A 57,671-nucleotide genomic window follows, 5' to 3' on the forward strand; every position below is an offset into this window, starting at 1 on the left:
AAGGCACGCTCACCACTGGTGGTCGCCACAATAATCAGGTCAATGTCATGTTTATCAATGGCAGACATCTCTATCGCCTGCACGGCGGCCTGATAAGCCATCGAGGCAACGGTATCTGTGGGTGCAGCAATGCGACGCTCTTTGATCCCCGTACGGGTCACAATCCATTCATCACTGGTGTCTACCATCTGTTCAAGGTCAGCATTGGTGCGAACCTGTTCAGGCAAATAGCTGCCTGTGCCCAAAATCTTACTATACATGAAGACTACTAATGCCTCTCGAGAAGAACTGCCTCTAAACGGTCACTTATCTTAGTTGGGATTTGCCGTTCGACCTCGTGCACCGCTTCAAAAATAGCGTTTTCGTAAGCGGCGATATCAGCGCGTCCGTGACTTTTTACAACGATGCCGCGCAATCCTAGCAAACTTGCGCCGTTGTACTGGTCGGGTTTCAGCTGTTGGAGTTGATTTAAAAGATCAGAAAATAGCCATTTCGCGATCCAACGCTTAATAGGATGCGGGTGGAGATGGGCTTTCACCTTGTCGATGATCAAGCGTGCGACACCTTCGCTGGTTTTTAACGCCACGTTGCCGACAAAGCCATCACAGACAATCACATCGGTCTCGCCTGTATAGATTTGATCGCCCTCAACGTAGCCGGTATACCGCACTGCCTCACTTTGCTGCAAGAGATCGGCACAGCGGCGCACCAAGTCATTCCCTTTGATCGCTTCTTCACCAATGTTTAGCAGCCCGATTCGAGGTGTATACCCCAATTCAGCCTCCGCCAACACCGCGCCCATCACTGCAAATTGGAATAAGGTATCGGCATCACAGGCCACATTGGCGCCTAAATCCAGCAACCATTTACGTTGATAATTAGCACCTGGTAAGGCTGTCACTAGAGCGGGACGGTCGATGCCGGGTAAGAGCTTGAGCAAGTATTTGGATAGCGCCATAAGCGCGCCGGTATTGCCCGCACTCACACACGCATCTGCTTCACCACTGGCCACCTTTTCCAGTGCGACACGCATAGACGTGCCATGGCTGCGACGCAGCGCCGTCGACGGTCGCATGTCATTAGGAATAACGTCCGGGGCATGGACGATAGATAGTCGGGAATGATGCTGGGCATGGCGTTGATTCAGTGACGCCTGGATGCGAGATTGATCGCCCACCAGGATCACATTTAGGTCCGCAAAACGCGACAATGCCTGCACGGAGGCAGGCACTGTGACTTGGGGACCGAAATCCCCGCCCATCGCATCGAGTGCAATGGTTAACCTAGTCAAGGGTCAACCTTACTTGTTGATAACCTTGCGGCCGCGATAGAAACCATCTGCCGTCATGTTATGACGCAGGTGAGTTTCACCGCTAGTTTTGTCTACAGATACAGCTTGAGTACCCAGTGCATCGTGTGAACGACGCATACCACGCTTAGAACGGGTTTTACGGTTCTTTTGTACGGCCATTGACCCTACTCCTCGTTACTTTGCTTTAAGTTTTTTAGTACGGCAAACGGATTTGGACGCTCATCAGCAAGTGGGATTTCCCCATACACCATGTTGTCTGCACTGACCTTACAGTCGGTGTCTTCGTGCATGGCGACTTGTGGCAAGGCCACAATCAACTCGTCTTCGACTAATTGAATCAGATCAATCTCACCGTTTTCGTCGACTAATGCCGGCTCATAAGCATCCGGTAAATTGCCAACCTGGTCATCATTGAAAACCGGGCTATAAACGAATTCAGTTTCACAGCGATATGGAAATGGTTCCCAACAACGTTGACACTCAAGACTCACTGTTACGGTCGCACGACCGGTGACAGTTTTGAGCCCTTGGGCGTCAATGTCGAACGAAAGCATCACTTCCGCATCACTATCGATGCTTTGGGTTGCCTCACCGAGACGCACTAAACGCTGCTTGTCTACAATACCATCATAGTCAAGTTGCTTTTGTGCACAACGGAACGGATCAACCGTCAGCGGTAGCTTTACCTTCTGCATAGGGCGCGAATATTAGCCTCCAAATGCGCTGGAGTCAAAGAAAATGTTACCTGTGTCAGGCGCGAAAGGATGATAGAGACAAAAGCGCACAAGCCATTGGTGATCGGGATGCCTCTGGCGCCTCGTTTACTCAGACCGGCAACGATGAAAACCAACCCTTTCACCGCGGTCAACAAGCCAGCCAGGCATACCTCTCCCGCTTTGCCCGACTCAAAGTCGCGCCCGCTATTTTTTCAGGTTAGACTGAGAGTTGAAAATAAACAATCATCGACCACGCAGATTGTTTAGTCACCTTCAACTGCGCGCAATATAAGGAACGATCATGCACACGACGCAACCTCCCAAAATTGTGCTGGCTTCAAGCTCACCGTATCGTCAAGCCATCTTTAAAAAGTTTGCGCTTCCGTTTACTGCATTCGCGCCGGCGATCGATGAAAGCCGGCATGAAAACGAGCGTGCCACCGACATGGTTGAACGCTTGGCACTCGAAAAAGCCATGGCGGGGATGCCGCTATTCGATAATGCTCTCATTATCGGTTCAGACCAAGTTTGTGTGATTGACGAGGAGATACTTGGTAAGCCGCATGCGCGAGAGGTAGCGATCGAGCAGCTAAAACGGGCAAGCGGAAAGCAAGTCACCTTTTATACAGGAATCGCGTTGATTAATAGTGATACGGGAGAACATCAATCGGACGTTGAGCCCTTTCATGTCGATTTTCGTGAGCTAAGCGAACAAGAAATCGTTCGTTATATCGACAAAGAACTGCCGCTAGATTGTGCCGGCAGCTTCAAATGTGAAGGCTTGGGTATTGCCCTTTTCAATGCTATGCACGGGCGTGATCCGAATACCCTTGTAGGCCTCCCACTGATACGCTTGCGTGAAATGTTAGAAAAGGAAGGTATCTCAGTTATTTAATGCGCTAACTCATCGTCAGCGCACTCGTATTTGCAACCGTATCAACACGCACTTAAGGATAATCAAAGCGGCCAATTAGCTCACCAGCTCGTTTAGGCTGTTTAGTACGGCAACTGGCTCATAGGTCGAGAGGCTGGCGGCGCCTTCTACGCCCCAAGTGACGGCAAGCCTTGCCATATCCGCATTGATGGCCAATTGCATATCATGGCCGGTATCACCAATCATCAGTGCTTTATCACGTGGAATACCTGTTTGCGCTAACACTTCATCCAACATTTGAGGATCCGGCTTAGAGGCCGTTTCATCGGCGCATCGGGTCACCGAAAACAAATCGTGAGTTCCCGTTTCCGCCATGGCCCGATCGAGTCCAGCGCGTGATTTCCCAGTTGCCACCGCGAGCGTAAAACCCTGCGCTCTCAAAGAGATAAGGGTGTTTTTTACGCCAGGATAGAGCTGACAAGGCGTCGGATTATCGTAGACAAATTGTTGACGGTAGTGCTGAATCCAATCGGCATACCACGCCGGATCAGCGTCAGGGTAAAGCCGCTGATAGCCCTTTTCTAAGCTCAAGCCAATCATGGTTTGCAAGCGTTCTGGTGGCAATATAGGCAACTGCTCAGTCAGCCGAGCCGCCGCGTCCAGGCTTGAGACAATGCGCCCAATCGAATCCATCACAGTGCCATCCCAGTCAAAAATTAACAGTGAATATGGCGCAATCACGGAATGCGACGGTCGCTTGATCTCGCTTACGCCAGGTTGCCAAGGGGAAGTAAACGGTGATTCAACTGTCATTGCTTTAACCTCTGAGTGATGCTGTTTTCGCCCTTAGTCCCTCAAGCGCCCGCTCAAGCTTAGGCTCCATCGGCGCATTAAGCGTCATGCTTTCATCCTTGCCTGGGTGTAGGAAGCGGATGGTGGCCGCATGTAAAAATAAACGATCCAGCCCAAACGACTTGGTATACGCATCAAAACGTGGATCGCCATAACGATCGTCCCACGCCAACGGATGACCCATATACTGAGCGTGCACACGAATTTGATGCGTTCTCCCAGTCACAGGGCTTGCTTGCACTAAGGTTGCTTCAGCGAAGCTTTCAAGCACTTTAAAACGGGTTTCTGACGGCTTACCTTTAGGGTTAACGCGGACAATACTGTTCACCTCATTTTTCAATAAAGGTGCCGTTACTTTGCGCTGTTTAGCGGGCCATTTGCCCATCACCAAGGCGTAATAGTCTTTACGTACTGTTTTTTCGCGAAATTGCGCTTGCAAATGACGCAACGCGGAACGTTTCTTCGCAATCAGCAAAATCCCAGACGTATCTCGATCGATCCTGTGTACGAGCTCCAAAAAACGTGCCTTAGGGCGAAGCGCGCGCATCGCTTCTATTGCCCCAAATTGTAACCCACTTCCTCCGTGCACCGCTGTCCCCGAAGGTTTATTGAGCACCAACAGATGGTCATCTTCATAAAGAATGCAATGCTCAAGCGCGGCCACTTTGTCTAATTTAGTACTGGGCGCGGCTTTCTCATCGCGCTCTGGAAGGCGGATGGGAGGCACCCTCACCACATCTCCGGCTTGCAGCTTATACTCTGGTTTTATGCGTTTTTTATTAACTCGCACTTCTCCTTTACGAAGTACGCGATAAATCATACTTTTTGGGACGTTTTTCAGCTGATTTCGCAGAAAATTGTCAATTCGTTGGCCGGCGATATCGTCATCGATGTCGATGAATCGCACTTGAGTTTTTTGTTCTGTCATAACCTTCATTCTACCGCTAAGCACAGCGACATGCACCTGCTACGGCAAGTCACCCCTCACTTAGCACAGCAGCGGGTTGTGTTCCCCCCTGTAACCGCGAGCGGCACAAGGCATTATCGTGCAAAAAAACACCACGTCTGCGCGGTTTTACTACCAACACAACATAAGCGAATAAAGCCGATTGCTGGACTTTAGTCTCCCTGCTATAGTTGCGGCGTTAATCAGAAAAGCAAACGCTTATCTGAAACACAGCTTATCGCCTGTGACAGCGATTTCATCAGTAGAACATGCACTTTTCGACAAAAGGCCTGGTCTGTGATGAGTCAATCAAGTGATAGCTGTATACGGTTATATCCGTAAAAGAACCATAATTCCGAATGCTTTTAAGGCGTTACGCGGCAATTGGCGTAAGACGTAAACCAAAAGCACCCGTTTAGTGTGTTGACACGAGACTGTTAGTCAGTGTCAGAGCTCTCCGCCATCGGTAAAAACGGCGGACGCCAACTGCGTAATCCGGTGAGCCATAAAAACCGTTGCAGCTGGCCGATTAAAACTTGCCCGAGCGCACCCCTGATTTTCTCCAGCCGGGAGGCTGCACCATATCAGACTTGGGGTCAGGCAGCATTGACGACTGCTCTCGTCATCAACCGCTAATAACAACGATAAATAAATGAGAAAAATCAGATGAAAAGAATGTTGATTAACGCAACTCAGAAGGAAGAGTTGCGCGTCGCATTGGTTGACGGTCAACGGCTATACGATCTCGATATCGAGAGTCCTGGCCATGAATCGAAAAAAGCTAATATCTATAAAGGACGCATTACCCGTATCGAACCTAGCCTGGAAGCGGCATTTGTTGACTATGGCGCCGAACGACACGGTTTTCTCCCTCTAAAAGAAATTGCTCGCGAATACTTCCCTTCCGGTTACACCTATCAAGGCCGTCCAAACATCAAAGATGTGGTGAAAGAAGGCCAGGAAGTGATTGTCCAAGTGGACAAAGAAGAACGCGGCAACAAAGGGGCTGCACTGACTACATTTGTCTCGCTTGCGGGCAGCTATTTGGTATTAATGCCAAACAACCCACGTGCTGGCGGGATTTCTCGTCGCATCGAGGGGGAAGAACGCAGTCAGCTAAAAGAAGCCATGTCTGGCCTCGAACTGCCACAAGGGATGGGCTTGATTGTACGCACTGCAGGTGTGGGTAAATCGGCCGAAGAGCTTGAATGGGACTTGAAAGTCCTGCTCAATCATTGGCAAGCGGTGAAAGAAGCGGCTGGCGCCAACCCTGCGCCTTTCCTGATCCATCAAGAAAGTAACGTGATTGCCCGTGCAATCCGTGACTATTTGCGCCGTGATATCGGTGAAATCTTGATCGACAGTGAGAAGGTCTTCCAGCGCGCCCAAGAGCACATCAAACTGGTTCGTCCTGACTTTGTCAGCCGCATCAAGTTTTATGAAGGCGAAGTGCCGCTATTTAGCCACTATCAGATTGAAAGTCAGATCGAATCTGCCTTCCAACGCGAAGTGCGCTTACCCTCAGGTGGTTCGATTGTCATTGATCCTACCGAAGCCCTAACCTCAATCGATATTAACTCTGCCCGAGCCACCAAAGGCAGTGATATTGAAGAGACGGCACGCCAAACCAACATCGAAGCGGCAGAAGAGATTGCACGCCAATTGCGTCTGCGTGACTTGGGTGGCTTGGTCGTGATCGACTTCATTGATATGACCCCTGTCCGCCACCAGCGCGAGGTGGAAAACAAATTGCGTGACTCTGTCCGCATGGACCGTGCACGGGTACAAATTGGCCGCATTTCACGCTTTGGTTTGCTGGAAATGTCACGTCAGCGCCTCAGCCCGTCTCTGGCAGAAGCCAGTCATCATATCTGCCCGCGCTGTAAAGGCACTGGTGTAATTCGTGATAACGAATCGCTAGCATTGTCCATTCTTCGTTTGATGGAAGAAGAGGCAATGAAAGAGAACACGGCGCAAGTACTGGGTATCGTCCCTGTCCCCGTCGCCTCTTACCTACTTAACGAAAAACGTCGCTCGGTCCAGCACATTGAGAAATACCACAATGTCAAAGTGGTCGTGGTACCCAATGCCGACATGCAGACGCCACACTTTGATGTGGTTCGCGTCCGCGGCGGTGAAGAAATGGCGAACCTGTCTTATCAGCTGCCAAGCCAGATTGATGCGCTCAGAGAAGTAGAAGCACGCGAAGAGCCACAACAAGCGCGTCCAGCGAAAAAACGTGAAGAACCTGTATTACAAGGGTTTGCAGCGCCAAGCTCGCCGGCACCAAGCGCAACCAAAACCACCACGTCTGCCACTGAAGCCGAGACAGCCAAGCCAGGCCTGTTCGCGACAGTTGGTAAGTTTTTCTCTCGCCTGTTTGCCGCGCCAGCAGAGGATACAGCAACCGCGTCGTCACAGCCTGCCGCTGCACCTGAGCCAGCTCAGACGAAGCAAAACCAGAAGCCATCACACGACTCACATAACCAACGCAATAAGTCGCGTGGCCATAAGCCACAAAACCGCGATGAGCAAAGTGATAGCAACAACGGCGAACGTGGACGTAACAACAAACAACGCCGCCAGAATAAGCCGCAAGAAGAGCGTCGCGATAACAATCGTAAAGGGAAGAAAACCCGTAACGATAACCGCAACGACAAAGCGAAAAAGCCTACGACGCAACAAGATGAGGCCAAGGTAACCAAGCCACAGTCTGACAATGCGGATAAAGGCAACAAGCAGCAAGACCAAAAGGCGGAGAAAACCGAACAGGTTAAACAACGTCGCCAGCGTCGTAAGCTGAACCGCAGCGTGCGTATCAACAAAGACAATGCGGAGACGCAAGCCACCACAGACACTACATCTGATCAAAGCAAAGATTTGCAACAGGTCGGGGCGGAAGTGGCACAACAGGCCAAGCAGCAGCCTGATAACGCGAAGAAAGAAGGTCAGCAGGACAAGCGCCGTAACCGTCGCTCACCGCGCCACCTTCGCGCCAGTGGACAGCGTCGTCGCCGTCGCCCAATGGTGAAAAGCCCAATGCCACTCACCACCGGTATGGCGTCACCCGAAATGGCGATGGGCAAGGTGTGGTCGGCAGAGCAACCGGTGAAAGTGAAGCAAGATCGCCGCCGCCAGGACAAGCGCCAAAACAATAAGGCCATTGTCAGTGGTGTTGCCCGTCCAGAAATGGCCATGGGTAAAGTCATTATCATGCAAGCTAAATCGGAGGAGACGGACACAGTGTCGACCCAACCGATGGCGTCGATAAACACCCCTGAGCCTGCACCGCAACCGGCACAAAACCAAGCAACACCTGTGATCGACGCTGCGCCTAAGGTCGCGACGCCAGACGCGCCAGCGACAACCCCTGAGCAAGACTCAGAGGTCGATTTGGTGACCGAGAAAGTGATTGAGCGCGAAGCGGAAATCAACGCCCCGACGGCAACGATTCAATACCGCCGCGCTACGTCACCAATGATGAAGGCTCCGGCACCGAACGAAACGGTTGATCACAGTCCTGTGGCAATCGCTGCCTTTAAAGCGCCTAACCCAGAAGCGAAAGCAGCAGGTAGCGCCGAGGCACGAGCGTCTGCCTACGCACCGGCGACCAAACCTCAGTACTAATTCCGTTTGCTTTCGGAATGCTAAAGGCCTCGGCATCTGTCGAGGCCTTTTTTATTTGACCGTTTTTCCATGAAATAACGTGGGCAAAACATACGCAATCTTGCAGCGATACACGGAAAAGTGCGTCGATCCACACGCTTCCATCGCGACTTCCTTGTCAAAGCGAAAAAACTCAGTAACGTCAAGGCAGACAATGATTGTCGTGTCGTCGCGCGAGAAACAGGCTCATCAGAGGCGTAGACGCTGGCCACGACATTAGAACGTTGCTGTAGGGAAGATGCTGTTGCTTATGAAAACCTTGTTTACTGCTTACCCATTTAAACGCCTCCATCACACCTTGATGCTGGCCTTCCTGCTATTGAGCCTCCTCCCTCTGATTTTGGTCGCCTTGTTTTTTCTTAACGCCCATAGCCAAGATCTACAAGAACAAAGCACGGCACACCTTTTATCGGTTCGCGACGGTAAGCAGCAGCAAATCAACGATTACTTTGAGGCGAAAGAGGCGGAAGTCCTTGGGTTTGTTGCTTCAGAGCTCGCCTACGCCAGTGGTGGGCATTTTTATGGTTTGGTCAATGCTTTTCAGCGACTACGACCAAACATCGACGCCGCTCGTGATTACGCACAACGTCGCTATTACCTTGGGTCCGGTGAAAGGGTCAAAACGCCTGTACACAAGGACGATCCCAATTATTCCGCCACCGAGCGTTATCGGCTGCTACACAAACGCTACCACCGCGCTTATCAAGCTTTGCTCGCTCGCGCAGATTTTGACGACCTCCTCTTGGTCGACAAGCAAGGCAACGTCACCTATTCGGTGAAAAAGCTGGACAATTTTGGCACTAACCTACTCTCAGGCCCGCATCGCAATGCACGACTGGGACACACTTTCGCGGCCCTAAAACAGCAAACGCAACAAACAAAAGGGAAGTTAGATCCGACGCCTAAGGTGATTATCTCGGACTTTTCTGCTGAAGATACCGACGCACCCGTTGCATGGCTTGGCGCCCCCATTATTCAGCAAGGGTACCTGCATAGCTACGCGATCTTCCGGCTTCCTAATCATGCCCTTACCAGGCTAATGGCCCCCAGAGAAACCAATGCGATTGAAACACACCTCGTCGGCGATGACGGCAAGACTCGAGCGCATTCAACCAGCAACAGTCAGCTTGTCAATAACACGCCTGCCATAGAAAAAGCATTAGCCGGAGAAACGGGCGTCACCCGCTATCAAACCCAATCAGGCCAAACCGTGCTCGCTGCCTACACCCCCATTCACGCCAACGGTCTAAAATGGGGGCTAGTGGCTGAAGTCCCTACGCAAGTGGCCTACGCTCGAATCCACCAGCTGCAACAGCTTTTTATCGTTGCCATGTTACTTGCGATTCTCGCGGTGGTCATTGCCTCGCACTATATGTCCAACTTTATTACTCGCCCACTGCTTCAGCTTACATGGGCGGCAGAAAAAGTCAGTGCAGGTGACCTTGATACCAAAATCCACCACACGCGTCGTCGTGATGAAATCGGGCGTTTGGCGGTGAGCTTTGCCCGCATGCGCCATGCCATTCGCGAAAAACTGGCCTTAATACGCCAACAAAACCAGGCCTTAGAAGCTAACATCACCACCATACGTGCTCAGAATGAAGAGCTGCATGTCGCCAACAAGCTGAAAGATGAATTCCTGGCCACCACCTCTCACGAACTTCGTACCCCCTTACACGGCATGATAGGGATTGCCGAAGCACTGATTGACGGTGCGAACGGTCCGATTAGTCGCGATCATCAGTACCAACTGTCGATTATCGTCAACAGCGGCCAGCGCTTGGCCAAGTTGGTTGATGATCTCTTGGACTACCATAAAATGCGCTATGGGCAATTGGATTTGGAGCAAGGTCCTGTCAATCTCAACGCCATCACACAGCTTGTGCTGTCACTCGCCAAGCACCTGAAAAAAGAGAAGCCGCTAGACATCATTAATCAGCTCAGCGACACGCCAATCTGGGTACACGCGGATCCCCAACGGCTTGAGCAAGTTATGTACAATTTACTGGGAAATGCGATTAAGTTCACCGATGCGGGTAAGATTGTTATTAGCGCCGACACCTTGGACGATCGCGTTCGTATCCAAGTGGTTGATACGGGTAAAGGGATCCCCGCGGAACAGCTAAGCACCGTTTTTGAACCGCTCGCACAAGCAGTGAGTAGCCACTATCATTATCAACACGGCGCAGGCCTCGGTCTATCCATCAGTCGTCAACTTGTTGAGCTGATGGGCGGCCAGCTGTACGTCAGTAGTCAGCCGCAAGTGGGGACCACCTTTAGCTTCACCCTTCCGAGCGTCAATGAGCCTCCGGTGTTGACCACCGAGCTTTCCGCCGTCTCTACCCAACACATTCATCAAGATGACACGCGAGAGACCCTCGCTCACTCCTCTTCGGACGTTGTTTCGCAAAGCCAGCATAATCACAATGGCTTACATATTTTAGTGGTCGATGATGAGCCAACCAACCAACAAGTACTGACCAGTTTTCTTAATATTGAAGGCTATCAGGTCAGTACAGCCAGTGATGGACGTACAGCGATTGATCATATCGCCACCACAAAGCCAGATCTCATCTTACTCGATGTGCTAATGCCCGGAATGAGTGGATTCGAGGTCTGTGAGCAGCTGCGTGCACGCTATGACCATGCTGCACTTCCGATTATCATGCTAACCGCCTTAAATCAGCCTGATGATCGCATCTATGGCTTTGAGGTCGGCGCGAATGATTATCTCTGTAAGCCCTTTGATAAAAGAGAGCTCGCCGCACGGATAGCAACACATCTTGCCGCTAGCCAAGCGGAACAGCGCCGCCAAGAAAATCAACGCCTCGAGCAGGCGCTTGAACAAAGTGCTCGGCAACAGGCCAGTCTACTCGAAACCCAGTCTTGGTTGATTTCACAGCTCTCTCTCGCTCCTGAAGCTATGTTAGGTATGCGAAAAGATGGCCAGGTTCGCTTTGTTAACCAAGCGGCAGCCTCCTTGTTTGAGCGTGAGCAAGACGAGGTAAAACGGATGCATGGCCAAGCCTTAGTGAAAGCGCCCGAGCAAGCCAATCAGATGGAGCGCTATCAAGGCCCACTGACCATTTATATTGAAGGACGTCCCCGAGACGTCGACGGTATGGTGCTGCGTTTTCCCGCAGAGTCTGACATTGACAGCCTGTATGTCATCAACACAGACGCTCCCGTGTCTCAGTCTCGTATACAGAGCCTAGAAAGCGCCATCGAAGCCTTATCTGGCTACGCATTAGGCGGAGACTCGCGCCAACTTGAAACGCTAAAAGCCATGGGGGGCGAATTTGAAGCTATCGCTGAAAAAGCGCAACACCAACAACAAGATAAAGCCAACGCACGCAGACAGCTAATTGTTGATGCCATGGTAGCCAGCTTGCATTACTGGGAAGAAGCCACAGGCAAAAGCAAATTCGATTTTGCCGAGCAAAGTGGTCTTTGGCGCGTCTACCTTGACCGTAGTAGCTTACAAACCCGCACATTGGATAAGTACCTGCTCATCGAAACCCTGCCAAAAACCCCGCGATGGCGCACAGTGCTGAGCTCCATTCGCTTTATCCTCGATCATTGTGACAAACGTAGTACGACCCGTACTCAGCTGGAGTCCTATTACCAACAACTTCGCCAGCTACTGCTAGAAGACTAACACAGCCAAATCGCTCCCTCTCCCAGTGCCTCTCCTATCGGGACAGGCACTGCTGCGTTCCCGCTATCGTTTCTCCACCCTCTTAAGCATCCCTTCTTCTGGGGACAGGCACTTTTACCCTGACAAGCACCCTCTTAAGGCACCCTCTTACGGGGACAGGCACTGTCTCTTATGAGGACAGTCGTGTCTCTTATGAGGACAGTCGTACTTCTTGCGCTCTCATTTCTTGTAAGGACAGGCACCTACATGTTATCCGCAGGCCCCTCGCTCTGTCCGACACACTATCAGCTCTTATAGGGACAGACACTGATAGCACTCCCTTTTAGCGCCCTATCAGGACAGGCGCATCGAAGTAAGTGAGCAAACCTCGGTGACTGTCCTATGAATAGTTCGCGGGAACAGACACTGTCTCTTATGAGGACAGTCGTATTTCTTGGGTTCTCTTAACGTGCCTGTCCTCTGACTGACGAGCTAAAATCGCTCATTAATAATCTTTGCGAACCAACCTCATTTCAATCGCAATGCTTCTTAGCAAAAATCCCCTTTTATGTCGGATATAACTCAGAAATGCGCGACTTGTCACAACAAAATAGATACTGATTTTTCTCTTTAAAAAATAAGCGTGTTTTGGTGTGTGACATGCATCGCCCAAAAGATAATTAAACATAACCTTATGATTTTTATATTATTATAATCCCATCCAGGGTCGTTATCAGGAGAGAATCGTAATTGCATCCTGAAGCGGACAACCTTTTTAGCTGTTTTTTTTAACGAAAATAACGTCAACGCTGAGTCTTTTTACGGTTTTAACGATTATTCACGTTGCAGCCTTCACTTAACTTGGGCTTAGTGAAGATGTTTGCTGGCCTGGAGCAACAAGTATCGCTTGGGGCATCCCATCCATAATCACAACGTCAGGGTCGGCAACACAGTAAGCTTGAGCTCGCGAAGGTTGTAAGCAACGAGCTCACTATCCATCACGTGAACTGAAAGCAACAGTAAGGAATGGCTATGTTTTCGAGTAACATTAGAGTTGCCAGCAAGACCCTACTTGCCTCTGCAATCATCGGTGCGCTGAGCGCAAGTGCTGGCGTTAGTGCCGCCGAGCGCAGTGAGCTCACTATCCACCCGAAAGAATTCAATACTTTTGTCCGTAACTTTAACCCTTTCCTCGGCGCTACCTATCTGCACACCACCACTGACTTTATCTATGAGCCTTTAGTGGTGTTTAACGAAATGAAAGGCAACCAACCTGTCTTTCGTCTCGCGAGCGGCTATGAAATGGCGGATGACCTGAAAAGTGTCACCTTCACCCTTCGTGAAGGGGTGAAATGGTCAGACGGTGAGGCCTATACCGCCGATGATGTGGTGTATTCGTTTGATTTGGTCAAAAACCACCCTGAGTTGGATCAATCTGGGATTAACCAATGGGTTGATGATGTGAAGAAGCTAGACGACTACACCGTCCGCTTTGAACTCACTGAGGCAAACTCGAATGTCCCCTACGAAATTGCGAAAGTACCTGTGGTGCCTGAACACGTCTGGAAAAATGTTGAAGAGCCCGCGTCTTACACCAATGAAAACCCAGTAGGCTCTGGCCCCTTCACCACCATCGATACCTTCACGTCACAGCTCTATATTCAATGTCGTAACCCGCATTATTGGGATAACGACAACCTCGATGTTGACTGTCTGCGCGTACCACAAATTGCCAATAACGATCAGTTTTTAAGTAAAGTGATCAATGGCGAAATGGACTGGACATCCTCGTTCATTCCTGACATTGACCGCACTTATGCCGCGGCCAATCCTAATCATCACTATTGGTACCCTGCTGCTGGCACCCAAGCCTTTATGGTCAATTTTAATGACCCTGATCCGGCCAAGCGTGAAGCGCTAACCAATGTCGACTTCCGTCGCGCATTTTCGATGGCGCTTGACCGTCAAACCATCATTGATATCGCGTTTTATGGCGGTGGTACGGTAAACGACTTCGCGTCTGGCTTAGGTTATGCCTTTGAGTCTTGGTCCGACGAAGCGGTGCATGAAAAATATCGTCAATACAATACGTACGATCTAGACGGCGCCAAAGCACTGCTCGCTAAAGCCGGCTTTAAAGATCAAGACGGCGATGGCTTTGTGGAAACGCCGTCAGGTAAGTCGTTTGAGCTCGAGATCCAATCCCCCAATGGCTGGACCGACTTCAACAACACCGTTCAGCTTGCGGTTGAGCAACTTGCCGAGGCCGGTATCAAAGCCAAAGCGCGTACACCTGATTTCTCGGTGTATAACCAAGCGATGCTCGAAGCCGACTACGACGTCGCCTACACCAATTACTTCCACGGTGCGGACCCTTATACCTATTGGAATAGCGCATATAACTCCAATTTACAGAAAGGGGACGGCATGCCACGGTTCGCGATGCATTATTACCAAAATGCTGAGCTCGACAAGCTGTTAGACAGCTTCTACAAAACCGCGGATAAAGCTGAGCAACTGGAAATTGCCCACCAAATCCAAGCGATTATCGCCAAGGATCAGGTCACTATTCCGGTGCTTTCTGGCGCTCAAATGTATCAATACAACACAACCCGCTTCACCGGTTGGTGGAGCGAAGACAACCCGAAAGGTCGCCCCTCTATCTGGGCCGGCATTCCTGAGCGTCTTCTTCATGTGCTGGACCTTAAGCCCGTTCAGTAACCACTATCGGGCGCCTTGCGCGCCCGCTTTTCCACGGTGTTCACGCCACGAACATCACCACTTCGCTGTGTAAGGTGTGGGTTATGGGTTATTTTTTCCGACGGCTAACTTTTTACATGATTGCCCTTTTAGTGGCAGCAACACTCAATTTTATTATTCCTCGTGCCATGCCCGGTGATCCTGTCACCATGATGTTTGCCAACGCCTCGGTGCAAGTCACTCCAGAGCGAATTGAGGCAATGAAACAACTTCTGGGCTTTGTCGATGGCCCCCTCTATATGCAGTATTTCACCCACATGAAAAACGTGTTGAGCTGGGATTTAGGCACCTCCATCCAATTTTATCCGTTGTCGGTAAACGAGCTCCTCGGCAAAGCCTTTGGCTGGTCGCTGTTTCTTGCCGGCAGTGCAGTGCTGCTGTCCTTCTCGCTGGGCTCGATTTTGGGGATTTTTGCCGCTTGGAAGCGCGGCGGAAAATACGATGCTGTGATCACCCCAGGAATGCTAATCATCCAAGCAGTACCTCAAGTGGTTATCGCCATGTTGGCGCTGTTTATTTTCGCCATTGGCCTGAAATGGTTTCCTACCGGATACGCCTACACGCCAGGCGTCACCCCTTACTGGACCAGCTGGGCCTTTATTAAAGATGTGGCCTATCACGCCGTACTCCCGCTGTTTTGTGCCTCCATCATTCAAGTCGGCGGCTTTTTGGTCAACATGCGTAACAACATGATTAACCTGCTTGCGGAAGACTACATCACCATGGCCCGCGGCAAAGGGTTAAGCGAAAACCGCGTGGTGTTTAACTACGCCGCCCGAAACGCGCTCTTGCCCAGTGTCACCGCGCTATCGATGTCGCTGGGTATTGCCATCGGGGGCCAACTGATTGTGGAGATCATTTTTAACTACCCCGGTCTTGGCTCGGTGCTTTTGAATGCGATCAACGCGCGTGACTACCAAGTCCTACAAGGCCAGCTGCTGATTATGACCTTGTTTATGCTCTCGTTTAACTTAATTGCTGACATGCTGTACGTGGTCCTTGACCCACGCCTGCGCAAAGGAGGCAAATAACATGAAAGATCTCCTCACCCTTATCGTTCGCAATAAGATTGCTCGCGCAGGCTCCATCATTGTTGGTTTATTTATATTGATGGCGGTCTTCGCGCCTTTATTAACCCAGCACGCGCCAGATAAACGCACCGGCAATCCGCATGAATACCCCAGCTTTATCGTCAAAGCGGCGCAAGCCAACCCAGATGGCTGGGTCGCCACGCACTTAGCGGATGATCGTCGCACCCTGCTGATGTCGAAAAAGGCCGACCATGTCCTTGGTACCACCCGTATGGGTCGTGATGTCTGGTCGCAGTTAGTACATGGCGCCCGTGTTTCGTTAGCGGTGGGTTTTGGGGCAGGTATCACCGTGTGTGTGCTCGCCACCTTAATTGGTATTACCGCCGGCTATTTAGGCGGTTGGGTTGACGATGTGCTCACCGCCGCGATGAACATTATGTTGGTGATCCCGCAATACCCACTCTTGTTCGTGCTCGCCGCGTTTATCGGCGAAGCCGGACCGCTGACGATTGCCATCATTATTGGCTGCACCTCGTGGGCGTGGGGCGCACGGGTGGTTCGGTCGCAAACCCTTGCCCTGCGCGAAAAAGAGTTCGTGAAAGCCGCCGAAGTGCTGGGTGAGTCGCGCTTTCGTATCACTTTTGTCGAAATTTTGCCTAACTTGGTGCCGATTGTCGGCGCCAGCTTTATTGGCTCGGTAATGTATGCCATTGCCATGGAATCCATTATCTCCTTTCTAGGCCTTGGCGATCCTAACACCATCAGCTGGGGGATCATGCTCTACAACGTGCAAACCTCTTCATCCATGTTAATTGGCGCGTGGTGGGAGCTGCTCGCACCTTGTATTGCGCTGACTTTACTGGTTACGGGGCTTGCGTTACTCAACTTCGCCGTGGATGAAATTGCCAACCCGCAATTACGTGCGCAAAAAGGGATGAAGCGCTGGAAAAAACTCAGCCAACAAGAAAAGAAAGCCCGCGACGAGAATCCCGTTGCCGAACACATGCTGATCAGTGGAGATAAATCATGAGTCGCACCCCACTTATCTCAATCCGTGACCTGTGCGTGGACTACATTACCGATGCCGGTGATGTCCGAGCCTGCGATCACGTTAGTTTTGACATTGCTCCCGGTGAAGTATTTGGGCTGGCTGGCGAATCGGGATGCGGTAAATCCACCGTTGCCTTTTCTCTAATGCGTCTGCATAAGCCACCCGCCTTTATCACCGGCGGCGAAGTCATCTTTAACGGCGAGAATATCCTCGATTACAGCGACGCTCGGATGCGCGACTTTCGCTGGCGGGAGATGTCGATGGTGTTTCAAAGCGCCATGAATGCCCTTAATCCAGTGCTGACGCTCGAAGAACAGTTTTGCGATGTGTTGATGCGCCACACCAACCTGACCCGCAAACAAGCGGTCAAACGGGCTCAAGGCTTGCTAGAAATTGTCGATATTCACCCTAGCCGCCTGACCGATTATCCGCACCAGTTTTCGGGCGGGATGCGTCAACGTCTAGTGATTGCGATTGCGCTGGCCTTAAACCCGAAAATGATCATCATGGATGAGCCCACTACGGCATTAGATGTGGTAGTGCAGCGCGAGATCTTGCAAAAAATCTACGCGTTAAAAGAAGAGTTTGGCTTTTCGATTCTGTTTATCACCCATGACTTATCGCTCATGGTGGAGTTCTCCGACCGGATTGGGATCATGTATTCCGGTGAGCTGATTGAAGTCGCACCGTCCAAACAGGTGCTCAACAACCCCTACCACCCTTACACCGAAGGGCTGGGCAGCTCATTCCCCTCACTCACCGGACCTAAACGCCAGCTCACGGGGATCCCAGGCAACCCGCTCAATTTGCTCGAAATCCCGACCGGCTGCCGCTTTCAAGCGCGCTGTGCTCAGGTGCATGAGCGATGTCGCACCACCCAAACGGCGCTGCGCCAAATCGAACCGGGACGGTATTCCAACTGCCATCTATACGGCGAGCCCATCGCCCAACAAAAACTCTAATAACGCGCCAATGTGAGGAAGTCAGTGATGAGTACAGGTTTTGGAGAACTGCTGGTTGAAGGGAAAAACGTAGTGAAAGATTTTCCCATTAACAGTCATGCCCTTAAACAACCCATGATGCGAGCGATCAATGATGTCTCGTTCAAAATGTACAAAGGCCGTGGACTTGCCGTGGTGGGGGAATCGGGCTCGGGCAAATCAACCACCGCGAAAATGATTGCCAAAATGTATGCCCCGACCGATGGCTGCATTGAATATCGCGGCCGCGATATCACCACCATTAAAAAACGTGATGAGCTGATGCGCTATCGCGAAGGCATGCAAATGGTCTGGCAAGACCCTTTTGGCTCGCTCAACCCCACGCACAATGTGTTTCACCATATTGCGCGCCCATTATTGATCCACAAAAAAGTCGACAAGCGCGACAAAGCACAACTGAAAGAGCGGGTGTTCGAGCTGCTCGAGCAAGTGGGGCTGACCCCTGCCAAAGAAACGGCGGAGAAATTTCCCCACCAACTGTCGGGCGGCCAGCGTCAGAGGATAAACCTAGCGCGAAACATCGCCGTGGGCGCGGAAGTGGTACTCGCCGATGAGCCGACCTCGATGCTGGATGTGTCGATTCGTGCCGGTGTACTTAACCTGATGGAAGAGATGAAAGTGGAAAAGCAAATGTCGCTGCTCTACATCACCCATGATATCGCCACCGCACGTTACATTGCTGAAGACTTGGCAGTGATGTACGTCGGCCATATGGTCGAATGGGGAGACACCGAAGAGATTATTCATCGCCCTCAGCATCCTTACACCCAGCTATTGGTCTCAGCCGTGCCCGACCCGAGCAAGTCTATTCACGAAAAACTAAAGGGCAACAAGGGTGAAATTCCTCTGTGGACGCCGGATTCTGTCGGCTGCCCTTTTGCTGGCCGCTGCCCACATGCGACAGCCAAATGCACTGAGCAGTTGCCCCGCGTGACCAAGCTCGCCGACAACCACTATGTGCGCTGCTATTTGTACGAGCAATAGCGACCAATAAGGATACCATCATGCAAGTGCTGACCAATCACATTGGCTACTCGTTACACGGTGACAAATACGCGGTGATCGTCAGTGACAGCGACCGCCTCACCGGCACACCTGTGGCACTGATTTCCCTGCCTCCTCTTAAGGGGACAGGCACATTTAGCTCGGCGGACAAAGCTGCCTCCTCGTCTGGAGACAGGCACTTTAATGATGCCGCAGAAGGCGCGCAAAATTTTACGGGAAATTTTACGGGGACAGACACTCTTACTCACGGTACTCACGGGACAGACACTTTTGTTCGTGGGACAGACACAGCACCACTCGATAACGTGGTCGCGCAGTTTGAATTACACCAAGGCACACAGTTAAGCAACTGGCAGACTGGCACGGCTTATACCCTCGATTTTTCTGCCTTTGCGCATCGTGGACGCTATCAACTAGCATTACTAGCAGAAACACCTGTGTATTCGCATCCGTTTGAGATCATTGACGATTGCCTGTTTCACACCACGTTTTCCGATCTGCTGCATTATTTTAAATCGCAGCGGTGTAGCGGCATCTATGAACACGCGGATCAGCACGCCAAGGTATTCGGCTCTGATGAACGCGTGGATGTATCCGGCGGTTGGTACGATGCCTCTGGCGATGTGAGCAAATACCTGAGCCACCTTTCCTACGCCAATTACTTTAATCCGCAACAAATCCCGCTATTGGCTTGGGGACTGGCCGATCTTACCAGCCAATTTAGCTCGGACACGCTCCCCGCGTTTATGCGCACGCGCTTAGCCGATGAAGCGAAACACGGCGCTGATTTTCTTCTCCGTATGCAACACACTAGTGGCTTTTTTTATATGACGGTGTTTGATCAATGGTCGAAAGATCCGGAGCGCCGCACCCTTTGCGCTTATGAGACGCAAGATGGAGTAATGAGTGAGGCTTACCAGGCCGGTTTTCGTCAAGGTGGTGGCATGGCGATTGCAGCCCTTGCCGCCGCAAGCCGAGCCCCGCTTTGCGCGGATCCAGACCAACAAGCACGCTATTTAGATGCCGCCATTCGCGGCTACTGGCATTTGGTTGAACATAACCATCATTACCTTGATGACGGTGAGCCCAACATTATTGACGAAACCTGCGCCCTTCTCGCCGCATGTGAGTTGCATCACGCCACTCGGCAGTCTATCGAGGAGCAATCTACCGGGGACAGTCACGCTTATTTAGCGGGACAGGCACCTTTAGGTTCTGAGGACAGACACATTAGTGCGAACAGTGACTGTCCCTTCTTGAACGAGGCACAAGGCTGGATGACAAAGCTGATAGCACGGCAGTGCAGTGATGAAACCTGTCAGTATTATTGGTCAGCAAATACTGATGGCGGCCGCCCGTTTTACCATGCCGCCGATGCAGGTCTACCCGGCTTGGCATTAGTTCGCTACCTCGATGTGGAAACCGACCCCAGCCATCAAGCTATCGCGCAAACAGCACTGGAACGCGCCTGCCAGTTTGAGCTCAACCTAACACAAACCGCCGATAATCCATTCGCGTATCCACGTCAGTACGTCAAACCCGTCGAAGGCGTCAAACAGGTACGTCACTTTATTCCTCACCACAATGAAACCGGCTATTGGTGGCAAGGCGAGAATGCACGCTTGGGGTCGCTGGCAACCTTTGCATGTCATGCCACGCGCCATATTCAAGACAATGCGCTAAATGCGGCCCTCCACACCTTTAGCCAACGGGCGCTTAATTGGATCCTCGGTTTAAACCCATTTGATATCTGCATGCTCGACGGACATGGTCACAACAACCCAGATTACCTACCGCACTTGGGATTTTTTAATGCCAAAGGGGGGATCTGCAATGGCATTACCGCAGGGATGGAGGATGAAACACAGATTGCCTTCAACCCCGCACCATATTGCGATGATATGGCGCAAAACTGGCGATGGGGCGAGCAGTGGTTACCACATGCAAGCTGGTTTATGCTCGCCATCAGTGCGCAAACACTGGTTGGCAACGGCCACTCGAACAAGGAGAACGCGTGATGACTTACCGGCTCGATCTTAGTGTGATCAACGAGTACCCCAATGACACCCCACCGCGCAGCCGAATGGGGTTAACCTTGCATAATCTCACCGACCGTTCGTTGGAAGCGCTGTCCATTGCGGTACTGTTTGATCGCTTCATCAACCCCAATACCCTGTCACAAGGCAGTATTGAGCAAATCGGTAGTTATTGCGTCATTACACCGGCGCATCAAACTCTCGATGCCAATCAAAGCTTATACATCGAGTTTGATGCCCACACGCCGCCATTGCGGTTCCTTTGTGCCGGCTTTAAAGATGCACTGCTCTATGCCAATGGCGAGCAATATTCAGTGATGCTCACTCCTATTAACTTGGCGCACACCCACACCACACGCTCAACGATTCCAGATGTTCATCCCGCCGAGCACGCCATTATTCCGGTGCCCAAATCAGTGTGCCACCAGCCAGGGTACTTTACGCTTTCACCCACAACACCATTAATCGCGGTGGATCCAGAGGCCCTGCCCGCCGCACAGTGGCTAAGCAACGAATGGGTTCGCATGTATCCGCAAGCCGATATTGCACTCGACCCACGCCATCAAGATGCGGTGACCGGCGATCATGCGATCATTTTGCGCCCATTACCCGACTCGGCACTTCGAGATATCGCACACCGTGATGAGGCCTATCAACTCACCGTCACCGACCAAGGCGTGGTCATCCAAGCCTGTGCTGAGCGCGGGTTTATTCACGGCTGCGCATCGCTATTACAACTTTGCCAAGAGCATGAAACACAGCTTCGAATACCGGCAATCAAAATCAGCGATGCCCCACGCTTTGCTTATCGAGGGATGATGCTCGATTGCTCGCGCCATTTTCATTCGGTGGACACGGTAAAGCGACTGATTAACCAGTTAGCCTATTTTAAGTTCAATACCTTTCACTGGCATTTAACCGACGATGAAGGCTGGCGACTGGAGATTAAAGCTCTGCCTGAATTGACGCGCTATGGGAGTCAACGCGGCCCCAATACCCGCCTTGCTCCGCAATTCAGTCATATTGCAGAACGTCACGAAGGCTATTATCGCCAAGAAGAGGTGCGTGACGTGATTGAATACGCCGCGGCCCGAGGTATTACCGTCATTCCAGAAATTGATATTCCCGGCCACTGTCGCGCAGCCATCAAAGCGCTGCCTGATTGGCTACACGATGCCGACGACCGCTCTACTTACCGCAGCGTACAACACTACACCGATAACGTATTATCGCCAGCCCTTGATGGCACGTATCGATTTTTAGATACGGTATTAAGTGAAGTCGCCGAGCTTTTTCCTGCCTCATGGGTCCATATTGGCGCCGATGAAGTCCCTGACGGGGTATGGACGGATAGCCCAATTTATCGGGACAGACGCATGAACGGAGAAACGACCGCTTCGCTACAGGGACAGATACTGACCTACGCTGAACAAAAGCTACGCGCCTTGGGCAAACGTATGGTTGGCTGGGAAGAAGTGCAGCACGGCGATAAAGTCAGCAAGAATACCGTGATCTATTCATGGCAAAGCGAAGACGCCGCATTGCACTGTGCAAAGCACGGTTTTGATGTGATTTTAACCCCCGGTCAGGCGACCTATCTCGATATGGTGCAAGATTATGCTGCCACCGAGCCTGGGCTCGACTGGGCGGGCGTCACGCCATTAGAGAAAGCCTACCAATATGAGCCTCTGGCAAGCCTCGCCAGTGACGACCCCGCCCGTGAGCACATGCTAGGCGTGCAATGTGCACTCTGGAGTGAACTGATCACCAATCAGGACAGGCTCGATTACATGGTATTTCCAAGGCTTACCGCCATTGCGGAAGCGGCTTGGAGCCACAGTGAGCGCCGTGACTGGCTCGATTATCTGGCCAGACTCAAAGCGCAATTACCGCGTTTAGACAAGTTCGGTATTCAATACCGTTCCCCTTGGGCATCGAACAAGTAGGCCGAATTCGCCCACCTGGCAGCGCCTCCTGCGCTGCCAGCTCTTTGCGCTTGCATCCCATCTGTTTATAATGCCCAGCCATTGTTGTCAGTCTGAGAGTGTTTCCGGCATGCTACGCCAAGAAATTAATACCCTACTCACCCCTATTCATGGTTTTCTGCACTGTCAAACCCCCGACAGTTGGATTGAAGCGGCCATTCAGCCTGACAACCAATCGATTCTTTTGCGCGATCACGCAAACTGCGAATTAAAAGCCAGCCAAACCGCGATGTGGTTGATCCGTAAGTATGCGGTCGACGCGGCGAGTGGCGAGCAACTGCTGGCATGGGCCAAACCCTATGAGGACTTTGTCTATCGCGGCGTTCGCGATGAGATCTTCCACGCGCGCAAAAACGGTCTCAGTGCACCTTTAACCCCTAAAGCGGGCTTTGCACACGGTCAAGCCTTGATTGATAAAATGGTCCGATTAATCAAAGAAGAGTTTCATCATTTTGAGCAAGTGATTGAAATCATGGACGCACGCGGCATTCCTTATCAACCGTTAGAAGCAGGTCGCTACGCCAAAGGATTAATGCGCGCGGCACGCACTCACGAGCCGGCAACCTTGGTCGATAAATTGATTATTGGCGCCTACATTGAAGCACGCTCCTGCGAGCGCTTTGCTAAAGTCGCCCCGCACCTCGATGATGAACTGCAAAAGTTCTACATCTCGCTACTGCGCTCGGAAGCACGCCATTATCAAGATTATCTCACGCTTGCAGAAACCATCGCCGGCAAAGGCATTCGCGACCGCATCCAAACCATCGGCGAGCGCGAAGCCGAACTCATCCAAGCACCCGACAGCCAATTCCGCTTTCACAGCGGCACCCCTGCCTAACTTCTTCTTATTGGGACAGGCACTGTTGATTTCATGCGAGTGATTTCTAGCGAGGACAGTCACCTCTTGATGACTATCCTCGTCGTTTTTCTCCAACGTTCGAACCTTTTCCCCTATCAGGACAGGCACTCTGTAGTGACTGTCCCTGTTATGACTTCCTACGCCATCACTACTCACTATTCTCGAGAAGTACTTCTTGGGACAGACATGTTAAGAAAATAACAGCTCTCGTAGTTACATCATTTCTTGCACTGTCACGAAAACTCTAGCTAGAAAGCATGAAGGCTGTTTATTTATACAGTATATTTTACTCATACCTAGATGCTAAGAGGGACCGACGATGACCAAAGCTCGCGCATCGCAAATAAATTTAGCCGCCACACCCTATTACCATTGTGTCTCACGTTGTGTGCGTCGCTCCTTTTTGTGCGGCTATGATGCGCAGTCACAAAAAAGCTATGAGCATCGTCGCACATGGATAGAAACGCGTTTACTTGCACTCGCCAAAGCGTTTTGTATCGATATCTGTGCTTATGCCATTATGAGCAATCACTATCACGTTGTTTTGCATATCAACGCCAAAGCGGCTCATTCTTTAACCAATATCGAGGTTGTTGAACGCTGGCTAGCCTTTCATCAAGCGCCTGCGCTTATCCAACGTTTTTATCAGGGTGAATCGCTCTCTCACTCAGAGCGAAAAGCGTGTTTTCGCATCATTGAGAGCTGGCGCGAACGTTTGATGTCTGTCAGCTGGTTTATGAAGCTGCTCAATCAATATATTTCGACACAAGCGAACCGAGAGGATCAATGTTCAGGGCATTTTTGGGAGGGACGCTTTAAAAGCCAAGCCATATTAGATGAAAAAGCACTCGCTGCGGCGATGGCCTATGTCGATTTGAACCCAGTGCGAGCAGGTATCACCAAGCAGCCTAAGCATGCCAATTACACATCGATTAAAAAGCGCGTTGAATCACTCGAGCAAAATAAAGCGACCCCAGCCGGCTTATTCCCCTTCGCCGGGAACCCGAGAAAGTCGATGCCCGACGGTATCCCTTTTCGCCTTATGGACTATTTGGGTCTGGTAGAATGGACGTGCGCTCAGGACCAGAACGCCAATTCACTCCCAAGACCACAGCTACTCACACAGCTGAACATCTCACGTGAAACCTGGTTAAGTACATGCTCTCACTTAGAGGGCGGGAATATCGTAGGTTCACTATCGAGTATTCAGGCGGTATTGCCGACACTCGGTCTAAAACGCATGACCGGCGTCATGATCTAAAGTGAGTTGGGCTTGTCGTTGAGTGCATCCCAATAACGTAAACACCAAATAAACTCGCTAAGGCCTCATCCAATCCAATAGGCCAGCGCCATTATCAGTACAAACAACACACCCACCGCTTTTAAGAGCGGCTTTAGCCCTTTTGCTCCACCTTCCGGGGATTGATTACAGCATCCCATATTATCTCCTGAACGTTTTTCCAGAAGAATAAGCCTTCCAGTAACAGGAAGGTAAAGGCCATTCATTTTTTGATCTTGTTGGGACAGGCACATTAGCAATGCTGATAATGGAGCTCATTGGGTGAGCTCATTGGGGACAGGCACGTTAAATACTTAAGAATGCTTAAGTGTCTGTCCTACTCTCGGTACTTTTCACTTTTGGTGCCTGTCCCCCCAATACTCACTAATACACTGTACTCAGAAATCTGGACTCTGTATCCTAATGGCTATAAACATCTATCAAGGACAATGACGATGTGGTATCTCATATATTCGCAAGACGTAGAGAACAGCCTACCGCTACGCAAGCAAGTGCGTGACGCACACCTTGAGCGCTTACACCAACTGGAAAAAGAAAACCGCTTGATGATTGCAGGACCAAACCCTGCCGTTGATAGCGACGAGCCGGGCGAAGCTGGGTTTACGGGGTCAACCGTTATTGCTTGGTTTGAGTCATTATCAGCCGCCCAAGCCTGGGCCGACAAAGACCCTTATGTAGCCGCTGGCGTCTATGCAGACGTAACCGTTAAACCCTTCAAAAAAGTGCTTCCTCAGGACCCTGCCTAATGCGATTAGTAAAAGTATTAATGATGGCTGCCCTTGGGCTAATACTGAGTGCCTGTAGTAGCACCCAGCATGACCAAGCCGCAGAAGCTGCAATCCAACGTGCCGACATGATTGCACAGTTACTGCCGATGGATATTGAAGGCTACTCACTGGTTCGTGCTCGTACACAAGATGCCATTATCGAGCTGACGCTTCTGGAGAAGAATGCCAAAAAAGCACCGGGGCAGCTCTTTTCCGGCTTAGAGCGTCGTTATTGCGAGGATAACGATATCCGCAGTATGTTAGATAGTGGTATCAGCTATACCATTTTGGTTCGCGACACCCGTGGTCGACAAATCCTCAAAAACGCCATTACTGCACCAAGCTGTGCTAGCTAAAGAAGGGGGGCTAGATGAAGCCCTCTCCAACGGTAAAGCCGAGAGGTACTACCTGTGATAGCCGCCTTGCTCTATATTGTGACGGTTGGCTTTTATCTCTTTACCAACTCTCAGGAAACTTCACTCAAAGAAGCGGTCATTTGCATGGCCGTCGTGGGAATTTATTGTTTTTGGCACCTAGCCATTCCACCTTTTGCTGCCACCCCTAATTTTTACACAGAAAGAGCGTTTGGTATCGTGCCATTTGTTTCGATGTGGGCAATCCTATTCCCACACTTTGCTATCAATCAAATCCCCACCGTTACACGTACATTAGGTTGGATTGGTCTGTTCGCGATGACAGTTATTCTCGCGATTTTTAAGCTACTTGTTTGGTAACCTGTGCATCACTTCCCAGCGCTCTGTGAAACAGAATTAGAGGAGTGAAAACGGGACATCCCACTCCACCGGTAAGGTTGGCCACAATTCGCCTTGGCTCGGGGGCAGCACATAGCTATAGTGTTTTTCAGGCTGATCGTCGGTAAAACGACATGTAAATTGCAGCCCATAAGCGTGTAAGTAGCCACGATCTGCAGGCTCGCCGCCATAGTAATCATCACCGATAAGCGGAGAGCCAATGCTTTTCATCGCCACGCGAATTTGATGGGTTTTGCCTGTGTAAGGCCGACATAGAAGAAATCGCCGCCCCTCACCACCAGCAATAGAGGTAAAACGCGTTCTCGCAGGGTTATCTTTGCTGGTCAGTAATTTCCAGCTACCTCGCCGTCCCTTAGTCATATCACCAACGATCAATCCCTGCTTCTTACGCGGCTTTTTCGCACTCAATGCCAAATAGAACTTTTCTATCTCGCGTGAAGCAAACAGCCCAGAGAGGACAGACGCCGCATGAGAAGAAGTTGCCAGCAGCAGCAAGCCCGATGTCATCTTATCTAATCGATGCACAAGGTAGACGTTCTCAACCCCAATATGCGCCGCGACCGCCGGCAGCAGTGCCGCGTGATCGGCTTCTTTTTGCACGCTAACGCCGTGGTACTTATTGATCACCACAAAGTATTGGTTTTGGTCGACAATTGAAAACATAACGAGGAAATTTACTGGTTGGCCATTGAGGACAGGCATCATAACGGCTTCACCCTCAACCCGCTAGAGCAATTGTAAAGGTATAAAGGTGCCTGTCCCGTTAGTTCTAGCTCTTAGCTTAAAGTGCCTGTCCCCGATAGCTCGCCCAATAGCTATACCCGCTTCACACTCTCGCGCACTACCAGCGTTGGCTCGAGCTGAACGGTTTGGCTGTCACTTTGAGGGTCATCTAGTTTGTGGAGTAGCGTTTCGACGGCCGCTTGACCGAGACGATACTTGGGCTGATGAACGGTAGTCAGGGAGGGCGAGACAAATTTTGCGAGGTGGATATCATCGTACCCCATGATAGAAAGATCCTCGGGTACCCGAATGCCGAGTGCATTGGCAGCATTGATCGCACCCATCGCCATCATGTCATTGCCTGCAAAAATCGCGCTCGGCAAGGAGCCGCTCGCGGCGATCGCTTGCATGCCTTGATAGCCGCCTTCACACTCAAAGTCCGCTTCTACCATCCAGTCGGCGTTCTCAGTAAGTCCAGCATCGCGCAGCGCATCTTTAAAGCCTTGAAAACGGCGCTGTGCTTGTTGTTTAAGCAAAGGACCACTGATACAACCAATCTGGCGGTGGCCACAGTCAATCAAGTGCTGGGTCGCTAAATAGCCGCCTTGATAGGAATTGTCTTGAATTTTATCGCAAGCAAAATCAATCGGCCCCCAATCCATCACCACCACGGGAATATCCGGATAACGATCAAAGCCTTCAATCCGCTCACCTTCCAAGGTCGAGCACATTAGAATCAAGCCATCGACCCGCTTTTGCAACAGCGTATCAATTGAAGCACGCATACGCTCAGCATCGCCTTCCGTGTTGCATAAAATCAAACTGTAGCCATTGTGATAACAGCTGCGCTCGACGCCTTTTACTACTTCGCCAAAAAACGGGTTGGTGGAGGTAGTCACCAGCATCCCAAACGTTTTAGTACGATTCACTTTTAGGCTGCGAGCCAGTGCCGACGGGGCGTAATAGTTAAGCTCTTTCGCGGCTTGGTTTACCTTCTCAGCAATCGCCTCACTCACATAACGGGTGTTGTTAATGACATGACTGACCGTCGATGTCGACACGCCCGCCCGTTTGGCAATATCTTTCATGGTCGCCATTTATCGCGCTCCGCTGACTAAGGTGAAATAACGATTAAGCATCTTGATGGGCCAAAAACGCCTCAACCTCTGAACGAGAAGGAATCGAGGTTTGTGCACCACGCTTTGTCACGGATAATGCCGCCGCGGCATGCGCAAAGCGAATCGCCTGATAAAGTGTCTGTCCCTCTATGAGTCCTGTCACCAATGCCCCATTAAAGGTATCACCCGCGGCAGTGGTATCGACGGCATCGACACGGAACCCAGGAATGAGCTGACCCACTTGTTCGTCCTTTTCACTCAGCCACACGCCTTGTTTGCCGAGGGTGATCAGTACAGTCCCTACCCCTTTTTCATGAAGCAAGTCCGAGGCCGCTTGGGCACTGGCGGTGTCTGTTACCGCGATACCCGTCAGGCTTTGGGCTTCCGTTTCATTCGGGGTGATAATATCGACCGCGGCGAGAAGCGCGTCGCTCAGCGGTGCCGCAGGGGCGGGATTAAGCACCACCTGTGTCTTTGCCGCTCTGGCATGAAACGCCGCCTTTTCAATGCCACACATCGGTGTTTCTAGCTGCATCAGTAAATAGTCAGCGTCGGCGATTTTTGTGAGATCATCGCTGATGGTATCCGCTGTCAGAGTCGCATTGGCTTCTGCGGAGAGCGCAATACTGTTCTCGCCCTGATCAGTCACTTGGATCATCGCAATCCCGGTCGGCGTATCAGGCTGTACCTTTATCGCACTGACATCCATCCCCTCTTGCGCATAAGATTGACGAATCTGCTGACCAAAGGCGTCGTCACCCACACTGGCAATAAAGGCAACATCAGCACCGCAACGCACCGCTGCCACCGCTTGATTCGCCCCTTTGCCGCCAGCTATCACCGCATAGTCTCGACCGTGTAATGTCTCTCCGGGACGAGGAAAACTAGAGACGCGTAAAACATGATCAGCATTGACGCTGCCAAGAACAACCAATCGGCTCATTACTATTCCTTACCGTTTTTAAATCAAAAAAGCACCACCCAGTGCGAACCCGATGGTGCTCACTATACGTTTCCCTGACGGCTTATTCAGCGATCGTTTCTTGGCTGATCACCTTAAGCGGCACGGGAATATAGCTGTCTACCGACTCGCCTTTCAGCACGTTATCCGCAGTTTCGACACCCAGCTCACCAATCATACCCGGTTGCTGAGCGATGGTCGCTGCCAGATGACCACGCTCGACGGCCGCAATGCCATCTTTGGTGCCATCAAAACCAACAATGGTGACATCTTTGCCTGATGCCTGCACCGCGCGCAACGCGCCAAATGCCATTTCATCGTTCTGGGCGAATACCGCTTCAACATCTGGATGTGCGGCAAGCAGGTTTTCCATCACGTTCAGGCCTTTGGTACGGTCAAAATCCGCTGGCTGACTGGCGAGTAGTTCAACGTCGGTACCTTCAATGGCATCCATAAAGCCTTCACCACGCTCGCGTGCTGCCGAAGTACCGGCAATACCCTCAAGTTGGATCACTTTGGCTCGCTCACCGACTTTACCGATGATGTATTCCGCCGCCATTTTACTGCCTTGAGCGTTATCAGAAGCAATATGACTCACCACGTCCCCACGGCTCGCGCCACGGTCTAGGGTGATCACCGGGATCTCGGCGCGATTCGCAATACGAATGGCGTTTGAGACCGCGTCTGAGTCCGTCGGATTAATCAAAATGGCTTTAACGCCACGGATGGTTAAATCCTCCACATTCGATAGCTCTTTACTGGCGTCGTTTTGCGAATCAAGCACCAAGAGCTCATAACCAAGATCTTGTGCTTTTTGCTCTGCGCCCTCTTTCATGGTGACAAAAAATGGATTGTTTAAGGTTGAGACCACGATTGCCATTCTATCTTCCGCTTGCGCACTGATGCTCAGCGTTGACGACAGTAGCGCAGTGGTAATCAAGGTAGTCAGTTTTTTCATGCGTTCAGTCCTTTTGTGTTTGTAGGGTATTGTTTTTGCTTGCTCATTAAACCGAAATAAAAGTGTCTGTCCTGCTAACTAAAGTGTCTGTCCCGCTAACTTTGGCTAACTAAAAGTGCCTGTCCCAACAAGCTATTTGTTTTTGTTATCCACCAGCACGGCGAGCAAAATCACCACCGCTTTGGCAATCATTTGGTAGTAAGACGACACGTCCAGCAGGTTGAGGGCATTGTTCAAAAAGCCGATGATCAGCGCACCAATCAATGTACCCATGATCTTACCTTTACCGCCCATCAAGCTGGTGCCGCCCAGCACCACTGCGGCAATCGCATCAAGCTCATAGCCAGTACCGGCGGTCGGTTGTCCAGAGGACAGGCGCGAGGTGACGATGATCCCTGCCAGCGCCGCGAGCATGCCACACAGGCTATACACGCCCACCTTGATTCGATCGACATTAATGCCCGATAACCGCGCCGCAGATTCATTGCCACCAAGTGCGTAAATATAACGGCCAAAACGGGTATGATTGAGCAGATACCAAGCGCCGATAAACACGATTGCCATCAGCCACACGGGGACGGGAATGCCCAACAGGTAGCCGGTACCAAACCAAGCGAACGCATCGGCGGTATCAGTAAAGCCCGTTGAGATGGGGCGACCATCGGTATACACCATGGTGACACCACGATAGAGGGTCATTGCCACCAGGGTGGCAATAAACGCCTGTACCTTGCCTTTGGCCACCACGACGCCTGTCATGGCACCAATCGCCGCACCTGCAAACAAAGCGGTGGGCACCGCGACTAACACAGGCACTTCGACCGCAATCAAGCTGGCGGCAAACGCGCCGCACAGCGCCAACACCGAGCCAACACTCAAGTCGATACCCGCGGTTAAAATCACCAATGTCATCCCCACGGCAATAATGGCGTTTACCGAGGTTTGACGCAGGATGTTAAGCAGGTTGTCGACCATGAAAAAGTTGCTGTTTAAAAATGACATCACCACGATCAGCACCAGCAGGGCAATGAGTGATTTTTGCTCAATTAACCACGCTTTGCTGAACAGGGGTTTACGTCCATCTTCTGACGGCTGGGACTTATTCATTGCATTCTCACTCATGCTGCATCCTCATTGGCATTTTTGCCTACCGCACAGGCAAGCAGAGTTTCTTGGTTAGCGTCTTTGGCATCAAACTCACCGCATACGCGGCCTTCGTGCATCACTAAAATGCGGTCGCTCATGCCAAGCACTTCGGGCATTTCTGATGACACCAAGATGATGCTCATGCCCTCGGCTTTAAATTGGTTAATTAGCTGATAAATCTCTTTTTTGGCACCGACATCGACCCCCCGAGTCGGCTCGTCCAAGATCAGCACTTTCGGTTTGGTCATCAGCCCTTTGGCGATCGCCACTTTCTGCTGATTCCCGCCCGATAAGTTGCCAATGATTTGCTCGCGGGTGGGGGTTTTGATGTTAAAAAGACGGATAAAATCATCCACCGCCATCACTTCATCACGCGGCTGTATTTTCCCCCAATGAGTGAGCTTATCGAGTGCACTGAGCGACATGTTGTCTTTCACCGATAAACCCAGCACCAAGCCCTCGCCTTTGCGGTCTTCAGAGATGTAAGCAATGCCGTTGGCCAGCGCATCTTGCGGACTCACTGGGTTAATCACCTTGCCATCAAGCCGAATCACGCCAGCTTCACGCGGCATGGCGCCATAGATAATTTTCATTAACTCCGTGCGCCCGGCGCCCATCAGGCCCGATACACCCAGAATTTCACTGCGGTGCAGCTGAAAACTCACCTCTTCCACCCCGTGGCCGCTGACATTTTCCACCTCAAGGCTTATCCCATCAGGAGTGACGTCGCTTCGTGGATATTGTTCGGCGAGTTTGCGGCCCACCATCATTTCAATCAGGCCATCTTCATCGGTATCACTCACGGGACACTCACCAATAAACTTGCCATCACGTAACACGGTGATCCGATCGCAAATCTCAAAAATTTCTTTTAGTCGGTGAGAGATATAAACAATGCCGCAGCCTTGCGCTCGCAGCTCGTTGATCACCGCAAACAGCGAGGCGGTTTCGGTGTCGGTCAAAGCATCGGTCGGCTCATCCATAATGATCACCTGCGACTCAAACGACAGCGCTTTGGCAATTTCCACCATTTGCTGCTCACCCAAGCTCAGGCTGCCAAGTGGCGTGGTGCCGCGTGCTTTCACATTTAAACGCGCCAGCAGCTTATCGGCTTCTTCAGCCATCTTGGTCCAATCAATCTTGCCAAACCGGTTAGTAAACTCGCGGCCTAAGAAGATGTTCTCTGCAATGGTCAGCTCTGGTATCAAATTGAGCTCTTGGTGAATAATACTGATCCCCGCTTGCTGCGAATCACGCGGGCCTTTAAACGAGACCGGTTCACCTTGATAGTTCACGTCGCCACTGTCGGCGTGATAAATCCCGGTGAGTACCTTCATCAACGTGGACTTGCCCGCGCCATTTTCACCGAGTAGCGCCATTACCTCGCCGGGATAGACATTTAAGCTCGCCTCATCGAGGGCGCGCACCCCGGGAAAGGTTTTTACGACTTGGCTGAGTTGTAAGATAGGTTGCGTCATTGTGGTTACTCGCTTAGGCCGACCTAAAAGGTGACACCGGCTTGAAAAATCACATTGGCATAAGGCGTGCACTCTCCGGTGCGCACCACCGCTTTGCTCTGCACCGTGCGTGCTTTAAACGCCTCGTGGCTGATCGTGGTCACAGTGATCGGCTGCTGACGCGCAGCACTCTCTTGCTCTAATCGCGCAAGCAACGCTTGATGTAGCGCCGGGCTGACCGCTGCAAGCTCGTCTGCAATCACCACAGATTCAATGCAGGTGTGAGTTAACACCGCCTCGACTGTCTGCATAAAGCTCGGCACGCCTTGGGTAAGCGCCAAATCAATACGCGGCACCGAGTTGGGGATCGGCAGCCCCGCATCACACACAGTCAGCTCATCGGTATGCCCGATTTGGGTGACTAGCTGTGCAAGTTCTGGATGGAGCAAACCATGTTTATTCATTCATCACCTTCTCACTCACGATAGGATCAATCAGCGCTCACTATGCGCTGGCACGTTTTCTTGTGATCAACGTTTTCTCTCAGGAAAACGCCATCGAAACGTTTCGATATGGACAAATAATGCAGATGAAAGAAAAATTTCACCATCTGTAAACATCACAGATGTGAGGGGGATCGACTATTGATATTGGAATCATTAGTAAAGAGAGAAGTAAATCACACGGAGGGCCTGGGTTAGATAGAGACTAGAAGCGAAACGATCTCGAACCAGGCGTAGGTCGGACAAGCGCCGGGGTAATGTTAATCTTAAAACTCGATGTAGCCGCGCGCCCGTTAACATGGTACATGATTTTTGACACGGTGCCGGGGCTTGTGTCACCTACGCCAATGGCCCCTTCGGGCTTAAGTGTAGAAAAAGTCCCTAGGCACAGCTTTACGCTTTTCCTAGCCTCTCGTTTCTAGAAGCGCAGCGTCTCAGTTCTCGTCCTTCTCCATCGGCTCACTCAAACCCGGCACCGCTTGGCAAAACGTGCATTCTTCATTATCCACCGAGGCACCGCCCGACTCGACGTAGCGAATACGATGACTCGCTTTGCCTCGGTTAGCCGACACCGCAAACCGCCGCCGCTCACGCTCGGGAATGGTCTTTTCTGTATCATGGTTAGTCATGATTTACCTCCTAAGAATGCCGAAACCAACTCAGCCATAGTTATCTTAGCACCCGAACGAGCCCAACCAAAAGTGACTGTCCTCGATAGCCGATACTAGGTCCTAGTTCCTAGGAATTGTTTTCCGCTTTTCCCGAACTCACGATCCCAAATTTCGCGTAGGTCGGACAAGCGCCGGGGTAATGTTAATCTTATAACTCGATGTAGCCGCGCGCCCGTTGGCATGGTGCCGGGGCTTGTGTCACCTACGCCAATGGCACTATCGAAAAACGCCAATACGAGTGCGATCTGCTCTGTCTAGTTTCTAGTCTCTAGAAGCGCAGCGTCTCGTCTCTTTCTGTGTTCAGACTAAAGTGCCTGTCCCTCTAAAACGGCCCAAAACTAATTTTTTCTCGCGGTGCTGGCGCGATGTGCGAGTTTAAACGGGATAGTTTGAGCGCCTGTAAGCGGTTGCCCTTCAATAGCTTGTAAAATGGCCGAGGCGGCCTGTACGCCGAGGGATTGATAGTCAATTTCAGCGCTCGTTAAGCTCGGAAAGGCATGCTCACTCATGGAGGAGCCCTCCAAGCTGATAATCGCGATATCAGTCGGCACTTTTAACACCCGTCGGTGACACTCAAACAACGCGCCGATAGCTATCTCTTCATGGCTACATACCAGCGCATCCAACGTGGCATCGCGAAGCAACAATTTCGCCAACCCATCGGCCCCCAATTGCGCCGATGGGGCCTCATGCGTTGTCAGAAAATGGTCAGGGGTTAAATAGTGCTCAATCATCGCGCCCTGCCAGCCCTGTAGCTTGCGCTGCAAGGTGGCATGGTTGCCCCGCGCACCAATAAAACCAATATGATGAAAGCCCTGACTAACAAGGTGGGATGTACAGCGCTTGCCGATGTCGTGGGGATCGCTGCCCATGCTGGCATAGCTATTCATGGAAGGCGACTCAGCAATTTCGAGGACAGGCGCATTGGCCATCTCAAGCAATTGATGGGTACGCTGAGTATGCTCATTACCAAATAGCACCACTGCCGCTGGCCGGCTTTCTAAAAAACCGGCCAATAAATCCTCTTCCTGCTGGACCGAATAATCACTGTAACCCAGCAACAATTGATAGCCCGCTTTATTCAGCCGCTGTTGAAAACGAGGCAAAAACAAGGCACACGCCTTTTCCAATAGAGAAGGAATGATCAACGCAATGGCATAGCTTTGCGCTGATGCCAAGGCACCCGCAGCTTTATTAGGAATATAACCCAGTTGCTCGACGGCGCGTTGAACCTTATCGCGCAATTTGTCAGAGACAGCATCCGGGGTACGCAACACCCTGGAAACCGTCATAGTGCCTACCCCAGCCTGTTTGGCAACATCCGCAAGCGTAACTTTACCCGTATTGCGTCGTTTTCTTGGTTCACTCATCGTATCTATTGATTACTCACCATTTTATGACACCGTATCCTATCACAGCCATCAGCGATTAATCCGTGCCCCGCATGGCCTCTTTGTAGCATGACGCATTGGTAGACAGAAAAAATGATAGCGCTATCACATCTTATGGTAGCGCTATCAGATAGCGCTACCATTTGTGATCATTGTCCATTTATTGCTCAGTTTTCAGCGATAGAGTTATCAACAATTCTCCAACAACCTAATAAAACCTTTAAAACGGATAGAGCCATGTTACGAGATCTGATTACCGCCGACGTTATCCGCATTCACCAAGATGCCAACGATTGGCAAGATGCCATCAACAAAGCCTGCGCAGCACTTTTGGATAACGGTGCCATTGCGCCAAGCTATGTCGACGCGATTTATCGCTCACACCAAGAAATCGGTCCCTACTATGTGGTGGGCCCGGGTATCGCGATGCCCCATGCACGCCCTGAGGATGGCGTTAACCGCCTCGCCCTGGCTATCACGGTGATCAAAGACGGCGTCAATTTTGACAGCGCCGAAAACGACCCGGTTAAGGTGCTAGTCACCCTCGCGGCCACCGACAGTAATAGCCATGTCGAGGCTATCTCCCAATTGGCGAACCTTTTTATGAATGACACACACATCGCGCAGATCAGCCGCGCCACCAACGTGGATGAAGTATTAGCCATTATCGCCAACTACTAACCCTTACATCGGTAGCAACAACACTTAAAGACACAAAGGGCTCGCCCTTAGCTATCGGCTTTAAAACAACAAACATGCTGAAAATGCACCTGTTAACCCAAATAGAAGGTCTGAATTATGAAAATCACAGTCGTATGCGGCCACGGTCTTGGCACCAGCCTAATGATGGAAATGAGCATCAAAAAAATCATCAACGATCTTGGCGTCGACGCCAGTGTCGACCATATCGATCTGGGCTCAGTCTCTGGGACAGACGCCGATATATTCGTCGCCACCAACGATATCGCCCAACAGTTACAAGCGATGAATGTGTCGCCGCGCATTGTCGCACTCGACAACATGGTGGACAAAGAGGCAATGAAAACCCGCTTGTCTGACGCCCTACAAGCACTCGGTGCCCTATAAGGAGTGACGTTATGCCCTTTTTTAATTTCCTGATGAAAGACGTGCTCTCTGAGCCCGCGGTATTAGTGGGTTTGATTGCACTGATTGGTTTAATCGCCCAGAAAAAGCCCGCGACTGAATGCATCAAAGGCACCATCAAAACCATTCTAGGCTTTGTGATCCTAGGAGCCGGTGCCTCATTGGTAGTCAGCTCACTCGGGGATTTTGCCACCATTTTCCAGCATGCGTTTGGTATCAGTGGCGTGGTGCCCAACAACGAAGCCATTGTCTCCATCGCGCAAGAAGCCTTTGGTAAAGAAATGGCAATGATCATGTTCTTCGGCATGCTGGTTAACATTCTTATCGCACGCTTAACCCCTTGGAAATTCATCTTTTTAACCGGTCATCACACCTTGTTTATGTCGATGATGGTCGCCGCGATTCTTTCCACCAGCGGAATGGATGGCATCCCATTGGTCGCATTAGGCTCTGTGGTTGTCGGCTCGGTGATGGTGTTTTTCCCTGCCATCGCCCATCGCTACATGCAACAAGTCACCGGTTCAGATGAAGTCGCCATTGGCCACTTTTCAACCCTCTCTTACGTGTTAGCCGGCTTTATTGGCAGCAAGTTTGGCAACAAAGCCCACTCCACCGAAGACATGGACGTGCCCAAAAGCCTCTTGTTCTTGCGTGATACGCCAGTCGCCATCTCGTTCACCATGGGGATTATTTTTATGGTGACGTGTCTGTTTGCCGGCGGAGACTTTGTGCGCGAGGTAAGTGATGGTAAACACTGGTTTATGTTTGCATTAATGCAATCCATCACCTTTGCAGGCGGGGTGTATGTGATTTTGCAAGGGGTAAGAATGGTGATTGCCGAGATTGTGCCAGCGTTTAAAGGAATTTCCGACAAACTGGTGCCCAATGCCAAGCCAGCACTCGACTGTCCCGTGGTCTTCCCCTACGCGCCCAATGCGGTGTTAGTCGGCTTTTTATCTAGCTTTGTTGCTGGGCTTGTCGGTATGTTCCTGCTCTATATACTGGGGCTTACGGTGATTATCCCAGGCGTGGTGCCCCACTTTTTCGTCGGCGCAGCAGCAGGGGTATTCGGTAATGCCACCGGCGGACGACGCGGCGCAATTTTAGGCGCCTTTGCGCAAGGCCTATTGATCACCTTCCTGCCCGTGTTCTTGCTCCCCGTGCTCGGCGATCTGGGCTTTGCCAACACCACCTTTAGCGATGCAGATTTTGGTGTGGTCGGCATCTTACTCGGCCTGATTGTGCGATAACCACAAACAAAAAAGGATAAGCAGGCCGATTGGCTTGTTCATCCTTTTGCTATCGAACCTACCAATACAGTCATATTAACGACGCTTAGGCCCTAATAATGATGCATTTAAAAACGCCATAAGGCATAAGCTGATTTAAATAATGACTACTTCTGGTAGAAATTTTTATACCACGCTACAAATTGAGCAACGCCCTCTTTCACGCCTACCTTGGGTTGATAGCCTGTTGCCACAAACAAATCTTGGGTATCGGCATAGGTTTGGTACACATCCCCCGGCTGCATGCCGCGGAAGTTTTTCTTCGCCTCAATACCCAGCTCAGCTTCAATCGCTTGGATAAAGTCCATCAGGTTGATCGGGCTACCATGGCCAATATTGTATACCGCATAAGGTGCCGAGCTCGAAGCCGGTGAGCCACGCTCTACCGTCCAATCATCATCACGCGCAGGTACTACATCCGCAATCCTTACCACGCCTTCAACAATGTCATCCACATAGGTAAAGTCACGCCACATATCGCCGTGGTTGTTAATATCAATGGTCTCACCCTCAAGAATTTTCTTAGTGAAAATAAATGGCGCCATATCCGGACGACCCCAAGGGCCATAAACGGTGAAAAAGCGCAAACCTGTGGTCGGAATATCGTAGAGATGCGAATAGCTGTGCGCCATCAACTCATTGGATTTTTTAGTCGCGGCATACAGCGATACAGGGTGGTCAACCGAGTGATTGGTCTCAAACGGCACCGTCTCATTCAAACCATATACCGAACTTGAAGAGGCATAGACCAAGTGCTCAACCTGATGATGCCGACACCCTTCTAGAATGTTCAAGTGACCGACAAGGTTAGAATCGGCATACGCATGCGGGTTTTCCAGCGAATAACGTACACCCGCCTGAGCGGCAAGGTGGATCACACGGTTAAAGTTGTGCGCTGCAAACAAGTCAGAAACTGCATCACGATCGGCAATATCAAGCATTACACAGGTAAAGCCAGCTTGAGGGATATTATCCAGACGGGCCTGCTTGAGTGATACATTGTAATAATCATTGAGGTTGTCAATCCCAACCACCTGGTGACCTTGTGCCAATAGCTTTTTCGCCACCGCACTACCAATAAACCCGGCCACACCGGTAACCAGTACTTTCATTGTTATTCCTTTTTTGTTAATGCACGTCATGGTATACGCGCCGTGCTGAGATTATCTTACAGCGCACTCGCTCGGTGCAAGAGCTCGGGGAGCGGATGACGAAATACGGAAAAGCCCCTCTGCGAGCACTCCGCAACTCTTCCCTTCTCCCCCAGTATTCCGTATTCTGTCGCCCATATTGACAGAACTTGGTATTAAACTAGGCAGATAAATCATGAAGGTACTCGTCACTGGTGGCACGGGATATATTGGTAGCCACACTTGCATTCAACTGATTGAACAAGGCCACACGCCTGTTGTTATCAACAATCTATGCAATAGCAAAGAGATAGTGCTCGATCGTATTGAGCAAGTCACTGGCGTACGACCAACTTTTATGCAAGGCGATATCCGTGACAGTGCTTTCTTAAAGCGCGTATTTTCGGAACACAGTATTGACAGCGTCATCCACTTTGCCGGATTAAAAGCTGTGGGTGAGTCAGTTGAAAAGCCACTGAAATACTACGACAACAATGTCTCCGGCACTCTCATTCTCGTGAGTGAAATGAATAAAGCTGGAGTGAAATCTCTGATATTCAGCTCATCAGCTACCGTTTACGGCGATCCTGCATCGGTACCCATCAAAGAAGATTTTCCCACCTCGGCGACCAATCCTTATGGACGTAGCAAATTGATGGTGGAAGAGTGCCTCCGAGATTTTCAACAAGCCAATCCCGACTGGAGTATCACTTTGCTGCGTTACTTTAACCCCGTCGGTGCACATGAATCTGGCCTGCTCGGCGAAGATCCACAAGGCACACCCAATAACTTGCTGCCTTTTGTGGCACAAGTAGCAGTGGGCAAAGCTAGGCATATTTGGTAACGATTATGATACGCCCGATGGCACCGGTGTGCGAGATTATATTCATGTCGTCGACCTGGCCGAGGGCCATTTGGCTGCGTTGGATAAAAAAATCCATCAACCTGGCACTCATATTTTTAACCTCGGTACCGGCCAAGGCAACAGTGTGCTAGAAATGGTGCATGCGTTTGAAGTGGCTGCAGATCGCCCGATCGATCCCTTACGAAATCAAACCCCGTCGAGCCGGCGATATCGCCGAATGCTACGCTGATCCGGCTTATGCAGAAACCCACTTGGGTTGGAAGGCAACACGCGATTTACAAACTATGGTAGAAGACACTTGGCGCTGGCAGTCTAAAAATCCAAATGGGTACCAATGAAGCAACTATGAGCGCACAAAACAACCAAACTAATATGATATGGGCTCGCTGACTTCCTACCTGCCCTAAAAATCATTAAACTAGCGCCTGATTGACGTTGAGGGATACCACGTGCTCATACCATTTATTGAACTGGCCTTTCTGTGCTTTTTTGCCTTTTGTTCTCTCTTTGTGATTCGAAAGATGGCCAAGGCTGTGGGTTTGGTCGATATTCCCTCCGGACGCAAGCAACACATCGATAACGTTCCCCTTGCAGGCGGCATAGCGACCAGTATAACGCTATTGTATTTTGTGTTTAATAATCCCTCCGTCCTGCAGTCACCAACTCTCTATGCGTCATGTGTGATCGTGCTCGTTATTGTCGGGGCGCTGGATGATAGGTTCGATATAAGCTACAAAATCCGTTTATTTGTACAAGCGCTATTGTCCATTGCAATGATGTGGGTCGGCAACCTCGAGCTCACAAATTTGGGCAACTTACTGGGAACAGGCGAAATAAACCTGGGATCTGCTGGGTACGCGGTCACTGTGCTAGCAGTGATTGCCGCTATCAATGCCTTTAATATGGTGGACGGCATTGATGGTCTATTAGGTGGGCTATCTATCGTCACATTCGGCGGATTAGCGCTGCTTTTGCTCCATGATGGTCAAGCTCATATGGCTTACTTTTGTTTTGCCATGGTCGCCACCCTTGTGCCGTATGTCGTTCTCAATATGGGATTGCTAGGCCGCCAGAGAAAGGTGTTTATGGGTGACGCTGGTAGCATGCTAATTGGCTTTACCGTTGTTTGGGTACTGCTTTTTTCCAGCCAGAATGGAAAGGCGCCGCCATTACGTCCCGTCACCGCATTATGGCTCATCGCTGTTCCATTGATGGACATGGTCGCGATCATGATCCGACGCATTCGCAGAGGCGAATCACCGTTTAAACCAGACCGTGACCACCTCCATCATATTTTCCAACGGGTCGGACTTACCTCGAAACAAACACTGCTCGCTATTTGTAGCATCTCAGCTTTGTATGCAGGCATCGGGATCTATAGCGATATTGCTCGAGTGCCAGAATACATCATGTTGATTGCGTTTTTAGCCTGCTTCGCGATTTACCTTATATTTATAACATATATTTGGCGAATTACTGGAATTGTAAAAAAGCTACTGGGAACACATAGATAATTTAATATATCGTCGGCAGTTTAAAATTTATTCACTAGTCGACTATATCGCTCAGAGCGATAATATGAGTTAGTGCATTGCTAACTTCAAATTTATGACAACATAATATGTATAACAACAGTCAATCATTCGCTACCCCAGGCATGCCGCGGCTCTTCATGCGTTTTCCCTGCGATCACTGCGGCATTCAGTGAGCAGCGCCGAACCTTCAATGACGATGTTGTGTTTGAGCATGGCCACGGTCGTAATGAGTCGCGCCAGTGCTATGTAATTGATAAAGAATATTTATCAGGCGACTTTACTCGTTAGCCATCACTACAAAGCCTTGTCATAGTTGAGTCTTTGCGTGTTGAAAAAGAGCGTCCGATGTCGCTGTAGTATCGCTACTATACCAGCTCAAAATCACTGACTGCCGATGAGGCAAGCCGTGCTATCCGCTCGCATTGGGGCATTGAAGCCATGCACTGGGTGTTAGATGTCAACATGGGTGAAGACGCCTGCCAAATTAATAAAGACAATGGCGCAGCGAATGTTGCCTGTCTGTGACACATGGCCTCAAATATGGTGCGAGCAGAGCCGACCAAGATCAGCTTGGTATTAAAACAGAAGCGTTGTCTCATGAATACCAGCTTCTTAGAGAAGGTTTTAGCCGCAGGCATACCAGCGATGGTTGAAAAACAAACACTCATGTGCTCGCCCTGGGTATGCCTGTTAGTTGCCGAGTTGATTGCTGGGAGCAATTCTATTGGGATCAGTGCGTTAGGTGAATGATTTGATCAACAACGCCCATTCATAATGGTAAATTAACTTAGCTAGAATGATCATCGAAGCCTACGTAGAACACCGTTAAGAGCATAGTGACAAAAATAATATAGGCTTTTCAAAAAACTGAGTTCTTCTATTTTTCGGTAAAGTGCCCAGTTATATTTTGCGGCTATCAGTTTGTTCGAAGAAATAGATCGACTATGAACTCGATATTCGGCCAATACCTCATTCAAGCTATAGGCATAATCACAGTTTTTGAGGATTTTTAGCCAGAGGCCAAGATCTTGCCTTTTACGAATTAGAGGCATATACATTTTCCCAACTTTTTGCGTGTCATAAATTGCGGTAAGACACCCAATAACACAACACTTTAAAAGTTGGTGGTAAGAAACGCGTTCAGGGACCTTCACAGCGCTGATAAACTCTCCACGTTCATTAATTTTATCGTAAGACGAGAAACACAAAGCTACATTTCCATCACGCATAAATTTCAACTGCTTTTCTAATTTTCTCGCTTTCCATTTATCGTCGCTATCTAAAAATGCGATATATCTACCTCTAGCCGCCTGTATAGCAGTGTTTCTAGCAACAGCAGCACCAGAGTTACCTGACAACTCAATTAGTCTAATTCTTGAATCTTCTCGACAGAAACTTTTGATAATATCAACGGAACCATCAGTAGAACCATCATCAACAATAATTAGTTCCCAATACTCATATGTCTGGCTTAAAACTGAAGAAATAGTTTCATTTATATAAAGAGAAGAGTTATATGACGGAGTAATAATAGATACCAAATTCATTATAACTCTTTCCTTTTCTTCGCTCTTAACCAGTATTCACAGTATTTTTCCATGGATTTGTCAACATCAAAGACGCTATCTATTCGCTGCTTTGCATTTAAGGCAATCTTCTTCGATACTTTAGGCTCATCCAGGCACTTTTCGACTCTATCAATAGCTGCTTTTATACCGCGCTTATCGACAATAAAGCCTGAATGCTGCTCCTCAATAAGCTCATCAATTCCCTCGGTTCGAGTAGTAACGACTACACATTGTTGATACATTGCTTCCTTTACTACATTGGGTAATCTTTCTGATGGATACCGCGACATAAGAAGGAAAAAGTGCGCATTGTTCATGATTCTGATTAGTTTCTGTTGGTCAACATGCCCTAAAAACTGTATTCTTCTACTGCATTTCTTTTTATTCGAAATTTTTATTAATGTATCTAAATATGGACCATCGCCCGCAATGTATAATTTTGCTTCTGGATACTTGCTACTTATAGCATCGAATATTTCGATAACATCGTCTACTCCTTTTTCTTCAATCAATCGAGCTGCAGTAACAAATACGGGATCCACTAATCCTCTGCCAATAGTTGCGGAGATACCATTTGTAGCATTTAATTTAGTTCCTCTGTAAACGATGTTAATGTCCTCTGGTTCAATCCCCTTTTTGAGCAAGGCGTCCAAGTTCGATCTAGAATGAGTAAATAGCGTATCTACTCGTTTGGCCAACGAGTAACTGGGACTGTAATTTGTCGTTAAATCATGAGCACCTAGAAACTGCGATAGCACCACTTTAGGCATATTCTTATACACTAAATATCCAAACATGGCGGGATAATGACCCCAAAAAAGATGAACAACATCAGGAGTTTCTTTAATCAGTTTATGAAACTGACCTACTACTGAAGGAATCAATATTAAGCTCTTAATCAAATGTCTGGGGGACGTTTTTAAATTTATGACTAGCCAAAACAGCAGGTCGAAAAACATCACTGGGTGCGAAAAAACAAACCATATACTCCTAAAAAACACATTAACATTAAAATGTGTAATTGAAAGTTTATGATGCCCCCTTTTTTCAATTAGATCTAGATGATCTTTATGTCTATTTCGTAAGCCAATAATCGTAACCTCATGCCCTTTACCTATCAATGAATCAATATCTAAAGAAGCAAATGTTTCACTTGGAACTGGGAACTGCATTGTTACGTAAGTAATTCTCATTTTTTGACACTCTAAAATAAAACTGATAATAGCCCCCCACTAAACCTAACAACGTGTAATAGAAAAAAGACAATCTGACTTGTTCAGTGAAATTATTGCCAATTGACAATAACGGGACAGTCAAAAGCCAAAGTAAAACAGCCATAAAAAAAGCATAATCGGTATTTTTCGCGTTCATGCTCTTTAAAATTCTGAAGCATTGGTAAGCCGACAAGAACAGGATAAAGAAGTAGCATAGAAAGCCCATTAAACCGTATCTAAACAGTAAGTAACTGTATATAGATTCAACCAACGCCATTTCACCTTTTGATGGACCATTACCGAACAGAAAAATGATAAGGCTAGAATTCGCCCTATCGATCGCAAAAAGGAACTGATTAAGTCTGTGCCCTGCTGAGTTACCTATATCACCATTTTCAAAGAAGCGAACAAACTGCCCGGTCAAATAGCTAAAATTCTCTAAAAGATACGGCAAACTAAATAGCAACACCAATACTAAAACAATAAAACAAAAATAATACAAAAGCAGACTAACCCTTATCTTATTTTGTTTAATATTAAGACCAAAATATGTTAAAACCATCGGGGTTATAACAAAAAAACCAACAATGAAACCAGCCACTACCGACCGAGATTGAGGCAATATCAGCATTATGAGCGATAGTAAAAAAACAATAATATAACGAGAAAAACTCGAGAATAGTAGTTTAGAAAAAAAGTAGTAAACAAAAAACGTCATAAAAAAAGCATAATCATAAGGATTAGAAAAAGGAGTTGAAACCCTTCCTGATTCTATATTATTTAACCCAGTATACATAGTACTAATAGGGTAAAGATTAATATAATGATTTAACCCTAGAAGCACGACCAAAAAAAATAAATAGACAAGGCTACGTTCAAAGAAAATTAATCTACTACTTTTAATTGCTAAAAAGAAAGAAAATAAAAAAACAAGAAAGTTAAGGGCTGGCTTATGAAGTTCATAAAAATCCCTCATGATTAAGTCAGTCCCCTCCATCAACACTCCAGCAGACATCGAGACAGGGATAATAATAAGAAGAACTAAAAAAGGCACTATATACAAAAAAGCTAACTTGCAATCACCTAGATAGGAAAGCATATTTTTTCTCTTTCCCTCGATTAGGAAGAAGATGGCAAGCACCGTGATCAACAAGCCATTAACAATACCTAATCCCGCCCTTCCCATATGCCCATGAAATGTAGGCATAATCATAGAAAAAAACAATAAAAATAAAAACAGGTGCGAGCTATTTATTCTTGTATGCAATTTATTCTCCTGGAAAATTCGCAAATAGTATTCACTAACCTATGTTACCCACAGAAAACGCATGGATATCCACATCCTAGAAACTCCTAGAAACCTTCACAGCCCGTCGCTAACTACTATCAGTCCATCGCATACTTCATTCACTTGCGCTAGATGGCGGCTTTGAAAGTCTTCTCTTTCTTTGAATAAATTTAAAACCATTTACTTTATTCGTCCAAAAACCTCTGCTCAGTAGTGCCACCCTATTAATGCGGAAGTAACCTTCCCCATCTCCAACATCGAATTGGGCGTTCGCCCTTCGCGGTGGTTCCCTGTCAGTAGTCAAGTTCACGCTTCCACTTATTAATTAATAGTCACATTCGTAATCTGGGAAACTTGATCTTTTTTATCTAAAATCACGCATTTTCAATGCTATCGACTATCATCATAACTCCAAATATTTTTCAGCTACTTGCTCCAGACTAAATTGCATTGCACGTTTTTTTGCTTTCTCTATTTGTTCAATTGAAGATGGCTTCTCTAACTTATTCATAATCGCTTCAGCCAATTTTTTAGTCTTGTTAGGTTCAACTAATGTACCAAACTCACCATTGTTTAAAATCATTTTGGGTCCACCGGGGCAGTCAGTAGAAATAACGGGGGTTTCTGATGCCATAGCTTCAACAATGACATTCCCAAAACCTTCCCAATCCGATGTTAGTACGAAAACATCAGCGGCTCTATAATAAGGGTAAGGGTTTTTCTGAAAATTAATTATCTCGACAACATCGGCTAGCCCAAACTCCTTGATTAATGATTTTAAATTACTTTCCTCTTCACCTTCACCTAAAATCACTAATCTTGAACAAGGAATTCGTTTATAGATAAGATTAAACACGTTAATTAATAACGCTTGATTTTTTTGCTTATGCAAACGACCAACATTCAAAATAGTTTTATATTTACAATTTCCAAGCCACCGATGTCTTAGTTTTTTATCTATTAAAGATTCGAAATCAGGTATTAGAACGGGATTACCGATGACTTTTATCTTTTCAGTGCAACAAATCTTATTTTCCAGCAAGTCTTTTTTTGTATCATTCGAATTGGCTATGATTTTACTTGCACGTTTATAGGATTGGCGCATTAAGAAAAGATATAAGCCTTTCTTTAAAAGTGGCATAGATCTAATAGCATCCATTGTATTTGCTTCGCGATATATAGTTTTAGTTTTTATAAAATGCGACGACAAACCAACAAATATGTTAGTATCACGAATAATGGAAACTACTAATTCTGGTTGTTGTTCTTTCAAAGTTTTTAATAGTTTAAAAAAAACATAACGTGTTCTAGATTTTAAGTCAATAACTTTTACCTTTTCTGAAACTAGGTTCGCATAAGGCCCTTTCGCATTAAATGCAATAATCGAGATATCCCAGCCCATATCAACATAATAGTTTGCCAGATTAATGGCAATACGCTCAGCCCCTCCGCCATTGAACGATGGAGTAACTATACAAATTTTTTTACCTTTCAAGTTTGTCCCTTATAAAAATATGGAAGCACTGTAAACTTACCAATATCCACACGGAAAACGCATGAACATCCGCGTCAAGAAAGGCTTCCTAACACGGTCGCCAAGTACTCTTGGTCCATCGCGCTCATCATTCGCTTGCGTTGAATCCCGGCTTTAAAACTCTTCTTTTGCTTTAATAAATTCAAAACCATTTTCCTTATTCGTGCAAATACTTCCGCTCGGTCATCCACCCCAATTCGGCAGGCATCCTCTTTTAATCCAGCATCCAGCTGCCAGTGCATTGATTCAATTAACCAATGCGAACGAGTGGCATCATGTAACTCTTTCGCTGTCAGAGCTTTTGAGCTTTTGAGCTTATATAATAGCTCACGGAGATATCTGATTCTTCAGCGTGTTTTCCTTTTTTTCGAACACTCACCATGATGCCCATCGTTTTTAATTCTGGCCAATCATAAGCCAAATCACCTAATACACTTAAATCGGTATTAATCAGTGCACATCGTGTTTCCAAACGCCCATGCGATTTCTCTTGTGATGAATAGCTATCGCCATCAAAATGTTGAAGCATTGAGGGGCGGTAATAATTATCAAACGCTTCAACTAACCTGCCTTGATTTTCTTTAACAGCAAGCAAGTAATCAGCATTTTTATCGATGATTTTCTGTGCGATTTTTCGCTGACAACCCATGGGATCAATGGTAATCAAACAACCTGAAATATCGAGCAATTCTAGTAGATTAGGGATCGCAGTGATCTCGTTCGTCTTACTGTCTACTTTTGACTGTCCGAGGCATACACCATTTGCGGTTGCGACTGCATTAACCATATGAATAGCAGCTTGGTCTGTTGCTCTGTTATACGATCCTTTCAGTGCTTTTCCATCAATAGCAATGACTTCACCATCTGTTAGTTCATGACATAATTTCATCCATTCTATAAAAGCGTTTTGTAATGCTTCTGTGCTCATGATTCCCATCACTCTTGCGATCGTATCTGACGATGGAGATGTTTTACCTGAGAAGCCAAAAAGTAATAAAAATCACGTTGCTTACGTCCATAATAACTAATGCCTTTCCAGGTATCGAGTCCAGACAACACCGCACAAATTTTTATCAAAATAATATCTGATAACGTATGTTCAACTTTACCTTCTTGGCGAACATCTCTAATGGAAACGAAATGCATAAATGGACTTTTATCTTCTGTCATTTTAAATCGCCTAAACGTTAGGAGACCATTAAATCTCACTAAAAAGGATCAACAAATTTATCCCTTATTTTCACTTACTTTAATCAATAAACATGGCATGACGCAAAGTTTTAGCCTTAAGTGAAAACTTAATCATTAAATCGTACCCCAGACATGCCGCGGATCTTCATGCGTTTTCCCTGGACCAACGTGAAAAAAATAAACAAAGTCATAAGGCTTGGTGTGTCTGTTAGCTAGCGAGTTGATTGATGGGAGTGATCCCATTGGGATCAGTGTGTTAGGTGAATAACTTGATCAACAAAAGCAGTTTTACATCGGCGATGACAGCAGTTTACTTCCTCTGGCCTTTTTAATCATAAGTGTTAGACTTATGATTTGAATTCAGGAGACTCTGAACCTTTTCAACATACAGTTTATCGATTTTTTTAGTTGAAGACTCCCCGAGGATTATTTTAGAATTAGCTATCAGGTTCCATTTGCTAATTTCTAGTGAATCTAAAACAGCATCTTTCCACTTATCTACTATAAGTGGAAGATAAAACCCACCCTGCCCCCAATGAATCACTGTGTCGGAAATACCCTCTATTTTATTGCTAACGACGGGTATGCCACAGGCCTGAGCCTCTAAAAGAGGAGTTCCTAAGCCTTCAGATTTTGAAGGAAACAAAAAGACATCGCTAGCTTTAATATATTCATCAAAGTTCTCCACAAAACCTGTTTTAACTTCTACTCTCGCCTCCAAATCTAGCTCTTTAATTCTATCATTAACCCTATTGAAGTAATTTGTTTCTTCATTCTTCAACGGACCCGCTAATACAAGCTTGAACTTGTCTGGTAAAGCTGCGAGCAACTCAACTGAAAATAGTTGATTTTTTCTGTCAATATAGTTAGCTACGTGGCAAAGTATTATATCGCTTTCATGAAATTTGGTAAGTTGATGTCTAAATTTCAATCTATTTTCATAATCTACGAAAAATCTAGCTTCGTCAACCGGATTAGGTCTAAGCCAAACATTTTTTGCTCCAAAATCCAAGGCTAGCTCCTCTAATTTCTTTGATATAGCCACAATCATGTTTTTATCATTAATAAAAACTTTTTTTATCATTGGTTCGAGATGAATTGGATAGTATGGAGTGTCTACATCGTTACACAACTCTCTAATTACCGGCTTTCGTTGATACTTGAAGTAAAGAGTTAGGAAAGTTACAGACCAACTATTACCAAAAGTGTGTAAGTAGTCAAAATCATTAGTCCTATTTTTAATATATTGCCAGGAGTAAAAGAATTCCCAGACAGCTTTCGCAGCGACTAAAAACTTCCTTATCATTCCTTTCTTTCTTCGCACGGGGAAAGGTGGTGCTATTCTGTTAACTTCTTTGCCATCAAATATATATTTCTTGTTTCCCAACTCATTGGTAGAGTTTGCAACAACCTCATACTCAATATTATAGCTTGTACTGAGTCGCTTGTATGTATTGTGAGCGCGAAGTCCGGATCCGGAGTATTCTGGCTGATACTTGCTACTAACCACTAATGCTTTCATATCTTTTCTCTAGTCTCTTTAATATAATCTTCTGCATGCCATGAAACATGGTTTCGTGGTTTTTTAAAGATGTCTTTAACCATACGAAAATAAGACGTAGTATCGTGCATGTGAGTCACATCCATCCAATAATTAAACACGGCTTTTTCAAAAAAATGCCATCTCTTTCTACCTGAAGCCCCTAAAAGACCAAAAGGTATTTTGCACATAAATCGTAGTGGTATTACCCATTTAGGGGTGATTGTTTTTTTATTTATTGGAATTTTTTCATCCCAAACGCCACCAAAGTTACTTAAGCAGAGCATGTCTAAATATAACTTTTGGTTTACTTTATACTCTGCAGGAACTTTTGCCCAAAACTCTAATAATTCATTACTCCATAAAGGCATTCTCCAGTCATAGCCATAGAACTCATAAACTTTTTGACCACTAATGACATATTTACTTTGCCTTCCCATCAATTCAGAATACTCATATAAAAGATGATCTTTCTCTCGTTCTTCTGGTAAACCACCAATAGCTAGAAATTGCTTTTCTAGGCTTTTTCTAATATAGCCTAAGTTATCGTTTGTTTTTTTATAGCCCCAAAGCGAAAAGTGCTTATTGAATATTGCTCTGAAAACATTATCGATCCTGTCACTCTCAGCACTCATATGATGATTACGCATGAGCGGTGTTATATGTCCTCCTGATATAAAATCACCACTATTTCCGTTAATAAACACGGCATCGTCATCTATAATCTCTAATTCTTTAAGGTACTTCAATGAAGATAGACTTTGAATGTAAGGTACTGAAGATAGCGTTTCAGAAAAAATTTTATATTTTTGAAAATCTGAGGATGAATAAAATGATTTTTCGCTACTATGAGTAAGGGGAATGAAGACCCATTTAAATCCTAGTTTTTTCGCTACAGATTCTGCTACTGCAGCTTCGAAGTTATTTTTAGAACCATATGAGTAGCACAAAACATTCGTTGCTCCTAGATAATGTAAAATGGATGCCACTAGTCTTGAGTCATTACCAGCACTTAAAGGCACAACAATTTGTCTTTCACCGACGTCTTTGAGTAGCTTATCAAATACGCTACAAGTGACCTCATATAATTCTTTCAGATAAGAAAAGTAAGTTTTACGTTCAATAAACCCAAAATAATAGTAATACTGATGAACTGAATTTGAGTAATGGTTACAATGTAATACTTCACCTGCTTGTAAACGTTTTATATTCCTAAATAGAGTTTTCGAGCCTATAGTGTAGCCACTCATAATGATTTCTAGCTCGGCTAGCTCATCATACTCTGAAGGATCAAAAGGCTTCAACGCATTAACTTCATCCGTTAATGTTATTTCTGATGACCGGCCTGTTGTATAAAACAAGTTATGACTTCCCACTCTATCAGAAAAAGCATACACATTGTGATTCTTTGATACGACAATTGCATAATGGCCATCTAGAGACTTCACATAGTTTATTAGGCTTTCCTTGTCATCGTTGAGAACAGCAAGATCCTTAACTATATCGCTCTTATTTTTCCCATAAAAATATCCTTTCAACCAAAGCTTTGTTTTACATGTTTTATCTTCATGGAACGCCCAGCCATTGCAATCTTTTAATGAGATCTTCAAAGTACATATCCCTCTTAATATCTAATTCTTATCTTTCTACTGAAACTTTTTAGAAAACACACCATCGCTGATATACTTTTTATTGAGAGAAAAATCAAGTTGTTGTACATCAATTTTAGCTAGTCCATTTTCGTAAAAGCAATCGACAAAGCTGACCCGATTCTTCAAAATATCCGCCGCCTCTATTGACAGTAGTTGCCTTTGATTTTCACTAACAACAATCGCAGGTGAGTCAGTTGACAAAACCTGATTAAATGCTGTGGAGTCAATCATTTTAAATATAAAAATCGAGTCCTCTTTGCTTGCAAGATCTTCTATTGGTGTGTCATAGACAAATGAAACAGTCGGATATTTCTTCTCTATCAGCTCTCTATTGTATTTTGCGCCTTTGGGATGGACTTTAAAAATCACTTCATACCCGTCTTTCACCAGTTTTTCCAGTAATGTATTTTCATAACTTATTTTTCTTAAATCGTCATCCACACCATAAAACTGGATGCCTCCTGGACTGCAAGTTCCAACATAGATAACTTTCCTTATCTTTTTTGCGTCGACTATATAATGTCGTCCACAACTATTTTCAGTTTCGATCTCTCGCATGGGTTTAAAAAAGTTTTCCTTTAATCTGTTAGAATACTTTTTATTAAGAAAATCAGCATCAATCTTATTAAAAACATAAAAGTTATCTGGTATTTCATATTCGATAAAAAGGCGGGGATCAAACGGGTAGTCTAAATGACGAATTGCTCCAGAATGCATTGTTGCGTTGGTCTTTATTCCCTTTCTTTTGAGCACTTCAAAGATTACCCTAGTAAAGTAGTTGCCACAAGTTCCCGAATAAACCTCTTTAAAATTTAACTTTTTTTTATCAAGATATTTTAAGCTTTCATTGAAATCACGCTCAGCTTTAGACATGATAGAATAGACTATTTTTCTTAATGTATTTTCTTCTTTTTTATCCTCTATAGAAAAATGAGAACATACATTTCTTATAAAAATTTCAATCGCACGAATTATCTTGTCATCGCTACATAGTGTATTCTCTTTATCATTTTTTTTACAAGGGAAAAATAAGCTCTGGTGTACCTTGGTATATTTCACACCTTCTTTTTCTAGATAATCATAGAGCCATGGATTACCATTAAAAACTACAACTCTATCCCCTAAAGCAGAACCGGTGAATAATTTCAAGTTAGAAGCGAATCGCTTCAAATTATCTTTCAATGGATTAACTAAATCTTCTTTGTAAGGTTTAATCAAAGGGAGTGTGTTTTCCTCGAAGAAATCAGCAATATAAGAACCAGCAAGGCCATTTCCTCCGGCTCTTTCTACAAAACTCACCTTATCTAAATACCTTATAGATAGTCCTTTAGATAAAATATCTTTCTTGATTTTTATCATTTTTATAAAGTTAGCGATGTTTATTATTAATATTTTTTTACTAATCCTAATAACTGTTCCTACAGTTTGATCATCATCATATATCGATAGAAAACAATATAGATCTTCCACAATCTTTTTGAAATCATCTTCGCTAAAACACAATCCTTGCTGACACTTTTCTTGATAATCAATAGAAGGCAAAGAGTATATATCTAGATAGAAATCTGTCATGTTCATAACTGCTTGCTTAAAGTTTAATGAATATATTTAGTAAGGCTCTATTTCTTTTCGTGTATTAGTTAGGGCTATTTAACCTTGACTCTCTACACATCTACAGTAGTTTTTCAACAAACATCGTATATTTAAAGTAACCTTAGTTCAGATGTATTACAGCTTTTTTTAACTTTGCAGGGATTGCCAGCTGAAACGCAAAAACTAGGAATGCTTTTTGTAACAACACTACCGGCACCAACTACTGCATTTTGTCCTATTTCCACACCCGGAAGTATTATTGAGTTGGCTCCTACCCAACAACCTTTTCTTAATATCACTGGCTTGACTTCTTGGTGGCCCTGATTCGATATGACTTGATTCGGCTCATCAAACTTGTGGTTCGAAACGTAAATGTGAACACCACTACCAATTAGCACATCGTCTTCAATAGTTATATGTTCTCTATGTATACATGTATCTTTGGAAGCAAATAACATACTTTGGGGCCTGATAGTTACTCGTGAGCCTATAAATATTTGGCTTGCGCACACTGCATAAGCCCCTGGCCTAAACTCTGCATCTTTACCAAACTTTCCAAACTTATGCTTACACAGCCAATATTGAAGCTTAATTGAATGGAGCAAGAAATGTGTTAATGGCATATCAGGGCCTAACCTATCTTCTTTTAACCAAAAGATTATTCGTTTAAACATATTAGATACTAAACCCATCATCAACTATAAGATTTTGACCAGTTACATTGGTTGACTGTTCCGAAAGCAAAAACAGTATAGGCCCTAAGGTTTTTTCTACATCTAGCATACCAGCTCCATACGTTTTATTCTTGTATGCTTGTAAAAACACTTCTGGTTGGTGATCAAAAATCCCACCAGGGCTGACACTGTTAATTCGAAAGCGACTATCATTAACGTAAGAAGCTACATACTTATTAAGATGTAAAATCGCCGATTTTATTGCAGCATACTCTACTGGCGTCGTCATATTTGTATTTTTGTATATTTCAAACTTTGGAGCTACTACACCGTAAATGGATGAAATATTCACTAAAGAAAAAGGATTTTGTTCACGCTTGAAATATGCAGCACATTGCTGAGTAAAAAGAAATGCACTCCCCAGATGTAGAGACAAATTCTCGTTAAAACTATCCAAACTCACATCAAAAAAATGCTTACCATAGGTTTTATTGCGCGGGTATGTGGTGTTGACGGCACCGTCTATCTGATCATCCTGTTCTTCAAAAAAGCGTTTCACACTTGCTTCATTCGTGATATCTAATTCACTAAAAGTGAGCTTTCCCTCTAGAGTGTTAACGCCTAACGCAGCTAAACGTTCACGCATTGGATCTAGGCTAATGTCCGCCGCGATAACTGTTGCATTTTGTTTAAGTAAGGCCGGGACTAAATGACTACCCAAGAGCCCACCAGCACCAACAACCAAAATAGTTTTATTGCTCAATAGGTTTTCCATTATTTGCTAGCCCCCATAATGACTTCTGCCAACATAAAATCGTAAATATCATCGATATCTACAGCTCGCTCTTTAGGTACTTCAATACTGGTTACAGTACCAGAAAAAATGCCGTAGTTATTCAGAACAAAGTCGGGAGTAGAAACATAAGCAACTGTGGTGATATCAAATACCTCAGGCGCATCTTGTCGACGAGTTACGTCACTAATTGGTTTGTTAACGAGTTCTACCATCCCTGAGCCTGTCTGCTTGACCATATTAAAAAACGGACTCCGGCTAGCTGGTGTAACGGAGATACACATATTGGCTTTTTCGGTTACACGTTTAGTGATTGCATTTTCGACATCGTCAATGCTTCTTAACGGACTGGTTGCCGGTAAGCTAACAAAACCTTTAAATTCGCCATGGTGCTCATTGACCCATTCTATCGCATGACGCCAGGAAAGCCATTCTGGGCTCGTGTCATTTGCCAGTACCTTAGGGCGGTCAATGACAATTGCACCGCCTTTTTTAGCTACTTCAGCAATCTCAGCATCATCGGTAGAGACAAATACTTGGTCAATCGACGGAGCAGCTAGTGCAACATCAATTGAATACTGGATCAAAGGCTTACCTGCCAATGGCCTAATATTTTTGCCCGGCAACCCTTTAGAACCGCCTCGAGCAAAAATGAAAGCATGATTTGTCATTAGATAATTATCCTGTTATCTCATCTGACGTTACAGTAATTGGATAACGTCGTTTTATTTGTTCGATCAAAGTGATACTTTGTGCAGCCTCGGTAAAAGAGACGGCGTGATTAGGTTTGTCGTTAATCAACCGAATAAAATCAGAGACCATTGTTGTATACATTTTATTTTTGTCCCACGTTGGCTCGCTATATAGCACCTGATCGCCTTGAGTAGAGACGAGGCGGATTTCATTGCCAATTAAATCCCACTCTAGTACACCTTTGCTACCAACAAAGCGACACTGTCGATACGGTTTACGCTGTAAAAAATCTAGGTGAAGATGTACAACCGCTTGTTGGTCAGTGCTAAGCAACATATCGGCACTGTCTTCAACGTCTAACCCTAACTCGTCACTACGACGTAAAATCGCGTGCTCTAATGTAAGTTTGCCAAGTAACCATTGGGCATAATCTAATTCATGACTAAGCTCAAGTAATGCACCACCACCTAAGTCTGACCTTGCAGAGACACTTTCTCGGTAATCTTTGTTTGGACGCCAATCTGGTAAATATTGGCCAACCTCGATATGAGCATGATAGAGCTGGCCCAAGATGCCAGAGTCAAGCAATCTTTTCATCTCAACAGCAGAAGACAAATAGCGCATACAGAAACCGACTGCTAATGGTGTCTTATTTTGATTCGCAGCTTCTTCTAGTTGCTTTAGATCATCAAGATTTGACGTCACTGGCTTCTCAATAAGGATAGGGATTCCAACTTTAATGAGGGGAGTTGCATGTAAGGCATGAAAAGTCGCGGGTGAAGCAACAATCACTAATTGAGGTTGCTGTTCAATTAAAGCATCGATAGAAGCGACTATATGATCAGCATCATTCACAGGCTCTTGTGGTATCCTGCCACTGGCTGACATCGCATAGAGCTTTGCATTCGGAAAAAGCTGTTTTAAATTTCGGCGATGACGGATAGCGATATTACCCAAACCAATAACTGCAATGCGTTCCATTAATCTAATCCTATGGTCTGAATATCCACTTGTGCACGATTAAAATCATCCATCCGTCCAATATCTAACCAATACTCGTGAATTGGAAACATATAAACTTGATTGTTCTCTTCCATATGTTGCTCTAAAAGAGTAGGCATATCGATATGTTGATTTTTCGGAACTGATTGAACCACATGAGGTGCCACAACATAAATGCCCGCATTGACGAAAAAGCGCTGAACGGGCTTTTCGACCATACTCGTCACCTTGCAATGCTCACCTTCGATAACACCATAGGGAATTTGGTATTCGTACTCCCTCACACACATGGTCGCATCGGCGTTGTTGTCATTATGGAACGCTAACAGTCGCTCAAAGTCCACATTGGTCAATACATCACCATTGATCATAATCAGCGGAAGGTCGTTAGGTAAGTTATTTGGAAGTAAACCTAATGCGCCTCCAGTCCCCAAAGGTGACTCCTCGTGGACATAAGTGATATCCACCCCTAACCACTTACCATCGCCAAAGTGCGCGCTGATCCGCTCTGGCATGTAATGAGTCGATATATAGAAGTTAACAAAGCCCGCTTTCGCAAAATTACGGATGACAGTTTCCAAAATAGGCTTATCACCCACTTTTAACATCGGTTTTGGGCAATCATCGGTTAAAGGTTTTAAGCGCGTGCCAAACCCCCCGGCCATAATAAAAACAGGATTTTGATAAACAGGCTTTTGTGGAGCATTGAGTAACGCTAAATCAACTAGCTGCTCTTCACTATTCAGCAACGGGATTGACAAAATCCCTTTCTCTTGCATTATTGCTTCTAATTCAGCGCGTGGCGTTGAGATAGGTGCTGTTGTCGGTGATGGATTCATGACTGCCGTGACCAAGGAATCCAAGGTGACATTTTTGAGTAACCCGCGACGAATGTCACCATCCGTAATGACACCCACAAGGCGGTTATTAGCTTCTACAACTAAGGCAACACGTAGCGCTTCGCTATCGATGATTTGTAATGCGTCTTTGATTGTGCTGTTTGTTGATATAAGGGTATTTTGCCAGCGATAACTCATAAAGAACCTTTTACGTGTACTTTTCAGTGCTTCGAATAGGGTAATGTGTGGCTTCTTTATCCAAGCACATCGTCAAGGTCGCCCCCGCAGCGACAATTGCATCATTTTTAATACTAATATTTTGCAAAACCGTCGCGTTAGCACCGATAAAAACGCCCTCATCGGTAGTCACTTGCCCACATAGAACCGCATTTGGCGCAATGTGGTTATGTGCCGATATGTAACAATCATGTTCAACTAGCGCGCCCGTGTTAATGATCGTGTTCTCGCCGATCGTCGCGCCTGTTTGAACAACTCCTCTGGTTAAAATCTGCGCACCTGACGCGATGCTTGCGTATGGGGAAATGTACGCATCATTAGCGATGACCGTTTCAAATTCATACCCTTGCGCGGTGTAACGCTGGTATAACTTTTGACGTAGCGGCGATCGAGGCAAAAAACCAATACCGTTAACCAGTTTTATATCCGCA

General features: G+C 47.2%; 48 protein-coding genes and 3 pseudogenes (2 of these 51 only partly in view). 21 read left to right on the forward strand and 30 right to left on the reverse strand.

Going from position 1 to position 57,671, the window contains the following annotated elements:
• The 4 genes in view from BZG25_RS10025 to yceD are tightly spaced (at most 9 nt apart) and all read right to left on the reverse strand, a layout consistent with a single transcriptional unit that may run on beyond the window.
• On the reverse strand, positions 1-260 hold the 5' end (the start) of the coding sequence (locus tag BZG25_RS10025; protein WP_077639022.1) for a beta-ketoacyl-ACP synthase III. 700 nt of this gene lie to the left of the window's left edge; the window shows 260 of its 960 coding nt (coding positions 1-260); it begins with the start codon at positions 258-260; the stop codon falls past the left edge of the window.
• A gap of 8 nt (positions 261-268) precedes the next feature.
• Positions 269-1,291: a phosphate acyltransferase PlsX gene (plsX, locus tag BZG25_RS10030; RefSeq protein WP_046075435.1), complete on the reverse strand. Its 1,023-nt coding sequence runs from the start codon at positions 1,289-1,291 to the stop codon at positions 269-271.
• Between the two features lie 9 nt (positions 1,292-1,300).
• A complete protein-coding gene (gene rpmF / locus BZG25_RS10035; RefSeq protein WP_046075434.1) occupies positions 1,301-1,471 on the reverse strand; it encodes a 50S ribosomal protein L32 in 171 nt (56 codons plus the stop codon).
• 5 nt (positions 1,472-1,476) lie between these two features.
• Complete coding sequence (gene yceD, locus BZG25_RS10040) at positions 1,477-2,007, reverse strand: 23S rRNA accumulation protein YceD (RefSeq protein WP_077578967.1); 531 nt, start codon at positions 2,005-2,007, stop codon at positions 1,477-1,479.
• Between the two features lie 322 nt (positions 2,008-2,329).
• On the opposite strand from yceD, the gene BZG25_RS10050 reads away from it, so the two are divergent.
• Positions 2,330-2,923 carry a nucleoside triphosphate pyrophosphatase gene (locus BZG25_RS10050; RefSeq protein WP_077578966.1) on the forward strand — a complete coding sequence of 198 codons (594 nt, stop codon included), beginning with the start codon at positions 2,330-2,332 and terminating at the stop codon, positions 2,921-2,923.
• A gap of 75 nt (positions 2,924-2,998) precedes the next feature.
• Here BZG25_RS10050 and BZG25_RS10055 read toward each other — a convergent pair whose 3' ends face one another.
• Together BZG25_RS10055 and rluC are read right to left on the reverse strand one after the other, a co-directional pair.
• On the reverse strand, positions 2,999-3,715 hold the full coding sequence (locus BZG25_RS10055; RefSeq protein ID WP_077578965.1) for an HAD-IA family hydrolase: 717 nt from the start codon (positions 3,713-3,715) through the stop codon (positions 2,999-3,001).
• Between the two features lie 4 nt (positions 3,716-3,719).
• A complete protein-coding gene (gene rluC, locus BZG25_RS10060) occupies positions 3,720-4,682 on the reverse strand; it encodes a 23S rRNA pseudouridine(955/2504/2580) synthase RluC (RefSeq protein ID WP_077578964.1) in 963 nt (320 codons plus the stop codon).
• Between the two features lie 693 nt (positions 4,683-5,375).
• Here rluC and rne point away from each other — a divergent pair.
• From rne to BZG25_RS10135, 14 genes are all read left to right on the forward strand, one after another.
• Positions 5,376-8,327, forward strand: coding sequence for a ribonuclease E (rne, locus tag BZG25_RS10065; protein ID WP_046075483.1), 2,952 nt, complete (start codon positions 5,376-5,378; stop codon positions 8,325-8,327).
• A 289-nt stretch (positions 8,328-8,616) separates the two neighbouring features.
• A complete protein-coding gene (locus BZG25_RS10070) occupies positions 8,617-12,024 on the forward strand; it encodes a response regulator (RefSeq protein ID WP_077639053.1) in 3,408 nt (1,135 codons plus the stop codon).
• 1,011 nt (positions 12,025-13,035) lie between these two features.
• Positions 13,036-14,724, forward strand: a complete 1,689-nt coding sequence (locus BZG25_RS10075; RefSeq protein WP_077639023.1) for an ABC transporter substrate-binding protein — start codon at positions 13,036-13,038, stop codon at positions 14,722-14,724.
• An 83-nt stretch (positions 14,725-14,807) separates the two neighbouring features.
• On the forward strand, positions 14,808-15,794 hold the full coding sequence (locus BZG25_RS10080; protein ID WP_077639024.1) for an ABC transporter permease: 987 nt from the start codon (positions 14,808-14,810) through the stop codon (positions 15,792-15,794).
• Between the two features lies 1 nt (position 15,795).
• On the forward strand, positions 15,796-16,824 hold the full coding sequence (locus tag BZG25_RS10085) for an ABC transporter permease (RefSeq protein WP_046075427.1): 1,029 nt from the start codon (positions 15,796-15,798) through the stop codon (positions 16,822-16,824).
• Positions 16,821-17,807 carry an ABC transporter ATP-binding protein gene (locus BZG25_RS10090; RefSeq protein WP_046075426.1) on the forward strand — a complete coding sequence of 329 codons (987 nt, stop codon included), beginning with the start codon at positions 16,821-16,823 and terminating at the stop codon, positions 17,805-17,807. The genes BZG25_RS10085 and BZG25_RS10090 overlap by 4 nt, the downstream gene beginning before the upstream one ends.
• Before the next feature lie 27 nt (positions 17,808-17,834).
• On the forward strand, positions 17,835-18,830 hold the full coding sequence (locus BZG25_RS10095) for an ABC transporter ATP-binding protein (RefSeq protein WP_077639025.1): 996 nt from the start codon (positions 17,835-17,837) through the stop codon (positions 18,828-18,830).
• Positions 18,831-18,850: 20 nt separating this feature from the next.
• Positions 18,851-20,869: a glycoside hydrolase family 9 protein gene (locus tag BZG25_RS10100; protein WP_077579533.1), complete on the forward strand. Its 2,019-nt coding sequence runs from the start codon at positions 18,851-18,853 to the stop codon at positions 20,867-20,869.
• On the forward strand, positions 20,869-22,833 hold the full coding sequence (locus tag BZG25_RS10105) for a beta-N-acetylhexosaminidase (protein WP_077579534.1): 1,965 nt from the start codon (positions 20,869-20,871) through the stop codon (positions 22,831-22,833). The genes BZG25_RS10100 and BZG25_RS10105 overlap by 1 nt, the downstream gene beginning before the upstream one ends.
• Positions 22,834-22,942: 109 nt before the next feature.
• Complete coding sequence (gene miaE / locus BZG25_RS10110) at positions 22,943-23,710, forward strand: tRNA isopentenyl-2-thiomethyl-A-37 hydroxylase MiaE (protein ID WP_198531506.1); 768 nt, start codon at positions 22,943-22,945, stop codon at positions 23,708-23,710.
• Positions 23,711-24,050: 340 nt separating this feature from the next.
• Positions 24,051-24,992, forward strand: coding sequence for a transposase (locus BZG25_RS10115; RefSeq protein ID WP_077579536.1), 942 nt, complete (start codon positions 24,051-24,053; stop codon positions 24,990-24,992).
• A gap of 473 nt (positions 24,993-25,465) precedes the next feature.
• Positions 25,466-25,777, forward strand: a complete 312-nt coding sequence (locus BZG25_RS10125) for a YciI family protein (protein ID WP_074212385.1) — start codon at positions 25,466-25,468, stop codon at positions 25,775-25,777.
• Positions 25,777-26,154, forward strand: coding sequence for a type II secretion system pilot lipoprotein GspS-beta (gspS2, locus tag BZG25_RS10130; protein WP_077579538.1), 378 nt, complete (start codon positions 25,777-25,779; stop codon positions 26,152-26,154). Before BZG25_RS10125 ends, gspS2 begins: the two co-directional genes overlap by 1 nt.
• Positions 26,155-26,208: 54 nt before the next feature.
• Positions 26,209-26,532: a hypothetical protein gene (locus BZG25_RS10135; RefSeq protein ID WP_077579539.1), complete on the forward strand. Its 324-nt coding sequence runs from the start codon at positions 26,209-26,211 to the stop codon at positions 26,530-26,532.
• A gap of 36 nt (positions 26,533-26,568) precedes the next feature.
• Here the strand turns inward: BZG25_RS10135 and BZG25_RS10140 are convergent, their stop codons facing one another.
• The 9 genes from BZG25_RS10140 to BZG25_RS10180 all read right to left on the reverse strand — a co-directional run bounded on the left by BZG25_RS10140 (position 26,569) and on the right by BZG25_RS10180 (position 35,478).
• Positions 26,569-27,234, reverse strand: coding sequence for a TIGR01621 family pseudouridine synthase (locus tag BZG25_RS10140; protein ID WP_077579550.1), 666 nt, complete (start codon positions 27,232-27,234; stop codon positions 26,569-26,571).
• 152 nt (positions 27,235-27,386) lie between these two features.
• Positions 27,387-28,391, reverse strand: coding sequence for a substrate-binding domain-containing protein (locus tag BZG25_RS10145; protein ID WP_077579540.1), 1,005 nt, complete (start codon positions 28,389-28,391; stop codon positions 27,387-27,389).
• Positions 28,392-28,425: 34 nt separating this feature from the next.
• On the reverse strand, positions 28,426-29,355 hold the full coding sequence (gene rbsK / locus BZG25_RS10150) for a ribokinase (protein ID WP_077639026.1): 930 nt from the start codon (positions 29,353-29,355) through the stop codon (positions 28,426-28,428).
• Positions 29,356-29,437: 82 nt separating this feature from the next.
• On the reverse strand, positions 29,438-30,331 hold the full coding sequence (gene rbsB / locus BZG25_RS10155; protein ID WP_077639027.1) for a ribose ABC transporter substrate-binding protein RbsB: 894 nt from the start codon (positions 30,329-30,331) through the stop codon (positions 29,438-29,440).
• A gap of 132 nt (positions 30,332-30,463) precedes the next feature.
• A complete protein-coding gene (rbsC, locus tag BZG25_RS10160; protein WP_077458573.1) occupies positions 30,464-31,453 on the reverse strand; it encodes a ribose ABC transporter permease in 990 nt (329 codons plus the stop codon).
• Positions 31,450-32,955, reverse strand: a complete 1,506-nt coding sequence (gene rbsA / locus BZG25_RS10165; protein ID WP_077639028.1) for a ribose ABC transporter ATP-binding protein RbsA — start codon at positions 32,953-32,955, stop codon at positions 31,450-31,452. The genes rbsC and rbsA overlap by 4 nt, the downstream gene beginning before the upstream one ends.
• Positions 32,956-32,978: 23 nt before the next feature.
• A complete protein-coding gene (gene rbsD / locus BZG25_RS10170) occupies positions 32,979-33,398 on the reverse strand; it encodes a D-ribose pyranase (protein ID WP_077639029.1) in 420 nt (139 codons plus the stop codon).
• A 473-nt stretch (positions 33,399-33,871) separates the two neighbouring features.
• Positions 33,872-34,066, reverse strand: coding sequence for a hypothetical protein (locus BZG25_RS10175; protein WP_077639030.1), 195 nt, complete (start codon positions 34,064-34,066; stop codon positions 33,872-33,874).
• 380 nt (positions 34,067-34,446) lie between these two features.
• Positions 34,447-35,478, reverse strand: coding sequence for a LacI family DNA-binding transcriptional regulator (locus BZG25_RS10180; RefSeq protein WP_077639031.1), 1,032 nt, complete (start codon positions 35,476-35,478; stop codon positions 34,447-34,449).
• 258 nt (positions 35,479-35,736) lie between these two features.
• On the opposite strand from BZG25_RS10180, the gene BZG25_RS10185 reads away from it, so the two are divergent.
• From BZG25_RS10185 to BZG25_RS10195, 3 genes are all read left to right on the forward strand, one after another.
• Entirely contained in the window at positions 35,737-36,180 is a 444-nt protein-coding gene (locus BZG25_RS10185) for a PTS sugar transporter subunit IIA (RefSeq protein WP_077639054.1), read from the forward strand.
• Between the two features lie 117 nt (positions 36,181-36,297).
• Positions 36,298-36,585 carry a PTS sugar transporter subunit IIB gene (locus BZG25_RS10190; protein WP_077639032.1) on the forward strand — a complete coding sequence of 96 codons (288 nt, stop codon included), beginning with the start codon at positions 36,298-36,300 and terminating at the stop codon, positions 36,583-36,585.
• A gap of 11 nt (positions 36,586-36,596) precedes the next feature.
• Complete coding sequence (locus tag BZG25_RS10195) at positions 36,597-37,853, forward strand: PTS ascorbate transporter subunit IIC (RefSeq protein WP_074212372.1); 1,257 nt, start codon at positions 36,597-36,599, stop codon at positions 37,851-37,853.
• Between the two features lie 146 nt (positions 37,854-37,999).
• Here BZG25_RS10195 and BZG25_RS10200 read toward each other — a convergent pair whose 3' ends face one another.
• Positions 38,000-39,004 carry an NAD-dependent epimerase gene (locus BZG25_RS10200; protein WP_077639033.1) on the reverse strand — a complete coding sequence of 335 codons (1,005 nt, stop codon included), beginning with the start codon at positions 39,002-39,004 and terminating at the stop codon, positions 38,000-38,002.
• A 214-nt stretch (positions 39,005-39,218) separates the two neighbouring features.
• Here BZG25_RS10200 and galE point away from each other — a divergent pair.
• From galE to BZG25_RS16155, 3 genes and pseudogenes are all read left to right on the forward strand, one after another.
• Positions 39,219-40,225 (forward strand): annotated as a pseudogene (gene galE, locus BZG25_RS10205) (UDP-glucose 4-epimerase GalE).
• A 111-nt stretch (positions 40,226-40,336) separates the two neighbouring features.
• Positions 40,337-41,401 (forward strand): UDP-N-acetylglucosamine--undecaprenyl-phosphate N-acetylglucosaminephosphotransferase, encoded by a 1,065-nt coding sequence (gene wecA, locus BZG25_RS10210; protein ID WP_077579545.1) that lies wholly within the window; start codon positions 40,337-40,339, stop codon positions 41,399-41,401.
• A 171-nt stretch (positions 41,402-41,572) separates the two neighbouring features.
• Positions 41,573-42,061: pseudogene (locus tag BZG25_RS16155) on the forward strand (ISAs1 family transposase); the annotation flags it as partial.
• A gap of 161 nt (positions 42,062-42,222) precedes the next feature.
• Here BZG25_RS16155 and BZG25_RS10220 read toward each other — a convergent pair.
• The 14 genes and pseudogenes from BZG25_RS10220 to BZG25_RS10285 form a co-directional block, all read right to left on the reverse strand.
• Entirely contained in the window at positions 42,223-42,969 is a 747-nt protein-coding gene (locus tag BZG25_RS10220) for a glycosyltransferase family 2 protein (RefSeq protein WP_077579547.1), read from the reverse strand.
• Entirely contained in the window at positions 42,969-44,183 is a 1,215-nt protein-coding gene (locus BZG25_RS10225) for a glycosyltransferase family 4 protein (RefSeq protein WP_077639035.1), read from the reverse strand. The genes BZG25_RS10220 and BZG25_RS10225 overlap by 1 nt, the downstream gene beginning before the upstream one ends.
• Complete coding sequence (locus BZG25_RS10230; protein ID WP_131826110.1) at positions 44,140-45,471, reverse strand: hypothetical protein; 1,332 nt, start codon at positions 45,469-45,471, stop codon at positions 44,140-44,142. The genes BZG25_RS10225 and BZG25_RS10230 overlap by 44 nt, the downstream gene beginning before the upstream one ends.
• A gap of 424 nt (positions 45,472-45,895) precedes the next feature.
• Positions 45,896-46,987: a glycosyltransferase gene (locus tag BZG25_RS10235; RefSeq protein ID WP_077639037.1), complete on the reverse strand. Its 1,092-nt coding sequence runs from the start codon at positions 46,985-46,987 to the stop codon at positions 45,896-45,898.
• 74 nt (positions 46,988-47,061) lie between these two features.
• Positions 47,062-48,196, reverse strand: a pseudogene (locus tag BZG25_RS10240) (ISAs1 family transposase).
• A 349-nt stretch (positions 48,197-48,545) separates the two neighbouring features.
• Positions 48,546-49,739 (reverse strand): glycosyltransferase family 4 protein, encoded by a 1,194-nt coding sequence (locus BZG25_RS10245; protein WP_077639038.1) that lies wholly within the window; start codon positions 49,737-49,739, stop codon positions 48,546-48,548.
• The gene (locus BZG25_RS10250; RefSeq protein ID WP_077639039.1) at positions 49,736-51,367 is read right to left on the reverse strand and encodes an asparagine synthase-related protein; all 1,632 of its coding nucleotides are present in this window, start codon (positions 51,365-51,367) and stop codon (positions 49,736-49,738) included. Before BZG25_RS10250 ends, BZG25_RS10245 begins: the two co-directional genes overlap by 4 nt.
• A 36-nt stretch (positions 51,368-51,403) precedes the next feature.
• Positions 51,404-52,981: a hypothetical protein gene (locus BZG25_RS10255; protein WP_131826111.1), complete on the reverse strand. Its 1,578-nt coding sequence runs from the start codon at positions 52,979-52,981 to the stop codon at positions 51,404-51,406.
• A gap of 131 nt (positions 52,982-53,112) precedes the next feature.
• Positions 53,113-53,676 (reverse strand): DapH/DapD/GlmU-related protein, encoded by a 564-nt coding sequence (locus tag BZG25_RS16210; protein WP_077639041.1) that lies wholly within the window; start codon positions 53,674-53,676, stop codon positions 53,113-53,115.
• Position 53,677: 1 nt separating this feature from the next.
• Positions 53,678-54,451 (reverse strand): oxidoreductase, encoded by a 774-nt coding sequence (locus BZG25_RS10265; protein WP_077639042.1) that lies wholly within the window; start codon positions 54,449-54,451, stop codon positions 53,678-53,680.
• The gene (locus BZG25_RS10270; RefSeq protein ID WP_077578136.1) at positions 54,451-55,140 is read right to left on the reverse strand and encodes a cytidylyltransferase domain-containing protein; all 690 of its coding nucleotides are present in this window, start codon (positions 55,138-55,140) and stop codon (positions 54,451-54,453) included. The genes BZG25_RS10265 and BZG25_RS10270 overlap by 1 nt, the downstream gene beginning before the upstream one ends.
• A 7-nt stretch (positions 55,141-55,147) precedes the next feature.
• A complete protein-coding gene (locus BZG25_RS10275; protein WP_077639043.1) occupies positions 55,148-56,143 on the reverse strand; it encodes a Gfo/Idh/MocA family protein in 996 nt (331 codons plus the stop codon).
• Positions 56,143-57,201 (reverse strand): nucleotidyltransferase family protein, encoded by a 1,059-nt coding sequence (locus BZG25_RS10280; protein WP_077578134.1) that lies wholly within the window; start codon positions 57,199-57,201, stop codon positions 56,143-56,145. Before BZG25_RS10280 ends, BZG25_RS10275 begins: the two co-directional genes overlap by 1 nt.
• A gap of 10 nt (positions 57,202-57,211) precedes the next feature.
• On the reverse strand, positions 57,212-57,671 hold the 3' portion of the coding sequence (locus BZG25_RS10285; protein ID WP_241828694.1) for an acetyltransferase. The gene runs 188 nt beyond the window's last position; only the last 460 of its 648 coding nucleotides appear in the window; its start codon lies off the right edge, out of view — the gene reads right to left on this strand; it ends in the stop codon at positions 57,212-57,214.

It is taken from the genome of Salinivibrio sp. ML198 (assembly GCF_001996015.1).
Classification (GTDB): domain Bacteria; phylum Pseudomonadota; class Gammaproteobacteria; order Enterobacterales; family Vibrionaceae; genus Salinivibrio; species Salinivibrio siamensis.

Coding starts and splice junctions, on each gene's coding strand:
- BZG25_RS10245 (WP_077639038.1), bottom strand. CDS start 49,739: ATGAAAGCATTAGTGGTTAGTAGCAAGTATCAGCCAGAATACTCCGGA.
- BZG25_RS10255 (WP_131826111.1), bottom strand. CDS start 52,981: ATGACAGATTTCTATCTAGATATATACTCTTTGCCTTCTATTGATTAT.
- yceD (WP_077578967.1), bottom strand. CDS start 2,007: ATGCAGAAGGTAAAGCTACCGCTGACGGTTGATCCGTTCCGTTGTGCA.
- rbsK (WP_077639026.1), bottom strand. CDS start 29,355: ATGAGCCGATTGGTTGTTCTTGGCAGCGTCAATGCTGATCATGTTTTA.
- BZG25_RS10265 (WP_077639042.1), bottom strand. CDS start 54,451: ATGGAAAACCTATTGAGCAATAAAACTATTTTGGTTGTTGGTGCTGGT.
- BZG25_RS10080 (WP_077639024.1), top strand. CDS start 14,808: ATGGGTTATTTTTTCCGACGGCTAACTTTTTACATGATTGCCCTTTTA.
- BZG25_RS10225 (WP_077639035.1), bottom strand. CDS start 44,183: ATGAGAATTACTTACGTAACAATGCAGTTCCCAGTTCCAAGTGAAACA.
- BZG25_RS10050 (WP_077578966.1), top strand. CDS start 2,330: ATGCACACGACGCAACCTCCCAAAATTGTGCTGGCTTCAAGCTCACCG.
- BZG25_RS10100 (WP_077579533.1), top strand. CDS start 18,851: ATGCAAGTGCTGACCAATCACATTGGCTACTCGTTACACGGTGACAAA.
- BZG25_RS10280 (WP_077578134.1), bottom strand. CDS start 57,201: ATGAGTTATCGCTGGCAAAATACCCTTATATCAACAAACAGCACAATC.
- BZG25_RS10140 (WP_077579550.1), bottom strand. CDS start 27,234: ATGTTTTCAATTGTCGACCAAAACCAATACTTTGTGGTGATCAATAAG.
- BZG25_RS10180 (WP_077639031.1), bottom strand. CDS start 35,478: ATGAGTGAACCAAGAAAACGACGCAATACGGGTAAAGTTACGCTTGCG.
- rbsC (WP_077458573.1), bottom strand. CDS start 31,453: ATGAGTGAGAATGCAATGAATAAGTCCCAGCCGTCAGAAGATGGACGT.
- BZG25_RS10125 (WP_074212385.1), top strand. CDS start 25,466: ATGTGGTATCTCATATATTCGCAAGACGTAGAGAACAGCCTACCGCTA.
- BZG25_RS10185 (WP_077639054.1), top strand. CDS start 35,737: ATGTTACGAGATCTGATTACCGCCGACGTTATCCGCATTCACCAAGAT.
- rbsB (WP_077639027.1), bottom strand. CDS start 30,331: ATGAAAAAACTGACTACCTTGATTACCACTGCGCTACTGTCGTCAACG.
- BZG25_RS10115 (WP_077579536.1), top strand. CDS start 24,051: ATGACCAAAGCTCGCGCATCGCAAATAAATTTAGCCGCCACACCCTAT.
- rbsD (WP_077639029.1), bottom strand. CDS start 33,398: ATGAATAAACATGGTTTGCTCCATCCAGAACTTGCACAGCTAGTCACC.
- BZG25_RS10070 (WP_077639053.1), top strand. CDS start 8,617: ATGAAAACCTTGTTTACTGCTTACCCATTTAAACGCCTCCATCACACC.
- BZG25_RS10270 (WP_077578136.1), bottom strand. CDS start 55,140: ATGACAAATCATGCTTTCATTTTTGCTCGAGGCGGTTCTAAAGGGTTG.
- BZG25_RS10195 (WP_074212372.1), top strand. CDS start 36,597: ATGCCCTTTTTTAATTTCCTGATGAAAGACGTGCTCTCTGAGCCCGCG.
- BZG25_RS10095 (WP_077639025.1), top strand. CDS start 17,835: ATGAGTACAGGTTTTGGAGAACTGCTGGTTGAAGGGAAAAACGTAGTG.
- BZG25_RS10085 (WP_046075427.1), top strand. CDS start 15,796: ATGAAAGATCTCCTCACCCTTATCGTTCGCAATAAGATTGCTCGCGCA.
- BZG25_RS10090 (WP_046075426.1), top strand. CDS start 16,821: ATGAGTCGCACCCCACTTATCTCAATCCGTGACCTGTGCGTGGACTAC.
- BZG25_RS10175 (WP_077639030.1), bottom strand. CDS start 34,066: ATGACTAACCATGATACAGAAAAGACCATTCCCGAGCGTGAGCGGCGG.
- BZG25_RS10055 (WP_077578965.1), bottom strand. CDS start 3,715: ATGACAGTTGAATCACCGTTTACTTCCCCTTGGCAACCTGGCGTAAGC.
- BZG25_RS10145 (WP_077579540.1), bottom strand. CDS start 28,391: ATGGCGACCATGAAAGATATTGCCAAACGGGCGGGCGTGTCGACATCG.
- rluC (WP_077578964.1), bottom strand. CDS start 4,682: ATGACAGAACAAAAAACTCAAGTGCGATTCATCGACATCGATGACGAT.
- gspS2 (WP_077579538.1), top strand. CDS start 25,777: ATGCGATTAGTAAAAGTATTAATGATGGCTGCCCTTGGGCTAATACTG.
- BZG25_RS16210 (WP_077639041.1), bottom strand. CDS start 53,676: ATGTTTAAACGAATAATCTTTTGGTTAAAAGAAGATAGGTTAGGCCCT.
- BZG25_RS10105 (WP_077579534.1), top strand. CDS start 20,869: ATGACTTACCGGCTCGATCTTAGTGTGATCAACGAGTACCCCAATGAC.
- miaE (WP_198531506.1), top strand. CDS start 22,943: ATGCTACGCCAAGAAATTAATACCCTACTCACCCCTATTCATGGTTTT.
- rpmF (WP_046075434.1), bottom strand. CDS start 1,471: ATGGCCGTACAAAAGAACCGTAAAACCCGTTCTAAGCGTGGTATGCGT.
- BZG25_RS10200 (WP_077639033.1), bottom strand. CDS start 39,004: ATGAAAGTACTGGTTACCGGTGTGGCCGGGTTTATTGGTAGTGCGGTG.
- BZG25_RS10075 (WP_077639023.1), top strand. CDS start 13,036: ATGTTTTCGAGTAACATTAGAGTTGCCAGCAAGACCCTACTTGCCTCT.
- BZG25_RS10190 (WP_077639032.1), top strand. CDS start 36,298: ATGAAAATCACAGTCGTATGCGGCCACGGTCTTGGCACCAGCCTAATG.
- BZG25_RS10220 (WP_077579547.1), bottom strand. CDS start 42,969: ATGAATTTGGTATCTATTATTACTCCGTCATATAACTCTTCTCTTTAT.
- BZG25_RS10275 (WP_077639043.1), bottom strand. CDS start 56,143: ATGGAACGCATTGCAGTTATTGGTTTGGGTAATATCGCTATCCGTCAT.
- rne (WP_046075483.1), top strand. CDS start 5,376: ATGTTGATTAACGCAACTCAGAAGGAAGAGTTGCGCGTCGCATTGGTT.
- rbsA (WP_077639028.1), bottom strand. CDS start 32,955: ATGACGCAACCTATCTTACAACTCAGCCAAGTCGTAAAAACCTTTCCC.